Below are 57,427 nucleotides of genomic sequence, written 5' to 3' on the forward strand. Positions count from 1 at the left end.
AAAAATAAGAGTTGCTAAAAGAAATTGTAATAACTATCCAATCTTGGACCGAGGCGCATCGTTTCATTTCACAGCATAAGCTGTGGAAATGGGTAGTAATTCCGGGACTTATTTATACCATTTTGTTTATTGCAGCCATGTATTTCTTTGGCAAATCAGCTACAGCCGTCATTGAATACATTACGCATATTCTGCAACTGAGTAACTGGATCCAAAAATTTGAAAACAGTTTCCTGGGATTTCTTTTCACTTTTACCGGCGTTATACTTTGGTTGGTGTTATTGCTTTTCTATTTTTCATTTTTCAAATATATCTGCCTGATCATCGGTTCGCCGGTGTTTGCTTACCTGAGCCGAAAAACAGAGTTCATATTAGAAAATAACGATCATTCGCCAAATTGGCCGGAGATAAAATCAGAAGCAGCACGGGGTGTTTATATTGCCATGCGCAATTGCTTTTGGCAAACGGTCTATCTTGTTGGATTGATTCTGTTATGCCTTGTTCCCGTCGTTGGTTGGATAACACCGCTCATTGTATTGGTAGTTGAATGTTATTATTTTGGTTTTTCTATGTTGGACTATGGTTTTGCCCGTGCCAAATACAGCACCAGCCAAAGCATCCAGTTTATTGGTAAGCATAAAGGATTGGCCATCACGAATGGCTTCTTATTTTACCTGATGCATTTGGTGATTCTTTTCGCTCCGGCATATGCCATCATCGCAGCTACATTAACTGTTCGCCAGGTAAAAACCACGTAGTATGCAAAAAGCCGTTGTTTATTTGATTCCCTCTTTATTAGACGAAAACGGTCTTCATACAATCCCGGCTTATGTGTTGGACGCTGTAAAAAATTGCCAGGTTTTTTTTGTGGAAAACGAAAGAACAGCCCGACGATTCCTGAAACAGTTGTGGAAAGAAATGGTGATCGATGAATATGAATGGTTCCCCATTCATAAAGCTGAAGAAGAAGCTGTTCAAACGTTCAGGCAAAAATTGAAAGATGGAAAAACGATTGGTATTGTCAGCGAAGCCGGCTGCCCCGGTATTGCCGACCCTGGTCAATTACTGGTGGCTACAGCGCAGGAAATGAATGTAGTGATAAGACCTTTGGTGGGTCCGAATTCTATACTGTTAGCCTTAATGGCTAGCGGCATGAATGGACAGCAGTTTCGGTTCGTAGGTTATCTTCCCATCGATAATCAACAAAGAATGCATTACATCAGGGAGATGGAAGCTGATTCGGCAAAGAAAAACTGCACACAACTTTTTATTGAAACACCCTATCGTAATAACCAATTGCTGGAAACCCTGGTGAAAACCTGCAAACCTTCAACTAAGCTTTGCCTGGCGGTTAATATTACGGGTGAAAAAGAATGGATAAAAACGAAATCCGTTGCTGACTGGAAAAAAGAAAAGATTGACATTCATAAACAACCTGCCATTTTCCTGTTGCTGGCTAACTAGTATCCTTTTTCAGGATCCCTCATAGAGATGATGCTATCTACAATATATCTTGTATTACCCCGCCATGGAATGACGCCGTTGTACTCTTTGTAATGCAAGTCAAAAATTTTCCCGCTGTTCACTTTTAGTACATCGAAGATCTTTTTGTCTTTGATGGAAAACTCAAATTCGTTTGACTGAATGGCTCCGGCTGTTTTGCTGCGAATGCCTTCCTGTATCAGTTTTCCTTCATAGGTTTTAAATAATTGTCCTTTACGCACTGCAAAATTCAAATAGCCCGATTTAACGCCATCGCTTGTATAAGGGTAATAATATTTCCAGTAAATGTATCCTGCCAGGAACAGAATTAAAATAATAACAAACGTTCGAAAAACTTTCTTAACACCTGATGTTCCTCGTTTGCTTCCAGCTTTTAGCTGTTCCATAAGCCTTAATTATTTATAACAAAAAATTTGTCGTCTTAAACAGATTATTATTATACATTTGTGCCTCAATTTACAATTTGTTTGTAAACGTGAACAATATTTTGACACATACGAAGCAAATGGCATTTCATGCACCCATTACTACTGGTGTGTATGCTGTAGGCTATGATCTGTTTACTTTTTGTCGCCCCCGACGCCGCCCTGAGTGCTGACAGGACGAACCACTTACCACGGCCCCTGTCAGTGAATGTTTCTCCGGAAAATGTATCAGGACTGGTCATCCGCACAATATTCAATTCTTTTCAACGTGGACAATCAAGAGATCATCATTCGGGTAGCTACCCAGGATGACAAAAAATATTCAACTATCATTACCGATGAAATGGAGTCTTCGGCAAAAGCCCGGGGCACAGGTATTGCCAAACGCAGCCCTGAATACATCGAAATGAAGATTGATGAAGGTAAAGCTGTAATTGCCCTTACCAAATCCGGCGAATGGGTAGGTTTTTGCTATATCGAAACCTGGAGTCATGGAGAATATGTTGCCAATAGTGGGCTTATCGTTTCTCCGGCTTTCAGAAAGAGTGGCGTAGCTAAATCTATCAAACAAAAAATATTTAACCTCTCCCGTCAAAAATACCCCGAAGCAAAAATTTTTGGATTGACAACCGGCCTTGCCGTTATGAAGATCAATTCAGACCTGGGTTATGAACCGGTTACTTATTCAGAGCTTACGCAGGACGAAGCTTTCTGGGCCGGCTGCAAAAGTTGTGTGAACTACGACATATTGATGAGCAAGGAAAGAAAAAACTGTATGTGCACCGCCATGCTCTTCGATCCTAAGGATCATTATGAGCCCGAAGAAACAAAAGAGTATTTCAAAGAGAATGTAAAAGGCTTTGAACGTCTGCTTCGCTTCAAACAATGGAAGCTTCTGCGTCCTTTCCTGAAAAAGGAAAAACCGGGTAGCAACAACAGCAGCGGAGGCAGTAAGCTGAAAGCATTGTTTCATCATTTTTTCAATTTCTAAAAGCGAGTAATTACTAAGATGTCAAAAAAAGTTGTTCTTGGATTTAGCGGTGGTTTAGATACTTCTTATTGTGTAAAATATTTGAGTGAAGAAAAAGGTTATGAAGTTCACAGCATCATTGTTAATACAGGTGGTTTTACCGAAGAAGAGTTAAAGCAGATAGAAGCACATGCCTATAAATTGGGTGTGGCTTCGCACAAGACAGTGAATGCTGTAAAAAGTTATTACGATAGCATTATCAAATACCTTATTTATGGTAATGTTTTAAAAAATAATACTTACCCCTTAAGTGTTTCTGCTGAGAGATTGAGCCAGGCGTTACACATTGCATCTTATGCCGAAGAGTTGCAGGCTGATGCCGTAGCGCATGGAAGCACCGGCGCCGGCAACGACCAGGTGAGATTTGACATGATCTTTCATATTATGATTCCCGGTGTTGAGATCATCACTCCTATCCGCGACCTGCAATTGAGCCGTGAGGCTGAGATCGAATACCTGAAAGCAAAAGGCGTCGAAATGAATTTTGAAAAAGCGGCTTACTCTATCAATAAAGGACTGTGGGGAACAAGTGTGGGTGGCAGAGAAACACTTTCCAGCAAAGGCATATTACCGGAAGAAGCCTGGCCGACACAAGTCACCAGCACAGGCAGCGAAGAAGTAGTACTACATTTTGAAAAAGGCGAGTTGAAAAAAGTAAATGAACTTTCTTTTGATCATCCGTCAGAAGCCATTCAATATTTGCAAAAAATGGCTGGTCCTTACGGCATCGGCCGGGATATACATGTTGGCGATACCATCATCGGGATAAAAGGTCGGGTGGGTTTTGAAGCAGCCGCTCCCATGGTTATTTTAAAAGCGCATCATGCCCTCGAAAAACATGTGCTTACCAAATGGCAGCTAAACTGGAAGGATCAATTGGCACAATTTTACGGCAACTGGCTGCATGAAGGTCAAATTCTTGATCCGGTGATGAGAGATATAGAAGCATTTTTAGAAAACAGCCAGCGCAATGTTACCGGTGATGTATTTGTTCAACTACTTCCTTATCGTTTCCAGGTAATAGGTATTGAAAGCAAATACGACCTGATGAATAGCAAATTTGGCAAGTATGGTGAAATGAACACCGGCTTTACCGGCAATGATGTAAGAGGCTTTAGCCGCATATTTGGCAATCAAACTATGATGTATCATTTGGTAAAAGAAGCGGCCTCCCCAAACCCCTCCCAAGGAGGGGCCTAGCATAACACAGACCCTGATAAGCGGTGGTGCTAATTAATTTTTAAATTTTTGATTTACGAAGAGGATATGGCAAAAAAAGAATCTACAAAAAGCGAGGTTAGTGCGCAGATGGCCTCACCTAAAGGGGGAGGTCGGGAGGGGGCCATAAAAGTTGGAATTATTGGTGGAGCAGGATATACGGGTGGCGAACTCATACGTTTATTGATTAACCATCCGGATACCACTGTTTCTTTTATTCATAGTCGCAGTAATGTGGGCAAACCAGTTCACGCTGTTCACCAGGATTTGATTGGTGATACAGACCTGAAGTTTACCGGGGATTTAAGCAATGACATTGATGTGCTCTTTCTCTGCTTAGGACATGGTGAGTCACGAAAGTTCCTCTCCGAAAATGAGATTGACGAAAAGGTCAAGATCATTGATCTCGCCAATGACTTTCGGTTAGTCAAAAATTCACAACTGGGCGATCGTTACTTTGTTTACGGTTTACCTGAATTAAACCGGGAAAAGATCCGCTCAGCTCACAATATTGCCAACCCGGGATGTTTTGCTACTACCATCCAGTTAGGATTGTTACCGCTTGCAAAGGCTGGTTTGCTGGATGAAATTTATACAACAGGCATTACCGGGTCTACAGGGGCAGGGCAATCATTATCGGCTACCTCACACTTTAGCTGGAGGGCCAACAATATACAGGCTTATAAAACGCTTACCCATCAACATTTGGGTGAAATTGGCGAATCATTATTGCAATTGCAGCCCGATTCTGATCTTGATCTTAGCTTTGTACCCTGGAGAGGCGATTTCACGAGGGGCATTTTTGTAAGCTCGACCATTCACTGCGAGCAAAGCCTCGAAGAGATGACAGCATTATTCGCCGACTTTTATAGCAGCCATCCGTTTACCCATATTAGTAATGATCCTATTTTCTTAAAGCAGGTAGTAAATACTAACAAGGCTGTTATACAACTGGAGAAAGTGGGTAGTAAACTGGTAGTACATTCTGCGAGTGATAATTTATTAAAGGGCGCCAGCGGGCAAGCTGTACAAAATATGAACCTGGCTTTCGGTCTCGATGAGACTGCGGGCCTCAAATTAAAACCACAAGGTTTTTAGCAAATGAAGTATCTGCTGCAACATAATATTATTACAAAAAGCAGCCGGATAGGATTAGTTTGCAATCAAACAGCCTGGCATCTTTCTTCTAAAAAATATTCTTTTCAATGGCTGATTGAAAAAGGATTGCTTAAAAAGGTGTTTATCCCTGAACACGGTCTTTTTGGCGAACTGCAGGACCAGGAAAAACTAGATGATACTTCGGCTTATCGCCAATTTTCCGAAAAAGTGGAATGGGTATCACTCTACAGTAACAATGAATCTTCATTAACTGCTTCGGCACAACAACTTGCAGGGATTGATACATTAATTATCGACCTGCAGGACACCGGCAGCCGTTACTACACTTTTATTTCTACTATCTGGCTGCTGTTAAAATCAATTACTCTTCATCATCTCGAAATAAAAATTATTGTTCCCGATAAACCAAATCCGGCCGGCAGGCATGTAGAAGGAACAAGAATGCCTAAATCATACGCTTCCTTCATTGGGCTGGAAGGTCTGCCTCACCGGCATGGTCTTACAATTGGTGAGCTGTGTCGATATTTTAAAAATAAACTGGAAGCAGACTGGGAGCTGATCATCGATCCGATTCGTGAAAGAGATTATGTGTTCATTTCTCCTTCACCTAATATTCCGTCACCACTAGTCTGTTCACTTTATAGTGGTCAATGTCTGTGGGAAGGTACCAATATCAGTGAAGGGAGGGGAACCACGTTGCCCTTTGAATTGATCGGATCTCCCTTTTTGGATTGGATATTCCAGGAAGACTGGAATGATAACAAACACCCCACTTTTAATAAGCATGTAGTGATAAGACCTACAAAGTTTATCCCGGTATTTCACAAACATGCGAATAATACCTGTAGCGGGCTTCACCTGATGCTGAATAATGAAAAAAAGTATCATTCGCTTTCTCACAGCCTGCGGCTAATTAAATATATCAAAGAAAAGACACCGGAATTCGCCTGGAAAGAAGGGAAGTATGAAGCATTTAATGATAAAATGGCTATTGAACTACTTACCGGTGATCAGTTGATACTGGACTATTTTGACAATAAGTCGCAGTGGAAAGAAGTAAAAACAAAAATACAGGACGAAGAAGCTGCCTGGATTAAAGAAGCTTCACCTTTCCTGGTATATAAACCCTCTTTGCAACAATTGAAAATTAAATAAATGAATTTATTTGACGTTTATCCCATCAATGAAATTACTATTGTAAAGGCCAAAGGCTCTTATGTTTGGGATGATAAGGGCGAACAGTACCTTGACCTTTATGGCGGACATGCTGTGATCAGTATCGGACATACTCATCCGCATTGGGTAAAGCGTATTGAAGAGCAATTAGAAAAAATTGCTTTTTACTCCAACTCCATACGCATCCCGCTGCAACAGCAGTTGGCTGAGAAATTGGGAAAAGTATCCGGCAAAACAGATTACCAGTTATTCCTTTGCAACAGCGGCGCCGAAGCCAATGAAAATGCATTGAAACTGGCTTCATTTCATAATGGCCGAAAAAAGATCATTGCTTTTAATAAAGCTTTTCATGGCAGAACATCTTTAGCCGTATCAGCAACTGATAATAAAAACTATATCGCCCCTGTTAATGAAACCGACAATGTGATCTTTCTTCCGTTTAATGACGAGGATGCTTTAGAGGAATGCTTTGCGAAAAATGGCAAGGAAATTTCATCCGTGATAATCGAAGGCATACAGGGTGTTGGCGGTATCAACGTAGCAGAAGAAAGTTTTCTGAAAAAAATCCGCAGCCTTTGCGATAAATATGGCGCTGTCTATATTGCCGATAGTGTACAATGTGGTTATGGAAGATCAGGCAAATTTTTCAGCCATGATTTCGCCGGCGTAAATGCTGACATTTATAGCATGGCTAAAGGCATGGGTAATGGATTTCCTGTTGCAGGTATTATCGTGGCGCCGCATATCAAGCCAAAGCATTTTCAATTGGGTACCACTTTTGGCGGCAATCACCTGGCCTGTGCTGCGGCACTGGCCGTGTTGGAAATCATTGAAGAAGAAAAACTGATGGGCAATGCGGTGATGGTGGGTAAATACCTGAGAGATGAGTTGAATGCAATTCCTGAAATAAAAAATGTTCGGGGCCGGGGATTGATGATCGGTTTTGACGTTCCGGAAGATTTGAAAGACCTGAAGAAAAATTTATTGTGGGAACAAAAGATATTTACCGGTGAGGCTAAGCCCAATGTAATTCGTTTATTGCCTTCGCTGGGTTTGAAAAGAAGAGATGCTGAACAATTTATCGAATCACTAAAAGAAGAAATACAAAAACTGGTTCCCACTCCAACCCCCGTTCATTAAAGATGAGAAATTTTATTTCTGTTCATGATGTAAAGGACATCGGCACTTTAGTAAAACAGGCCTTAACTTATAAATCAGATCCGTTCAAGGATAAATTACTTGGTACGAATAAACGAATAGGTTGCCTCTTCCTCAATCCCAGCATGCGTACCAGGCTGAGCACACAGATTGCAGCACAAAACCTGGGTATGGAAGCTATAGTTTTCAACGTGGGAAGCGAAGGTTGGCAACTCGAGTTTGAAGAAGAAGCGATCATGAGCGGGAATACAGTGGAACATGTGAAAGATGCTGCTCCCATCTTCGGAAAATATTTTGACATATTGGCCATCCGCACATTTCCATCGCTGAAAAACCGTGAAGATGATTATAGCGAGTTGTACATGAAGCAATTTATTAAATATGCAGGCATACCCGTTGTGAGTTTGGAAAGTGCCACACTTCATCCGCTACAGTCGTTGACGGATATTATAACAATTACGGAATGCTTACAATCAGTTAATAATAAACCCAAGGTCGTATTGACATGGGCGCCTCACGTTAAACCTTTACCACAATGTGTGGCCAATAGCTTTTCGCAGTGGGTGAATGCATGGGGTAAGGCTGAGTTTGTCATCGCCCACCCGGAAGATTATGAGCTCAGCGAAGAATTTACCAAAGGCGCTACTATTACTCATAACCAGGATGAGGCGTTGAAAGATGCGGACTTTGTGTATGTAAAAAACTGGAGCACCTTTAATGACTATGGAAAAATTTATGAAAGCGATCCCCGCTGGATGCTAAGCAATAAAAAGCTGGAACTAACCAACAGTGCTAAAGTAATGCATTGCCTGCCGGTAAGACGAAATGTGGAATTAAGTGATGAAGTGCTGGACGGAAAAAACAGTATTGTTACACAGGAAGCATCTAACCGGGTATGGGCGGCACAAGCTGTACTTTCAGAGATACTACGATCAAATGGATAAACTATTTATTATAAAGATTGGTGGCAATATCATTGATGATGAAAAAGTGCTTTCATCATTTCTTAAAAATTTTGCCTCAATTGAAGGAAAGAAAATATTGGTGCATGGTGGTGGAAAATTAGCGACCAGGCTGGCCGAAAAATTAGGTATTGAACAGCAATTGGTCGATGGCAGAAGAATAACCGATGCAGAAACATTGAAGATCGTAACGATGGTGTATGCCGGTTATATCAACAAAAATATCGTGGCACAGCTGCAAGCGAATCAATGCAATGCGATGGGCCTTTGTGGTGCTGATGGCGATGCTATCCTGGCCCATAAAAGAAAGCACCCGATTCTTGACTATGGTTTCGTGGGTGATGTAGATGCTATTAATGCAGGTTTACTCACCAGCCTCCTCGATCAGAATATTGCCATTGTCTTTGCCCCTATCACCCACGATCAGCAGGGGCTTTTATTAAATACCAATGCCGATACGATTGCGCAGGAATTGGCAAAAGGCCTGAGTGATCATTTTGATGTCAGCCTGATCTATTCTTTTGACAAAAGCGGGGTTTTATTAAATGCTGATGACGACAGTACCGTCATTTCAGAAATCACCCCCACCTACTACAAACAATTAAAGGCGAAGCAAAAGATTTTCGCCGGCATGATTCCTAAACTGGATAATGCTTTCACGGCATTGAACAGCGGTGTAAAAAAAGTGATCATTGGTAAAGCCGAAAATCTAAGTGAGTTAATAAGCGGTTCATCCGGCACAACTATTGTAAATGAGTAACAATCTGCAACTATTACAGGACGATGCTATCAACCTGTTGAAAGAATTAATAGCCACTCCTTCCTTTAGCAAGGAAGAAGATGAAACAGCCGGGATTCTTTGCCGGTTTATCGGTTCAAAAGAAATTGAGCATGCAAGGGTTGGCAACAATGTTTATGCATTAAACAAATACTACGATGCCAACAAGCCCAGCATTTTGCTCAACTCCCATCACGATACTGTGAAGCCCAATAAAGGGTACACGTTTGATCCGTTCAGCCCTTTTGAAAAAGATGGAAAACTATTCGGGCTGGGAAGTAACGATGCTGGCGGATGCCTGGTATCGCTGCTGGCAACCTTCCGGTATTTTTATGATAGGAAGGATACAAAATATAATGTTGTCTTTGCAGCAAGCGCCGAAGAAGAGATAAGTGGTGTAAATGGTATTGAACTGGTTTTACCTTATCTCGGCAAAATTGACTGCGGTATTGTCGGCGAACCAACCAAATTGGAAATGGCTGTTGCTGAGCGGGGACTGATGGTAATAGATTGTACCGCCGAGGGACGTGCCGGTCACGCTGCACGCAACGAAGGTGAGAATGCGCTGTACAAAGCTGTGGACGATATACAGTGGATACGCAATTACAAATTTGAAAAGGTAAGTCCGTTGCTGGGCGAGTCAAGGCTTACAGTGACAGTCATTTCCACCGAAAATGTGCAACACAACGTGGTACCTTCTCAATGCAAATTTGTGATCGATGTGCGGGTAAATGAGTTGTACACTTTTGACGAGATATTGGATGCGTTGCAAAAAAACCTGAAGAGCAAGTTCAAGCCGCGGACTACAAGGATGAAATCTACTTCTATCTCCTTAGATCATCCGCTGGTAAAAGCAGGTATTAAGTTAGGCAGAGGTTATTACGGTTCACCTACTACTTCCGACAAAGCGTTGATGCCCTTTTCAACGCTAAAGATGGGGCCTGGTGATTCAGCGAGAAGTCATACTGCTGATGAATATATTTACATCGACGAGATAAAGGAAGGAATAGAAACATATATAAAATTGGTGGAAGAATTGGTATAGTTACCTGTTACCGGTTTCCTGTTACCCGGACAAAGAACTATAACCAATGTGAAATACAAAGTACGAAAATAAACAAATTCATCCTCTGGGTTGAAAATACCTGGAATGACTTTTCGGATAAAAAAACCGGGAACCAGTAACCGGAAACTGGAAACTATCTACGTATGAAACTTTGGCAAAAAGATAAAGCATCCCTGAAAGAAGTAGAAACGTTTACTGTTGGTAAAGACAGGGAAATGGATATGTACCTGGCAGCTTTTGATGTGCAAGGCTCGTTGGCGCATATAGCAATGCTGGAATCAGTTGGCTTGTTGACCAAAAATGAACTCACACAATTACAGGCAGAACTAAAAAATATTTACCGGCAGATACAAAATGGTGATTTCCGGTTACAGGATGATGTGGAGGACATTCATTCCCAGATTGAATTACTATTGACGCAAAAGCTGGGTGATACCGGAAAAAAAATTCATTCTGCCCGCAGCCGCAACGACCAGGTTTTGGTTGACGTAAAACTTTTTCTTCGCAATGAGCTGGAAGAACTGGTAAAAACTATTCAGCCTTTTTTCGATTTGTTGCAAACCCAAAGTGAAAAATATAAAGCACATCTTTTCCCGGGCTATACGCATTTACAACTAGCCATGCCTTCGTCTTTTGGCTTATGGTTTGGCGCCTATGCCGAAAGCCTGGTAGATGATACGGTTACAATCAGGGCTGCATATGATGTGGTGAATAAAAATCCGCTGGGATCAGCTGCAGGTTATGGTTCTTCTTTTCCTATCAACCGCTCGATGACAACAAGGTTGTTGGGCTTTGCGGATCTGAACTACAATGTAGTCTATGCACAAATGGGAAGAGGTAAAGCCGAAAGAATTGTTGCCCAGGCTTTGGCCAATGTAGCGGATACCCTGGCCAAACTCAGCATGGATGCATGTCTTTACCTGAACCAAAATTTTGGTTTCATCAGTTTCCCCGCAGAGCTGACTACAGGCAGCAGCATCATGCCGCATAAAAAAAACCCGGATGTATTTGAATTGATCCGTTCACATTGCAACCAGATCAAAGCTTTGCCAAATGAGATCATGCTAATGACCACGAATCTTCCATCGGGTTATCACCGCGACCTGCAATTGCTGAAAGAACATTTGTTTCCTGCATTTAAGACCTTGAAAGATTGTATTGAAATGGCAGGGCTGATGTTATCAAACATTGAAGTGAAAAAAGATATATTGGCTGATGAAAAATACAAATACCTGTTTAGTGTGGAGGAAGTAAACAAACTGGTAAATGCAGGTATGCCTTTTCGTGATGCTTATAAGAAAATAGGATTGGATATTGAAGCAGGAAATTTTACTTACCAAACTTCTGTCAGCCATACGCATGAAGGAAGCATCGGCAATCTTTGTACTGATGAAATAAAAAAACAGATGCAAAAAGTAATTGAGTCTTTCCCTTTTGCATCTGTTCATACTGCTATTGAAAATTTAATGAGCTAGTTTATCACAATCCGTATTTATCTATCAAATAAATCAACGCCGCCATATTCACTGCTCCTAATTCCAACTCCCTCTTATTTACATTTTCAAACACATCATTGCGGGCATGGTGAATATCAAAATATCGCTGTGTATCCGGATTCAACCCTGCCACTGGCGTTCCAAATGTTCGGTTCAAAGGACCAATATCAGCACCGCCACCGCCTTTTACAAAGTTACCTGCGCCATAAGGAGCGATCAGGGGATTCCATTCCATCACTTTCTTCAATTGCTCATCTGATACAGTAAATCCAAAACCTCTTGGCGTAAAACCACCGGCATCACTCTCCAACGCAAAAATGTGTTTTTCATTTTGTGCTTTTGCCTCTTCAGCATATTTGGCGCCACCGCGCAACCCGTTTTCTTCGTTAGCAAACAACACAAACCGAATCGTTCTTTTAGGTTTGTAGCCAATGGCTTTAAATGCCCTCAACACTTCCATGGTTTGTACGCAACCAGCCCCATCGTCATGCGCTCCTTCGCAATTATCCCAACTGTCGAGATGCCCACCGATAGTTATAATTTCATTGGGGAATTCAGAGCCCATCAATTCACCAATCACATTATGCCCAATGGTGTCCGGCAACATTTTTCCATTTGTTTTCAAATAAACTGTTACGGCTTTTTTCTCCAATTCGGCAGCGAGCCAATCTGCATCTCTTAAACCAATTGCAACGGCCGGAATTTTTGCATAGCCGGAGTCATAATTGGTCGCACCTGTATGGGGGTTGTTGTCAACGCTATTGCTCATGCTACGAACGATTACTGCTGCTGCACGATATTTCGCTGCACGGCTTGGACCCTGCCCCCGGTATTGTCCGGCATCCCGATAAGCCCAAAATGTATTAACATAGGTATCATTGAATTTATAATTGTAAAAAACAATTTTACCGTTGACCAGGTCCTTCTTTTTTTCCAGGTCTTCAAATGAATTCACAAGCACCACATTATCAACAACACCTTTTGAACCTGTGCCCACTGAATTGCCTAGAGCAATAATATCCAGCTTGCGGGTCATTTTATTAGAACCAACACTACTTGCCGATGATTGAAAACTTAACACACCGGCTTCATCCTTTCCACCTCTTACCCAATGCGGAACCATGCATTCCTGCAACCAAATTTTTTCCGCACCACTTTCCTGCATTATTTTGAATCCCCATTGTTCAGCTTTCACCATACCGGTCGAACCGGCCAGCCTGGCGCCAATCTGTTTGGTGAGATAATGAAGATTGTTATACGCCTTACCATTTAATAAGATCTCATCAGCAATACGACGGATCAGCAGTGAGTCTTCTTTTTGAGCGGAAGCAACAAAATTTGTCGCTAAAAGGATACAGAAAAATAATATGCCTCTCATGTATTTGAAATTTTTCTAACTAAATTGATTTAGACGGTTAATTAATAAACCAGCCTGACGGCAGACAAGCATTAAAAATAAATATTTAAGTTGAACAGTAAACCTTCCTGCTACAAAAACTGTTACCTTAGGGTTGTTATAAGCAATTTATAATTTATGAGAATTGGAATTGTTTGCTATCCTACTTTCGGTGGCAGCGGTGTTCTGGCTACTGAATTGGGAAAAGCCCTTGCTCAGAAAGGCCACCTGGTTCATTTTATTACTTACCAGCAGCCTGTCCGGTTGAATGGATTTATTCCAAACATTTTTTATCATGAAGTACAGGTGCCTACTTATCCTTTGTTTGATTATCCTCCCTATGAGACAGCATTGGCGAGTACCATGGTTGATGTCATAAAAAATAATGACCTTGACCTCTTACATGTCCATTACGCTATTCCGCATGCTTCGGCGGCTTATATGGCTAAAAAGATATTGGAAAAGGAAGGAAAACAAATACCGGTTATTACAACTTTGCATGGCACAGACATTACCCTTGTAGGCCGCGATAAAATGTATGCTCCCGTCGTCGCTTTTTCTATCAATCAAAGCGATGCTATCACGGCAGTATCAGCGAACCTGAGAGACGAAACGAATAAAACGTTTACAATTGAAAAAGAAATCGAAGTAATCTACAACTTCGTAGATGTACAACGTTTCACCCGCAAACCGATCGATGCCTTTAGAAAAGTAATAGCTCCTAATGGTGAGCGCATCTTATTACATGCTTCCAACTTCAGAAAAATAAAACGTGTGCAGGACGTGGTAAAGATCTTTCACGAAGTGCATAAGCAACTCCCATCAAAATTATTATTTGTGGGTGATGGCCCGGAAAGACAGATGGCGGAAGAGCTAAGCCGTTCATTGGGTGTATGCGATGATGTTCGCTTTGTAGGTAAGCAGGAACAAATGGAAGATATCTTAGCTATTGCTGATCTGTTTTTGCTGACTTCGGATTATGAAAGCTTTGGTTTGGCCGCACTGGAAGCTATGGCCGCTGGTGTTCCGGTAGTATCGACTAACGCCGGAGGTTTAAAAGAAATAATGATACAGGGTGAAACTGGTTATATGGCTAATATCGGCGACATATCGGCGATGAGCGAATACGCACTGGATATTTTAACCCAGGATGATGTACTAAAGAAATTTAAACTCAATGCTGCTGAACATGCTAAAAAATATGATATCAGCAATATCATCCCGGTTTACGAAAAATTATACGAACGATTTCTTTAAATAAAAAACTCCCTGCCAATACAGGGAGTTTTACTTTTCAATTTCTTCAATTTCTTTAACGACGCAACCATCCGGCCGGGTTTACGTTTTTATTTTCGATCATCAGCATGAAATTGATCTGGCCCCCCGATCCGTCATCAGCATCTCCTGCACGGCCGATTGTCTGACCTGTCTTAACGGTAGCCCCTTTACCTACATTTACAGCTGATAGGTTACCATATGAAGTAAAATATTTTCCATGGCGAACAACGACGGCGGCAGCTTCGCCATAGTTATGAACAGCTATTACTTCACCATCAAATACCGCTTTTACCGGTGAGCCGGCGGGAGTACCAATTGTGATACCGGGATTATCATCATATATCTTCTCAAAACCAGGTACTTCATAACGCCCAAATGGTATCAGCACAACTTTTTTATCAACCGGCCAGGGGAGTTTGCCCCGGTTATTGGAGAAATCGGCACCCAGTGCAATATCTTTTGCATCCACTTCCAGGTAACTGATAACTTTTTTCTCCGCTACTTCAGGCTTTGCAGGAGTTGCGGCTGGTGTAGTGGGACTTGCCGATGCCAGTTCTTTCTTTTTCTCGGCTGCGATCCTGTCTCTTTCTTTCTTCTCGGCAGCCATCTTTTCTTTTGCTTTCTTTGCCTCTGCCTCAATTTCTCTTCTTACAATGGCAGCAATGGCATTCCTGAGATCACGGTCACGTTTCTTTTTTGCTGCAATTTGTTTCTGCAAATCTTTTCCTTGTGATTTTAACTCCGTCACAACTTTGTCTTTCTCTTTCTTTTGTTCCGCCAATTCATTGCGTTGCGTGGTCTGGGATTGCAGGGCTGTACTCTTCTGTTGCTTTCTTCCCAATTGTTGCTCCTGGCGTTTGGCGATCAACTGCTGTGTCTCGTTAATAGTAGTTACCTGCTGCTCCCTGTAAGCCCGGTAGCTTTTCAGATAAGCCACCCGGCGAATAGCATCATTAAAACTATTGGCGGAAAAAATAAAATTTACATAATCAAAACTGCTTCGGTTCTTATATGCATACACGATTGTTTTGGCATATTCTGACTTCAACGTATCCAACTGCTTTTGCAGGCGATAAATTTCCAGGTTACTGCGGTAGATGTCATCATCGATAAAACGAATCTCTTTATTGATACTGGCAATATAACGCTCCTGCAACGTGATCTTCCTCGCTAACATATTCAACTGTCCCAGGGATTGCTTTGTTTGCCCTTTCACCTTATTATACATCCCCTGGATTTCTTTCAACTCATTTTGTATTTCTTTTCTTTCTCTTTCCAATTCAGCCTTATCAGAACTTTGTGCTGCAACAAAGCCAGCAATTCCCAAAAATGCCAGGACCGTAAACAATAATTTGTGCATATTCAGAATTTTGGATTAGCAAACAGGGTTTAAGAACAGAAACACTATAACGACCGCATTTTCGATAAATTTTATCAACTAATCTTTCTTATAATTTTTGGGTATCGAAAAAGGAAAACTTAACGTTTCATTAAATTCATAGGATTTAAAATCAAGCTTTATATCCAGTTTGGATTTTTCAGCTACCGTAATTCTTCTTTTGGTAGAAAAATTAACACCCTTCTTATTTTCGTAGTCTGTATAACTAAGATTGCAGGTCCGGCTCCTGTTTTTATCAATATCATCCAGCTTACTGTTTTCAATCCTGCGTTCTGCATTCAGCGTAAGCAGGTTTTTAAACCATTCACCTATGGTTAATAGCGAAATATCATCGCCATTTTTTGAATAAGAAATAACAGTGCTGTCTACAAATACCGGGTTACCGATCAAAATACCCTGCAGTGAATGCAGGTCCAGCGGCAATGCAACCACCTCCTGCAAATAAGCCACACTCCTCGCACTGTAGGCTTTATCCATTTTATTTAAAATCTTAACAGAATCGGGAGTAATATAAGCCCGTATACCTTCAATACCCAAAGCGCCGGTGATTGATATCCAGATCACACTGTCTTTATACATCCGGAGATTGGCCGTGACATCGTATTTTTTTCCATCGCTGCCTTCATAGTCCACTTTTACTTTGGAAGAAAATGTAGTAAAGTCAATCAGCCCTGCATTCATTTTTGCAGTGGTTTCTTTTATGATTGCGGCTGAGTCCTCTCCTGATTTGTTGATCACAGGGACTATGGTAACTGAATCTTTTTTAGCAATTGCTGTTTGTATTTTTCTTGTGGAGCGACAGGATGCCATCAAACAGCCAACTACTATTACTATTAATGTTGCTCTAATCATTATTATTTTTCTTGTCATAAATTGTTTCCGGTTGCCGGTTACATGTTACCGGTTTATTTATCCGGAAAATCATTCCAGTTATTTTCAACCCATTGAATGAATTTGTTTATTTTCTTACTCAACAAGTCGCATTCGGATTGAAGTTTATAGTAAGAATCGTTGCCTTTTAAAGATTCAGTCTCAAATAGAAAATCTAAATGAACTATAGTTTCATCACATTCTGATTGGGCATATACCAAAAATTTGATAAAATCGGCTTTGTACCTTCTTCTGCCATATCCTTCTACAATCATGGAGGTGACAGATTTTGATGATCGACGTATTTGACTCCCTTCTTCAAAAAGTTCAAATTTTGGAAGCTGTAAACTCACTTTATGAATTTCAATCGCCAGCCTCTTCGATTCCTTATAAATTTCTAAATCCCTATAACTCTTCATATATTTTCTGCCAAAGGAAAGTTTTGAAACTCAGGCAACCGGAAACAGGTAACTGGTAACCAGTTCAGCGTTTGCCTGTATGACCAAAGCCCCCGGCATTTCTTTCTGTTACTTCCAATTCTTCTACCGGTTTCAAGGTTGCTATTTCAATTTTTTGCACAACCATCTGGGCTATGCGGTCGCCATGGTGTATGACCTGGTCCTCGTTGGAAAGGTTGATTAAAATAACCTTAATTTCTCCGCGATAATCTGCATCAATGGTTCCCGGAGTGTTTAAGCAGGTGATACCGTGTTTGATCGCCATACCGCTACGGGGGCGAATTTGTACTTCATGGCCTACTGGTATCTCCATAAAAAGGCCGGTGGGTATCAATGCTCTTTCCAGCGGCTTTAATGTTTTTTCTGTCCCGAGGTTGGCTCTTATATCCATGCCTGACGAACCGCTGGTGGCATAAGCAGGCAAGTCGTTGGAAGAGGTATTGATGATTTTTATTTCGATGGTATTCATTATTTGCAAATATAAAGGTTCAACAAGTTTAAGGAGTCTAAACGTTTAAAAGGTTACTCTGCAATCTCTGGAACTTCTTCAACCTTTTAAACCATTTGAACTTTCTCCAGCATCACGACTGCATGAGCCATTAATCCTTCTTCCCTACCGACAAAACCCATTTTTTCTGTTGTAGTTGCTTTAATTGAAATATCTTTTTCAGTTATGCCGACGATAGCGGCGATAGCCTGTCGCATTTGAGTTGTATAAGGTTTGATCTTCGGTTGTTCCAGGCAAAGAGTGCTATCAATATTAACGATAGAATAACCCTCTTTCCTGATCATCTCAACAGTTTTCTGCAGTAGTATTTTGCTATCAATATTTTTATAGGTCATATCGGTATCGGGAAAGTGAACACCAATATCGCCTAAGCTCAATGCGCCCAACATGGCATCACAAATAGCATGAAGCAAAACATCTGCGTCGCTGTGGCCCACAGCTCCCTTTGTATGTTCAATTTTTATTCCACCTATCCACAGGTCCCTTCCTTCTTTCAATTGATGAAAATCGACACCTATGCCAATCCGGTAAGCCATGATTTATTTTTAGGATGCAAATATAGAATGTTGCCGGTTGAAGACGTTGTTTCCGGCCTGCCTGTCCGGTAGGCAGGTTACCAGTTTCCGGTTACCCGCTGACTTGCGCCAAATTTTTATTCATAATTCACTGGTTGATTGATGACCAGGGATAGTATTAAAAAAATATCCTGTCTTAAAGACAGGATATTTTTAAATTCATTTATTCACTGGTAACCAGCAACTGCAACTTTTCTATTCTTCCCCTTCTCCGGCAGCCGGGTCTAAGTCAAAAAGGATAGAGAAGCGAAGTGTATTTGACAATGGATTTTGTGTAACACCACTACCAGAAGGCAAAAGATAAGAAAAGTTAAGCCCGAAAATATTATACTTTACGCCAATACCTGTAGTAAAATAACGGCGATTACCTTTTGTTTTATCTTCAAAGAAATAACCTGCACGTAATGCAAACTGGTTTTTATACCAAAACTCAGCCCCTGCAGAAACCTGGAACTCTTTCACTTCTTCCTTAAAGCCATCAGGTGCATCGCCAAAAGAGCTGAACCAACTGGAAACAACACCCTTTTTTCTATACTCAGCTACTGCATTAGGATCGCTGAGATCAGCAGGTGGAGTTGGTACCAACAATTTATTAATGTCTAAGCCAAATGTGAGTTTATTGTCTTCGTTGAAGTTCTTGGTCCAGGTGGTTCCCAGTCCAAGGTTTGCAGGTATAAAATCTTTTGAATCGGCATTACCGGTATAGGAAATCTTAGAACCCAGGTTGGTCAGGGTAGCACCAAATGCGAAGCCATCACCTGCCTCATCATGACCGTTATAATAAAAACCGATATCACCGGCTACTGAATTACCAGCTTTATAAGTGGTGCTTCCGGAGGGAACGCCGTTGGTCAAATCTGAATTGATATAGCGTAAAGCAATACCCAATCCCAATTTGTCAGAAAGCTTACGGGAATAACCGAGGTCAATACTAAACTCTCTGGGTTTACCATTTCCCCATGAATTACCTACGCCATCTGTAAACTGGATATTGCCCAAACTGAAATAACGAAGGCCGAGATTAATGGCCTGCATTTCATCTAATTTATAGTAACCCGACAAAGAAGCCAGGTAAACATCATTCACCAAATTTTTTAACCAGGGAGTATAGGTGGCTAACACACCAGCCTGGGATTCATTGAAAGCCACTTTACCCATGTTCCAAAAACCACTTGCTGCATCGGGTGAAGTAGCAACACCAATATCCCCCATACCACCAGCACGTGCATCCGGAGAAATCCGCAAAAATGGAACGGCAGTCGTTACAACATTAATTGGCCGGGCAGTCGATTGAGATTTAGCAACGGGGACAAGTCCACAAAACAAGAGAAATCCGACAGTTAGTTTCAACACGGTTGGTCTCATTAGAATGATAGTTTTTTTAATTGGGTTTTTAAACAGTTCTCATTAAAACGGGGGTCGAAAGTATTGAATTTTACGGGTATCTAAAAAATGACCAGCTTTTCAATTTTTTCTTTTTTCAACCTGCCAGGAGCAATAACAGTTAATTTGTAAAAATATACGCCTTTACCAACCCTGTCACCGTATTCATCTCTCCCATCCCATTCCAGTTCACTTGAACGGTTGCCCGTTGTATTTATTGCCTTTTGCATGGTTTTAATTACTCTCCCGGATAGGGTAAATATTTGTAAACGAACCTTTAAGTCTTGCCCGGGCTTATTGTGCTCAAACCAAAACTGGGTTTTAGTGGCAAACGGATTAGGATAATTCAACACATGTTGCAGACTGAGTTCTTCATCTTTAGCTACAACAAACTCCAGCAGCACTTCATTAGAGTTGTTCATTGTATCCCAAGCCTTGATTTTCAAGGTATGAGGACCGGGTTCTAATTCCGGCATTTGAAAGCGAACACTGCCTTTTTGGTAACTGTTGAGCTCGCCTTCGTAAAAATCATTTAGAATAAAGAAACGGTTGTTGTCATTGTCCAATGTGGCGATGATGTCATGCCCGATCCCTGTTCCAACGGTATTGATGCCGGAGGAGTCAGATAACTTTAAGATCAGGACCGGCAATTCGTTGGTAACACTGCCGTTGACAAATTTCTCATCATTTAAAAAGGGTTTTATTTCAGGCCCTTCTTTGTCATTACCTAATTCATTGGCTGTGCCACCGATCAAAAAATTGGAAAAATAGCCGCTCCCATCCTGGCTGCCATTTTCGGCATAGAGGCTTAGCTTCCCCTTTCCATACTGGTAGTTGATATCTTTTGGCACCCTGAATGAAATGGCAAATTTACCGGCAGTGACGGTCGCTTTGCCTTTAAATAAAATATTGGATTGAATGGCAAACGAGGTTTTTGTACTCCCCGGATCGTTCGCCAATGTGGTCACCTGTTTGGGTTTGTCGAAAACAGCAGCATAAATATTCCCGTTAAACTGCGATAAGAGGTTGCCAGAAAAGTCCGTAACCACTCCTTCAAGGATAATTTTTTCAGTAGCACTAAGCGTATCCGTTTGGGCAATAGCTTTTCCATTTAGCGTAGTTGGCCTTGCCTTGATAACCGGGAAGGCAAGTGTCAGAGCTGGGTCCCCGAGCAAAGTAAACTTGCGGTTATTGGTAATATCGGCTGAAGTCTGGTAGGTGTAATTCTTGGCCTCTTTTACAGCGCCGCCCAGGCTGCGGTATTTTCCGTTGGCATCCGGTTCTAGTGCAAACTTCAGGTAATTGTCATTCATGACCCGGTTGCTGAATGCGAATACTGTCCGGGTGGTTGTCATCAGGGCAATACCACCTGTTTTTGGTCGCACCAAAATATTTTCACCTATAGAATTAATCAGCGGGTTATCATAAGGTGCAAAATCACAGGTGGCAGTGATGAAAAGCGGCAGACGATTAGGATTATTCCAGCTATTAACTATATCCTGGTCAAGAATGGTTTCTTCGGCAAGACGCCGCGGGCTGCCATGACCATTAAAATTCCAAATTAATGTGCCGGCAAAAACCTGGTTGTTGATGGCCTGGTTGACCGTTGGATAACGGCTTCCGCCTGATCCGCTCTCCTGTTGGTAGGCGTCTAAATATATTTTTTGCAAATCGAATAAAGGAGCAATATTGGCTGCGGTACCGGAAACCTGTTCGGCATCCCGCAAATGAAGGTTTTGATCTTCATCATCAGCAATAAAAGTCAGGTTGGTTCGCCAGGGTCCATAGCTTTTGGCATCAAAATAAGCTTCTACTTTGTCCACAAAATTCTTTGCCTCATCGATGTTTTTGGCTGGCACCCTTCCAATGCCGATATCAAGATAATTGGAAACAACCCCGGAATTGATATCTTCCGTATCATCCAAAAACCCAAAAAAGTCATCGGATGTATAAGTCGATAATACATCGAGTGAAATGTTGCTTTGCCAGGCAGGGACAAAATTGGTATTATTGATCAGCCTGTTTTTATAATCATAGGAAGCATCGCCAAAAAGTAATAAATAACGTAGCCTGGTTGTGAGATCGCCTTTGTATTTATCGTAATACATTTTTACAAAATCCCGAATGGCTACCGGGTCCGGGTTGCCGCTTGCAAATTCATGATACACCTGGTCCGTAGTCACAACCAGGCTCCGGAGCCCGTTCCGCTGTTCATGAAATTTTGCGAGTCGCTGGGCCTGTGATAAAAATGGTGGATGAGTAATGATGATATAATCTACCGGTGCCGTAGCATGAAGATCCTGGTTGCCCACCTTTCCTTCTGCAACCGGGGTTAGCAAATTGGTTTCCTTAAAAACAATATATTCTTTAAGACGCGAACAGCTATTTAAAAACTTCAAAGTATTGCCAGTAATAGTGGATGGCATTAAAACAGGTGTCAACGGATCAGTAATATCCCAAACTTGTGATGTGCTGCTAACCTCTGCTATTACAAATTCGCCAGTATGATTGCCAACACTGGCCCAGTCCCTGAACTGCAATTGATCCAGGTTTTTTAACGAGAGTTGTTGCCTGTAAAATAACTCAAACCAATTGAGCCAACCCTGGGCATTAAAACTCCCGGGAGTATAGGTATAGCCGACAATATTATTTTCCTGCATCAACACAGCATTGGCAAGATGAATGGTCTGATATGCAAACTGGTCATAAGGTCCCGTGCCAACCGGTTGAATAGTCAATTTCCCCAGTGCAGCATTATTTAGTTGTATTTCAAAAAAACTTCCTGTCCCCGCCGAACGGGCCACGCAATTTGTTTGCATCGTCAGCTGGCTACCGCTGACAATATTTGAAATGGTAACAGGAAAGTTCCGGGTTAAGCCACGTCCGGGCATGTTTGAAAACTCTTCACCATACCATTCTTTACCACTGTTTAAAAAATTGACTGTATCCAGTTCATGAAAATACCTGCCGGAAAAACTGGTGACAGAAATAGTTGGAGAAGCAGCGCCAGGAGCAGCCGGTATTCTTTTACCGTTACTACCAACCCGTAAATAATAAAAACTCTTATCGGTATAAATATTTTTTTGATGAATAAACCGCTGATTGGCAGAATCCTTTAGCCATTGATCTGGCCCCTGCGCATAGAATAAAATATGATCACTGCCATTTAAAATTCCATCCCCGCCATCAACTACCATGATGGCATTTTCCTGCAGGTCGTCGAGCCATTGGCCGGCATTTGCCTCGGCCAGCATTTGGCCGCCGTTTCCAAATAATTGTACCGCTTGGGAAGAAAGATTGGTCGTATTTACTCCCAGTTTATTTAAAAAGGCCAGGTCTATTTTGTAAATACCAGCCGTGGTAACGCTAAGTCGATACCAATTGCCGGAGGCGAGAACTGAGTGCGATGTATAACTGCGTTGAGCGATTGCCGGAACCAGCGTTCCCAAAAGGTACAATGTCAAAAACAATCTCTTTCTCAACAGCATAGGAGCAAAACTCGGGAAATAACGATGTAAAAAAGGTAATTACACGAAAAAGCCTGGGTTGAAAGTAATTATATTCGCAATTCGGTAGAAAATCCACTACCCAAACAATATTTTTATCTTGCTAACCGTTAAAATTATTCCAATTCGTAGGTATATGCAAAAAACAATGAAAGTGAAAAACTTAACAATCCTATTATCCTGTGTGGTGCTGTTGGCATCCTGCAAAGGCAAGGGCCTTTTTGCAAAAAAGAAAGACAAGTCTGAGGTTACCGGCTGGAACTACAACGACAAAAAAATGGGCGGTTACCAGGTAGCTAAAGCCAAAGATCAGCAAACCGGTCCGGGTCTCGTATTTGTTCAGGGTGGTACCTTCACCATGGGTCAAACAGATGAGGACGTAATGGGCGACTGGAACAATATTCCCCGCCGTGTTTCTGTTCCTTCATTTTATATCGACCGCACGGAGGTAGCAAACGTACACTATCGTGAATATTTGTTCTGGTTGAATAAGGTTTTCGATCCTTCTGATCCGGTGAACCTGCCAATTGTCGAAGCTGCATTACCTGATACGCTTGTTTGGAGAAGCGAATTGAGTTATAATGAACCATTGGTCGAATATTATTTTCGTCACCCAGGTTTCAACAATTACCCCGTAGTAGGTGTGACCTGGAGACAAGCAAAAGATTTCTGCTTGTGGAGAAGCGACCGTGTGAATGAGGGCATTCTTATGAATAAAGGATATATCAATGAAAATAGCATTCAGGGGCAGCAGGGAAGTAACAATTTTACTACCAAATCCTACTTACTGGATCTTTATCAAGCTGCTCCTGGTAAAACAGCTACTTCAAAAAAGAATCCTTTACAGACTGCGCAAGGACAGCCCCGTACTAAGGTTACTATGGAAGATGGTTTGTTGATGCCTGATTACCGCCTGCCATTTGAATCAGAGTGGGAATATGCAGCTTATGGTTTGATCGATCAAAACCCACGCCCCAGCAAGAAAGAAGGAAGACGTGGTGAAGAGTTGCAAACGAACAAACAAATATATCCCTGGTCTCAAAATGTAAATGGTCTTCGTGATACACGTCGCGGGAGCTGGCAAGGTCAGTTCCTTGCTAACTTCAAGCGTGGATCGGGTGATAATGCCGGTGTGGCCGGCGGTTTGAACGACCGTGCCTTCTACACGGCAGAAGTAAAATCATTTTATCCCAACGGTTTTGGTCTTTACAACATGGCCGGTAACGTAAGTGAGTGGGTACAGGATGTGTACAGACCATTATCTACTATGGACTTTGATGATATGCCAGCTCCTTTCCGTGGTAATAAATATGAGAAATTGTATAAAAACCAAAATGGCGAAGCTGAGATCAATGATACGACAGGCCGTGTGAGAATGATGGACGTTACCGATGCCGAAAGCAAAAACCGTCGTAACTATCAACGTGGTAACGTGATCAACTTCCTCGATGGGGATACTGCTTCGCAGGCTGCTTATGGCTATGGTGCTACCACTTTGATAAGTGATAAATCAAGAGTCTACAAAGGTGGTAGCTGGAACGACCGTGCTTATTGGATGAGCCCCGGCACACGCCGCTACCTCGAAGAAGACCAGGCTTTAAGTACCTTAGGTTTCCGTTGTGCAATGGACCGTATGGGTAGCCCTGAAGGAAATGGCCGTAAAGTTGGTCAGCAATTCCCAACTAAGAGACAAAAGAAATAATTTTTCGAAGTATTCAGTTGAATTTTACCCTTCGCCAAAAGCGAAGGGTTTTTTTATTGTTTAAACACATAATCATTTGCAACTTATTTTTGCCATATGTCAATTGAACAACTCTACGAGATTTATAAACAATACCCTTCTGTACAAACAGATACCCGGACGTTAAAAAAGGATGACTTGTTCTTTGCTTTAAAAGGCGGCAATTTCAATGGAAATCATTTTGCCAAACAAGCCATCAACGATGGCGCTGCTTACGCAATCATCGATGAAAAAGAATTTGACATACCCGGCAAAACTATCCTGGTTGATGAAGTGCTGAAGACTTTGCAACAATTGGCCAAACATCACCGGCAGCAATTTGATACCTTGCCTGATGGCAGGCAGGTCCCTTTTATCGCTATTACCGGCAGCAATGGAAAAACAACAACCAAGGAATTAATTCATGCGGTGCTTTCCACTACTTATAAAACATATACGACTGAAGGCAACCTGAATAATCATATTGGCGTACCGCTGACAATTCTAAAAATTAAAGCTGATGCAGAAATGGCCGTAATTGAAATGGGCGCCAACCACCCGGGAGAAATTGCTTCTTATTGTGAATATGCAATGCCTACCCATGGTATTATCACCAACGTTGGCAAAGCTCATTTGGAGGGATTTGGGAGCCTGGAAGGCGTAAAAAAAGCCAAGGGCGAGCTATTCGATTTCCTGCGTGGGCGGCCACATGGTTTTGCTTTTGTGATGTGGGATTATGACTACTTGCAGGAAATGAGTAAGGGGATCAGCGGTATCATCAAGTATGGAACAAGGGATGCACACATTACCGGGAGAGTAAACAAGACTGAGCCTTTTCTTGAAGTGGAAATAACGCAAGGATTGTCTAATCCATTTATTCAATCAAAGCTGATCGGTGAATATAACCTGCCGAATATTTTAGTTGCCGTGACTGTTGGCGAAACATTTAAAGTGCCAGATGAAAAAATAAAATTGGCCATTGAAAACTATCAACCCACCAACAGCCGGTCACAATTGATAGAAAAAGGCTCCAATAAGATTATACTGGATGCCTACAATGCCAACCCCAGCAGTATGAGGTTAGCAATAGAAAACTTCGCCAAATTAAAGGCTCCAAAAAAAGTGTTGATGCTGGGTGCGATGGCCGAATTGGGAAGCGAAAGCCTGGAGGAACATAAAACTATTGTTGAGCTAATAAAACAAAACCATTGGAGCGATGTAGCTTTGGTAGGCGGCGATTTCCTAAAGGTTGAACACCCCTATCATTCCTTTGAAAATTCAGCTCTTGCAAAATCCTGGTTTCAACAACAGGATTTCAAAAATTCCTACATATTAATAAAAGGCAGCAGGAGTATGCAGATGGAAAACATTTTGAAATAATAATGCCGCTGAAACTCCCGCCGCGGCGGGGATGGAGGTTTAAATCTACACATATGAATTGGAAAGAGATCTTTCCGCACTTTGAGCCTGAATTAATTGCTGTTTTGGAGAAAGAAGCAGTATTTAAAACTTTTGCTGCTGGTGAAGTCATCATGCGAACCGGCCAGTATATAAAGTCTACAGTGCTGATATTAACCGGCAGAATAAAAATATATCGTGAAAATGATGAAGGCGGCGAGTTCCTGATGTATTACCTGGGTCCAGGGCAGGCATGTGCTATTTCCATGATCTGTGCTATCCAATCGCAAACCAGTGAAATAATGGCGAAGGCAGAAGAAGACACGGAAGTGTTGATGCTACCTATACAATTGATGGATGAACTGATGAACAAATATAAAAGCTGGTACCAGTTCGTCATCCAAACCTACAGAAGCCGCTTTGATGAGTTGCTGTCTGTAATAGATAATATTGCATTTCGCAATATGGACGAACGGCTCGAGTTTTATTTAAAACGGCATGCAGACAAAACCGGGAAGAAAAGCATCGGACTTTCACACCAGCAAATTGCGGACGACCTGCATACCTCCCGTGAAGTTATTTCAAGACTCCTAAAGAAAATGGAGCAACGAAAGCAATTGCAGTTACATCGCAATATGATAGAACTACTCTAGTGTTAAGTCAAGTGTACTATGTCCAGGCAGGTTTCCCACAGAGACACTTATTACACAAAGAAAAAATACTTTGTGATCTCTGTGCCTTTTTGGGACATACGCCAACTTATCTTTAACATGACACCAGATAACACTGTTGTGATTTCTGTCACATTGCAGTAGCACCCGTTAAGTTAATCTTACAAAAAATTGGTATGGAACTTTTAGGGTATGTCGCATCAATAGTAATTGGCATTTCATTGGGTATGATTGGCAGTGGCGGCTCTATTCTTACTGTACCGGTTTTGGTGTATCTCATGAATATTAACCCGCTGCTGGCCACTACCAGTTCACTTTTTATTGTAGGCACCACCAGTCTTGTGGGTGGACTCCGGGCCTATTCAAAAAAACTGGTCGATTTTAAAGCTGTCACCGAATTCGGTATTCCTTCCATTTTTTCCATTTTTATTACCCGTCATTATCTGCTGCCGGCCTTACCTGAACGAATGTTCAACATTGGAAAGGAAGTTGTAACCAGAGACATATTTCTGATGGTGATATTTGCCATTCTGATGATACTGGCTTCCTATAGTATGATACGCAACAACAATGAAGCCGTCAAACCTGTTGCGGAGAAAGACCGGCATAATAAAGCATTACCGCTTATTTTACTGGGCCTGGGCATTGGAGTGGTTACTGGCTTATTGGGAGCCGGCGGCGGTTTCCTGATCATCCCATCACTGGTACTTTTTTTAAGGCTTCCCATGAAAACTGCGGTTGGAACTTCATTGCTGATAATTGCCATCAATTCACTTTTCGGCTTCCTCTTTAGTTTGAAACAATTTGAATACAACTGGACCATCCTGTTAGTTTTCACAGCACTGGCAATCGCAGGTCTTTTTATTGGCGGAAAACTGGCCGATAAAATTCCAAATGCGTCGCTAAAAAAAGGCTTTGGCTGGTTTATTTTGATAATGGGCCTCTATATCATAGTAAAGGAACTGGTATTTAAAAGTTAATTGTATTTGTGACAAAAGTCATAGATGATGATTGGGAAAGGCAGGAGATTTGTACCTGCTAAAAATAAAAGAATATGATAATCGAGCAAATTTATACAGGCTGTCTTGCACAGGGCGCCTATTACATCGAAAGTAATGGAGAAGCGGCAGTCATCGATCCATTGAGAGAAGTGGATTCATATATACAGAAAGCTGAAAGAAATAAAGCTACTATCAAATATGTTTTAGAAACTCACTTTCATGCCGATTTTGTGAGCGGGCATCTTGACCTGGCTAAAAAGACCGGTGCAACTATTGTATATGGCCCGAATGCAAAACCTGAGTTTGATGCCTATATCGCTAAAGATGGTGAAAAATTCCAGGTCGGTGATATCACAATAACTGCATTGCACACACCGGGTCATACCATGGAATCGACATGTTATCTGTTACACAATGAAAATAAAAAAGCTGTCGCACTGTTTAGCGGTGATACACTTTTTATTGGCGATGTTGGTCGTCCCGACCTGGCCCAAAAACTGGTAATAGATCTTACGCAGGAAAAATTGGCTGGTCATCTGTTCGATTCACTACGAAATAAGATCATGCCGTTGAGTGATGATATTATTGTTTACCCGGCACATGGTGCAGGCAGTGCATGCGGCAAAAATATGAGTAAGGAAACCACTGATACGCTGGGCCACCAGAAACAAACCAACTATGCGTTAAGAGCTGATATGACCAAGGAAGAATTTATCAAAGAAGTTACAAGTGGCCTGGTGGCACCGCCGGCATATTTTCCATTAAATGTTATGTTGAATATCAAAGGTTATGAAAGCATTGACAAAGTGCTGGAACGTGGTCATCATGCTATGAGCCCGGAAGTTTTTGAAACAGCCGCTAATGAAACAGGTGCTCTACTGCTGGATACCCGTGACCCGCAGACATTCGCCAAAGGATTTGTACCTAACTCAATCAACATCGGCATCGATGGAAGCTTTGCTCCATGGGTGGGCACCCTGATCCCCGATATCAGGCAGGAAATATTATTAATCACGGAGGAAGGACGTGAAGAGGAAGTAATCACCAGGTTGGCCCGCGTTGGATACGACTATACAATTGGTTATTTGAAAGGAGGTTTTGAAGCCTGGAAGAATGCCGGTAAAGAAATCGACAAGATCAAATCAATCAGCGCCGAAGAACTCAGTTTATTGGCTGAAACAAATGATATCAATATCCTGGATGTACGCAAAAACAGCGAATTTAATAGTGAACATGTTATTAATGCCGAAAATGCGCCGCTCGATTTTATCAACGACAGCATGCTGCAGATAGATAAGAACAGGACATATTATGTCCATTGTGCCAGTGGTTATCGTTCTATGATCTTTGCTTCTGTTTTGCGGGCAAGAGGGTATGATAACTTAATAGATATAAAGGGCGGCTTCAAGGCGCTCAAAGAAAATGGCGGCTTCACGTTAACCGAATATGTTTGTCCTTCAACATTACTTTAATTATTGATAAAAAATGGAATTGACATTACTAACCATATTGGATTGGTTGAAACAACCATGGCCATGGTATATTTCCGGACCGTTGATTGGATTAATGGTACCCGGCTTACTATTGATAGGTAACAAAAGTTTTGGCATTTCTTCATCGCTCCGGCATATCTGTGCGGCGTGTATTCCCGCAAAAATTCCCTTCTTTCAATATGATTGGAAAAAGGAAATGTGGAACTTGTTTTTTGTGACAGGTATTCTATTAGGCGCAATGATTGTAGCAGCCTTCCTGCAAAATCCTGAACCGGTAAAAATGAATGCCAATCTCGTGAGTGAACTGCAACAATATGGCGTCACTGATTATAAAGGGTTAGTACCGTCAGAGCTTTTCAATTGGAATAGTTTGTTTACACTCAAAGGAGTTATTATGATCGTTGGGGGTGGTTTCCTGGTAGGATTTGGCACCCGTTATGCCGGGGGATGCACATCAGGTCATGCTATCATGGGCTTAAGTAATCTTCAATTTCCGTCTTTGGTTGCTACGATCAGCTTTATGGCAGGTGGCTTTTTAGTAGCCAATTTAATTCTCCCCTGGATCTTAAAACTTTAATGAATGCAAACACAGGAAATTATACAGGAAAAAAAGCACCACGAATTTTTAACCAACAATACCGATTTTGAAGTACGGTCATTGGATACGGTTTGCGTGAATGAGTCAGAATTGAAACATCCATTCTGGCACAACCTGAAATACTTAGTTGCCGGAATTTTATTTGGTATTATACTGGTCAAAGCAGAGGTTATCTCATGGTTCAGGATACAGGAGATGTTTCGCCTGCAAAGTTTTCACATGTACGGGGTCATTGGTTCAGCGGTGGCCGTTGGCATGTTGTCGGTGTGGCTGATAAAAAAATATAAGCTCAAAACTATCTATGGAGAATCTATTGAATTTGTTCCCAAGAAATTCAATAAAGGCAATATTTATGGGGGATTGATCTTCGGCTTCGGTTGGGCCATCACCGGAGCTTGCCCTGGCCCATTGTTTGCCCAAATTGGAACAGGCGCCACGGTAATTATTGTTACCTTGCTAAGTGCCATCGCAGGCACCTGGGTATATGGCAAGATAAGAGAGAAGCTGCCACATTAGTTTTTCATGCAACGATATTAAATAAATAAAATGTTCACAGTCCATCCTAGTCTGTTTCGGGATGAAGCTGTGAACATTAATAACAATATGGTCTAACCGGCAAAAACATAACCACAACCTCTTTCCTGTGCCCGTCCCAAGGCCCACACTCCGGAAGGAACCACGGTAATGCCAGGCAATAATCCGGACTCCCAATCTTTCCTTACTTCGGCAGCGTCCTTTTGCATTGTTGCTGCCGCCACGGTACTATAAACCGTCATAGCAGCTCCGCATACGCAGAATAATACGCCGCTATCCTGCAATTGATTGATACCAATAGCCACTTCTCCAAAACCAGGAATTTTAAACGCCCCGGGCTTGGGTTTCCAGAATGGATTGCGGGTGGCCGGAGCTTTGGTTTCAGGATCATGAGCTTTAAACATTTCACCAAATTTATACTTCTCCCATAAACGGTCTTCAAAAGCATAAGGAATTGAATCATGACGAAGCACTACAACAACGCTGCAATCTTTTTCGGGTGAGCCAGTCGCCTCATTGGTGAGTAAAAAAACACGGGGCCATGCAAAAGGGAAAATCTCGTGCGGTTGTGGAGAATCAAAGACAATACGCCGTTTCCCTTTGATTTTTTTAAACATTTCTTCAGGATCATCAGCCCGATTGGCAGGCTCTTCAGCGTAAAGATCAAGTGGTGTGGCCAATCCGGCCAGTCCAATGGTGGCGGCACCAGTGGCAATAGATCCCAGAAATCCACGGCGGTCGGTCGTTCCAGAGAAATCATTTGTTGCCATAACAAAAAGTTTTGATTGAAAAATAAGGCAATAAGAAAAGAACCAGTTAAAAGCTACGAAAAAAAAATGACTATACAATTCACTAGTAAAAAGATCGGATCGCCATTAACCGTCTTTTATCCAAATTCATTTGCAGACGGGAAAAAATCGTAACTTATTACAGGTAAAAGTGGAACAGATTTGTACTTATCCCAAATAAGTGAGGCATTGGATAGGTTGAGTGTTAAATTGTAATAGTTAGCATTGTCGACAATTAACTTCTTATGAAACGAGCCATAAAAGTTTTTCGGGCAATTTATATATTGGGACGATGAAAATTTTTATGGCGAATTACATAGCCTGTCCCGAAGCATTTCGGGATGGCCAAAAAACAATAAAAATTAACACATGAAACAGATTCTTTTTATCCTGGTTATCCTGGTAGTGCTTTCTAATCATCTGTTTGCACAGCAACCTGACTACCGGGTGGTATTTGACATTACCAGTAAAGACACTAATGCACACAAAACGGTCATTCGGCAGGCTGGCGCCATCAATAAAGCAAATCCCGATGCCAAATTGGAAGTAGTGTTGTACGGTCAGTCCCTGGACATGGTATTAAAAGACAAATCCATAGTAGCTGATGATATTCAAAAATTAGTTGCAAATAAGAATGTCTCCTTCAAGGTTTGTTCCTTTACGCTTAAACGACACAATGCAGATGTCAGCCAATTAGTGCCCGGCGTGACAACGGTACCCGACGGTATTTATGAAATTATTACAAAGCAGAGAGAAGGCTGGGGCTATATAAAAGTGGCGCAGTAAACATACAATTAAGGCTACGCTTAAAGCTTAGGGTGATTATTATCACCTTTTTCGCACTCCTATCTTTCCTATCTTTGCGGCCCGGAAGGTAAAATACTTGATTATGTCAGCAGCCGAAAGATCGAGGGGATATTTAGCATCTGCATTAACTTGTCGTTGTCCCCGTTGTCGTGAAGGAAAATTGTTCAAGAATCCAGTTAGTTTCAGTTTCAAAAAGACCATGGAGATGAATAAAACCTGCCCCGTATGCGGACAGGCTACTGAAATCGAAGTTGGTTTTTATTACGGGACGAGCTATGTTAGCTATGCGTTGACGGTAGCGCTAAGTGTAGCTACTCTTATTGCCTGGTGGTTGACAATTGGTTTATCTACTGAAGACAATCGCTTTTTTTACTGGCTCGGATTTAATGCCGTTTTCCTGGTTGCATTACAACCGTGGCTGATGAGATTGAGCCGCAGTTTATGGATATCCTGGTTTGTAAGACATGATCCCGACTGGCGACATCATCAACCGGTTGATGTTTCTGAAAGATTGAATACAGAACAAGCCAATAACTGGTAATTAAAAGTCCTTCGCCAGGCAGTCAACAAAGCCTTTCCTACTTTCTAAATAATCAGGCCGGCTCATCCATCAGAATTTTTCGCAGGTGAAATTGCACAAAGGCGTCCATAGAATCAGCCCTTTTTGTATTATCTCTGTAGTTTAAAGGCTTGATGATATAACCCGATATTCCCAGTTGTTCGGTTGTGGCCCGGTCCACCGTTTCTGCAGAGGTCGTCATAATAAATACCTTGAGGCTTTTTAGCTCATTATCACTTCTCAATACCCTTAAAAATTCAATTCCATTCATTTTAGGCATGTTCAGGTCCAGCAAAATAACATCGGGGAGAATTTTATCTGATGGACTTTTTAACATTGCCAGTGCATCTTTACCATTGAAAGCGGTGTGTAGTTCGTAGTCGATATCTAATTTTCGTAAGGTCCGCTGCACACTGATTACATCGAGTTCATCATCCTCAACAAGAAGAATGTTTTTCTTTTTCATATTATTACACAGGATTTACTTTTGGCCATGTAAATACAAATTCTGCACCCTGCCCGGGAGCAGAATTAACTCTGATCATACAGTGTTGATCATCGATAATTTTTTTGATTATAGCAAGCCCGATCCCCGTACTTGACTTTTCATTTTTCTCCCGCAAGGTTTGAAATATTTCGAATATTTTTTCATGATACTCCGGATCAATTCCCGTACCATTATCCTTTACCGAAAATTCGTACTGGTTCTCCAGTTCTTTATACTTAATAATAATGCTTTTATCGCCGGAATGTGTGTGCATGTATTTTACCGAATTACTAATGAGATTGGTAAAAACCTGTTCAAGCTTGAGTCGCTCTGTATCAAATACCGGAAGCGGATATACCTTCACTTTGAAATGATCCGGCACTATAGCATCCGTAATATCTTTTACCAATTTATTGACATCGGTTCTTTCCAAATTTGTTTTCTGCCTGATCCTCGCATAGTCCAACAAGCCATTGATAAGATCTTCCATCCTGTTTGTTCTTTCGGGAATAATGCTGAGATAATTTTTCATTTGCGGTGATAACTCGTTTCCAATATCCTCTTCGATCCATTTAATGACATTATGAATACCCCGCAAAGGCGCTTTTAAATCATGTGATACAACATAAGCAAACTTGTCCAGTTCCTCATTTCGTTTCTCCAGCTCATTTATATTTTTCTGCAATTTGCCTGACATAATATTTAGCGAATCAGACAAGCGGGTAAGCTCATCATTTTGGGTATCCTTTACAGTCACAAATTCGCCTCTTGAAATACTTTCGGACAAACGAACCATCTGCTTTATTCTTTTGGAAATCAATCTTACGATATAGATAGTACTAACGATACCAACAATAACAGTCAGTGATAAGAAAATAAACGACACCGTGTGTGTCCTGTTAATGGAAGAGATGAGAGTAGCTGCCCGGGCACTTCTTAACCGGTATTCGCTTCTATCAAAGTTGGAGAATTTGATAGCAATAGAATCATTGATCTTTTGTCCCACCTGCTTTTTGAACTTACCCACAAACAACTGCTCATAGGTCTGGGTCGACGATTCCGAGACATTGAATTTTTTTCTTGCGTCGATAAGTGAGCCTGCATAGTCGATCCATCTTTTATGCATATCGTTTATTGAATCGAGAACGGCAAGCTGATTTTTGTTATCAAGAACCAGGCTTCTTTGTTCTTTAAAAAGCCCTGGTGCATCCCTTATTCCGATATAATAGGTTTCAAGAAAATTGGAATCGCCTGTCAGTAAAAATCCGCGAAAAGCGCTTTGCATTTCAATTATCACCCGATGCAACCTTGCTGAGTTACGAATAACAGATTCAGACCGTTCCAAAAACTTCGTATTCTTCTCCACTTTGGTGGAAAGAAGATAATTAGTATAGGAATCAATTATGGATAGAAAGAGCACAATCGAAAAGGCCAAAAGAATCTGTGTAGATAATTTCAATCCATTCTATTTTGGTTAATAATATAATTATCTTCTGATAATAAAGATAAAATTTTATTGATTGAACAGCAGCAATTGAAACAAATAGCAATAGCTAAACCATTTATCAGTTCAGCTTCAGCAACTGTATATCTGCATGTACCCACACCTGGTCAGAAATGAGTATACCCTGCCTATCAAAAAACTCATTGTAACTAATATTAAAATCCTTTCGGTCAAATACAGCGTCCATTTCAAAACCAGCTTTTATATTTCCCCTTGGATCAGGCGCCGATCCAAGATAGCGGGCATTAAAATTTATTTCCTGGGTGACTTCCTTTATCGTCAATGTACCGGTTATATGAATATTATTCTTGTCAACATTGACAGTGGATGATTTAAATTGAATTGTCGGATATTTCTTACTCTCAAAAAAATCGGCTGATTTCAAATGATTGTCTCTTTCTTCAATGCCCGTAAAAATCGAATGCGTATAAAGTGTCAGGTTTATCCCGCAGTTACTGAAGTCCTCATTACTGCTTGTAACAGTTCCCTCTAATTCGCGGAACCAACCGGACACAGAAGTCATCATCAGGTATTTGGCATCAAACCTTATCTTAGAATGGACCGGGTCGATAGCCCAAAGAGTCTTTTGTATTATTTCATCCATAACTGACCAAGCAATATAAAATATGATATTAACGCAACTGCGCCCTGAGCATCCAGGCCATTTTTTCATGCGTTTCCATCAGGCCGGTAATAAAATCGCTGGTGCCGGCATCCTGGAGATCATTGGCGAATTGGTTGATGCTTTCCCGCAAACGTATGATAATGCTTTCGTGATCTATCAACAACTCTTTTACAAAACCAACTCCATCATTCTTTTCACTCCATTGTTCTGAAAGATGGGTCAGTTCAAGATAGGATTTCAACGTTGCAGGAGCATAATGACCGAGGGACCGTATGCGTTCTGCCACATCGTCCATTATTTCATCCAGTTGCTCATACTGCTCTTCAAAAAACTTATGCTTCTCGTGAAAATCGGGACCTTCCACATTCCAATGAGCTTTTCTTGTTTTTGTATAAAGTACAAACTCATCGGCAAGGAAAACACTGAGTAGTTGTGCCCCTTTGGCCAGGTGTTCTTCTTTAATACCAATCATCGGTTGCATTTTGACTTGATTTATGTTTTTAAAATTTAAGTTGCACCGTTATCCCCGAATGCGATCAATTCTGAGAATGAATCGACAGGTCTTTCTTAAAATCAGTAAAGCTCTGACCTGAAGCATTTTTAAAAAATTTGCTAAAATGGGCAATATCATCAAAGCCCAGCTGGTAAGCAATTTCTTTCATAGAGAGGTTGGAATAAGCTGCCTGGCGCTTGGCTTCCAGTACTATGCGCTGCTGGATATGATGACTGGCAGGGAAGCCCGTTAGTTTCTTTACCACTTCATTGAGATAATTGGGTGTTATTACCAACTCTTCAGCATAATCCGTCACCATTCTTCTGGTGATATACTGCTTTTCGATAAGGGCAAAGAAGTTTTTTACCAATTCAAAACTTTTGGATTGTGATTCGCTTTGATTGGATTTCTCATATTGCCTGGTCAGGTAGATCAGGAAAATTTTCAGTAACCCACGAAGTATCTCTGATCGCAATAAAAAAAAGTTGCTGTATTCCTTTATCATTTTGGCGGCGGTCTCTTCCATTTCCGCCTCCATCTCCTTATTTACCTTAATAGCAGGCGTATGTGAAAAGCTATAAAACAATCCTGTATTAAAAAGTAATTCAACATTTTCGCCGCCCAATCCAATAAATTCTGAGGTAAAAGAGATGACATAACCATCGGCCGGTCCATTGATCTTTAATAAATGTATTTGTCCGGGCGTGATGCAATAAACAGTATTATTTTGCAGCTCGTATTTATCAAGATCAACCAGATGAATGCCACTACCTTTTTTGACCCAAATGATGACGAAATAATTATGCCGGTGCGGAACAGAATTTTGCTGCCACCGGTTCTGATCGATCCACTCCATCGTGTGAACTTCGAAGGGCAGGCTGACAGCTGTTTTACCGAGCTCCAGTAAAGTAGTAGTAGTAGTGGACGACATGAAAACAAGTTATACTACTCAATAATAGCAATTTTATATGAAATGGATTTAACTGCTTTATGGAAGAGCTCAGCATTCAGAATAATCAGAAGAAAATATACCATTTACTGCGTAAAGCTTATCAACCGGTATTTCAAGATCGTCACTGAGTTTCATCCATGCCTTTCCTTCCTTCTCAAATAAAGCTGTGATGTATCCATTGGCCCTGGTAACGCCGTTGTCTTCATATAAAATACCAGCTTTTTGTTTATTTTTAAACAGCTCCTTTACAATCGTATAAAAACTTTCATTGGCTGGAATTGTTCTTCTTGTATCATTTGTCATAGCATAAAATTAAATAATTAATACGACTCAATAATAGCACAAAACATTTTAGGTGTAGTAATAAGACATTGCCTTCTACTCCTCTGCCAACCTTCTGAAGCATCTTTTTTAAAAGTCCTTTCGTCTTTGCCTTAACAAAAGTTTATTTGGAACAATCGTTCCATTATATTTATCTTTGATCTGGAATGATCGTTCCGATATTACTAAAACACTAAAATTTACTTCATGAAACGTTTACAAAACAAGGTAGCTGTCATCACAGGTGGCAACAGTGGTATTGGTCTCGCCACTGCCAGGACATTTATTGAAGAAGGGGCCAAAGTGGTCATTTTTGGCCGTGACAAGAAAACGCTGGACGAGGCCGCCGCAGCACTGGGAGAGAATGCAATTGCCATCCAGGGCGATGTCACCAATCATACTGATCTGGATAGGTTGTTTACCAGCACCAGTACCGCTTTTGGCAAAGTGGATATCCTGTTTGCCAATGCAGGTGTTGCACTATTTGCTCCGTTTGAACAAACAAACGAAACCCTGTTTGACAGCAATATGGATATTAATGTAAAGGGATCTTTTCTCACAGTGCAAAAGGCTTTACCTGTACTCAATAAAAAAGCATCTGTTATATTTAATACTTCTGTAGTCAATGTAAAAGGATTTGCCGGCACGTCCGCTTACTCTGCCAGCAAAGCTGCTTTACGTTCGCTGGTAAGAACGCTTGCCTCAGAACTTTTAGTTAATGAAATCCGGGTAAACGCTGTTTCGCCGGGCCCCATCGATACGCCAATCTTTGGCCGCCTGGGAATGTCAAAAGAAGCAGTGCAGGAAATGACAAAGGGATTCGAGAACAGTAACCCCATGAAACGTTTTGGACAGCCGGAAGAAGTGGCAAAGACCGTCTTGTTTTTCGCCTCGGATGATTCGTCCTACATCACTGGTTCAGAAATTGCCGTTGATGGTGGGTTGACTCACTTGTAGGCTTTATCTTAGCGCCGGGTAAAATAAGTCCTGATGCCAAAGACCAAACAATTTGATGAAGCGATCGTATTGGAAAAAGCGAGGAATGTATTCTGGAAAAAGGGATACAACGGCACTTCAATGGATGAACTGGTGAAGGCAACAGGACTTAGCCGGTCCAGTATTTATGATTCCTTCGGCGACAAACACGGGCTATATCTAAGAGCATTACAACAATACCAGCAACAGCAGAAACAGCTAATTGTAAATCGTATACCACCCAATGTCTCCGCCCGAAAAAAAATTGGCTGGATATTTCAGAATAGCATTAAACAACTACTTGGGGACCGTCAGCGTAAAGGTTGCTTTATGGTGAATACCACAACGGAGCTTAGCAACATTGACAATGCAATGAATAAGATTGTCAATGCCAACTTTGAAGCCATGGAAGATTTATTTTATACCCTGGTTAAAGAAGGGCAGGATGCCGGTGATATCAAGAAAACCTTTAAAGCCCGGGCACTGGCAAGAAATTTATTTAGCAGTTTTAACGGGCTTACCATAATTGGACAAACAAGACCAGACAAAGAGGTTCTGGAGGACATTGCCAAAATAGCTTTATCCGTGTTGGATTAGTTATTGTATGGTTGGTACTACACTGCACATTATCTCCGCAAAATTTACTAACGATTTTATGAATATTACTTATGCTTAGGCTAAAGAGTATAAGTACTCAGTATGTTTCCGTAAACATAATTCTACAAGCTTTTGGCATATTGTTCTATTTTTTTAGCTCAACCCCGATCGTTTCTTTGTACCCGCAAGCAAGGCTTTAATCCGTATCACTTGAAAACACCCAATCCTTTAAAAGGTTTTAATCCGTACCCTACCGAAAAGCATGAAGCCTTTTTAAATGAATGAATGATCACAATGTTTTCAGTCACCATCTGATCCAAAAAAAGCGGCCCAAGCCGCTTTTTTCTTTAGCACATTTTTACACTCAATGCGATTATTTTTTTACAACAATAATAACTCCTGTTGCCCAGGATTGCTTTACCAGGAATAAGTCGCTTCTTGATTCGAGATAGTTCACAAGGTTGGCAGCCTTTTCTGCATGTCCTTCGGGCCAGTTAGGCTGGGGCAACATATCGTCTATGATATAAAGTCCTCCTCTGTTCAACATAGATAGTGTGTCATCCAGCAGTAAGTACTTTCCATGCCATGTATCGGCGAATATATAATCGAACTTCTGATGCCCATTGCCGGCAAGCCATTCTCCGCAATCGAACAGTAGGAGATTGAGTCTCGTGTCCTGACCAAGAAACTCCCGGGCAATTCCAAGAAATGCCGGATCATTATCTATTGATATTAACGATGAATGGCTATCCATTCCATCCAATATCCATGAAGTGGAAAGACCTGTACCCGTCCCCAGCTCCAGGAACCTACCCGCTGGTTTGGAAGCAGCCAGTGTCCGCAACAAGGAACAGGTTGCTGTATCGGATGACATCGTGAAATTGGATTGCTTTGTCGCCGCTTGTATCCCGGCATAAGATACCGGTAAGGGTTGATTGATTTCCGCTGTCATTGGTGTTACTCTTCAATTTGTTTAATTATTCTTTTTAACATCGCCGGTACAATAAGTTTATGAAATGGCCTCACAGGCACAAAGTAAAGTTTGCCCAGCCGATTTTTAAACTCCACAGTTGTTGATATAATTAAATTTTTCACTGAGGGATTTTCTGTACTCCCAATTTTAAACAGCGAAACACGAAAGTTTAAATGCTTATCATCTTCTCCCAATATTACTTCGTTTTCAGTTCTGTCAAATACTTTAAACAGGCCCAGCTGTTCATTCGGTTCGCATTTGAAATTGTCAGGTAGTTGTTGTCTGTTGGCTGCAATGCCGGGAGTTTTGAGCCCAAAAACACCAACAATTTTGTTCCTTACTATAAACAACTTTTCGACCCAGCCTGGTGCACTTTTAAAAAACGCTTTTCCAATTTGCTCTGAGGTCACACTATTGTTTTCATCAATAAAGCTTCCCTGAAAACTATCAACATAATCGTATTTTCTGTTTCCTTTTCTCAAAATCGAGTTCACAGGCAAAGTAGTTGTTATGATTTTCTTTCGGCTCAAAGTAGTTGAGAGCGAAGTAAATGCAATAAACAAAAACTAACTAAAAAATCCTGGTCCCCTGAAAATCCTCTACACTCTCTGAGAGATTGTTCTTTCCATAGGGAGGATAGGAAAATCTTCCACAGTTTACTAAAATATTTAGTAAATTTGCTAAACATTTACACTAAATTTTTTATCCGCCCATGCCCGCCTCAAAAGCAGATATTATTGCTCAATTACAAAGGGACCTTCTTCCTTTACAGGGGCTTAAACATGCAGCCAATGATCATACTATTGATACAGGTCTTGGGCCTATTAACCATGCTTTTCCTAATGGCGTATTTCCTTTAGGCGCTATTCATGAATTTATAGCAGAAGATATCGCTGCTACCGGTGGCTTTATTGCCGGCATTTTATCCGCGTTGATGCAAAACGGTAGTACCTGCCTATGGATTAGTCCTTATCGAACATTGTTTCCACCGGCATTACACTCATTTGGCATTTCACCTGACAAAATAATTTTCGTTGATCTGCAAAAAGAAAGAGATCTGCTTTGGGCGATGGAAGAGGCATTAAAGTGTAATGGGCTTGCTGCGGTGGTGGGAGAAATAAAAGAATTAAGTTTTACGGCTTCACGAAGATTACAATTAGCGGTCGAACAAAGCAGGGTCACTGGTTTTATCCTTCGTGCAAAGGCCAACAATACTACAGCCTGTGTAACAAGATGGAATATTACTTCGCTGCCCAGTGAATTAAATGATGATATGCCTGGTGTAGGTTTCCCTAGGTGGAGCATCCAATTATTAAAAGTGCGCAATGGTAAGCCGGGAAGCTGGCAAGTGGAATGGGTGAATAGAAAGTTCCGGCCTGTTTTCGATATTGCTTCCCTGATACAGCAGCGGCAAAAGAAAGTGGGGTGATATGGCAAAGCGTTTTATTTCTATCTGGTTCCGTCATTTAACCACGGATTGGTTTACCCTCCGCCAACCTGGGCTCCGTCATTTACCTTTTGTGCTGAGCACTTCTTCGCATGGAAAAATGATCATCACGGCAACAAATGCTATAGCCGAAACACAGGAAGTACTAAAAGGGATGGCAGTAGCTGATGCCAGAGTCATCATTCCATCGTTGGAAATAGCCGATGATCAACCGGGTCTTGCTGATAAATTATTACATCGTTTGGCTGAATGGTGTATACGTTTTTCTCCATGCGTAGCTGTTGATCCTCCGGATGGATTGCTATTGGATGTTAGCGGCTGCCCGCATCTCTGGGGTGGAGATGAACCTTATCTGGCAACGATCATTAACCGCTTAAAAGATCACGGGTATACAGTAAGAGCTGCGATGGCGGATACCATTGGCGCTGCATGGGCCATAGCACGATTCGGAAAAGAATCATTGGTGATTAAAAGCAGCGGCCATATCCATGCATTGCTTTCTTTACCACCATCGGCGCTTCGTTTGGAAATAGATGCCATAGAGCGATTACAAAAACTCGGACTCAGGCAAATCAAAAATTTTATCCATATGCCACGTTCTGCAATCCGCAGAAGATTCGGTAATTCCTTTATTATACGATTAAACCAGGCATTGGGTCATGAAGAAGAAATAATACAACCGGTACAACCCATAGAACTTTACCAGGAACGATTGCCCTGTTTGGAACCTATTGTTACAGCAACAGGAATTGAAATCGCATTACGACGTTTATTAGAAACATTATGTCATCGTCTTATTACAGAACAAAAAGGGCTTCGCGTTGCGCATTTCAAAGCTTATCGTGTGGATGGAAAAATAGAAAAAGTGAGTATTGGAACCAATCGTCCTTCTCACAGCGTTAATCATCTTTTCAAACTATTTGAAGATAAGCTATGTACCATTGAACCTGATTTGGGTATTGAATTATTTGTATTGGAAGCGCCGCTAGTAGAAGATCATTTCGCAGTACAGGAAAAATTGTGGCAAAACATTGGTGGTTTGGACAACCTTACTTTATCGGAGCTGTTGGATCGTTTGGCAGGAAAAATTGGCGCCAATCGTATTCATCGTTATATACCGGATGAACATTACTGGCCCGAACGATCCATTAAGCTGGCTTCATCACATGATGAAAAACCAATTATTCCCTGGAAAACAGACAGGCCACGTCCTATACAATTATTGACAAAACCTGAAGCCATTGATGTTACAGCGCCTATACCAGACTATCCACCGATGAACTTTCAGTACAAAGGAAAATTGCATAGAGTAATAAAATCAGATGGTCCTGAACGTATCGAACAGGAATGGTGGATACAGGAAGGGCAACATAGAGATTATTATTGTGTTGAAGATGAAGAGGGCCGCAGGTATTGGTTGTTCCGGGCAGGACATTATTCTGCCGAAAAAACCTATCAATGGTATATACATGGATTTTTTGCATAAATATTTGACAAGCTGAGTAAATAGGGTATGTCTCACTTTGAAAACACTTAAACGAAAAAATTAGCCACAGATAAACACGAATTAACACTGAAAAAATGTATTTGTGTTCATCTGTCACCCAATTAAAAACAAAATGAAGTTCTACCGAAAATAGAGATATATGAATTATACAGAATTACAGATAACAACGAATTTCAGTTTTTTGCGCGGCGCTTCTCATCCCGAAGAATTGGTGGAGCAGGCCGTAGCTTTTGGATACAAAGAAATAGCCATCACTGATCGTAATACATTAGCCGGTATGGTAAGGGCACATGCTGCCGCTAAAAAAAAGAATATACGAAGTATCGTTGGCTGCCGTCTCGATTTGCTGGATGGTCCCAGCCTGCTGGCTTATCCTACTGATAAAAATGCATACTCCCAACTAACTTCATTACTCACCACCGGTAATAGGCGTGCGGAAAAAGGAGAATGTCATTTATACAAAGCAGATGTATATCAACATGCAAAAGGAATAAAATTTATCGTGCTTCCACCTGATGTATTAAACCATCTGTTTGAGTTCGACCCATCTTTTGAAAACACATTGAAAGAATATCACGAAGTTTTGGGAACTGATTTGTATATCGCAGTATCCCGGCGTTATAACGGAGATGATAGTAAACAATTATTCAGGCTTGCCCAATTATCCAGGCGTTTGCAAATACCGATGGTGGCCACCAACGACGTGCATTATCATCATCCTGCTCGCCGGCAACTACAGGATATCGTTACCTGTATCCGTGAAAAATGTACCATTTATAACGCAGGGTTCCGCTTATTGCCGAATGCAGAAAGACATTTGAAATCCATCCCGGAAATGTCGCGATTGTTCAGGCAATATCCTGATGCTATCCGTCGCACACAGGAAATTGCGGAAGCCTGTACTTTTTCATTGGATGAATTAAAATATGAATACCCGGAAGAGATCACATCTGAAGGACGAACGCCACAGGAAGAACTTACTTTTTTGACTTACCGGGGTGCGCAGGAATTGTTTGGTGAAGATGTGTCTCAAAAAATAATTGATACCATCAACTACGAACTCGCTTTTATCGAACAAATGAATTATGCGCCTTATTTCCTTACTGTATATGATGTGGTGCGTTTTGCCAGGCAGCAGAATATTCTTTGCCAGGGGCGTGGATCGGCTGCTAATTCCACAGTTTGTTTTTGCCTCGGCATTACATCTGTTAATCCTACTAAATTTGATTTATTGTTTGAACGCTTTATCTCTGCCGCACGCAATGAACCACCTGATATTGATGTAGACTTTGAACATGAGCGTCGTGAAGAAGTAATACAATATGTTTTTCAAAAATATGGCCGCGACCGCGCAGCTATCATAGCAACGGTTACACAGCAACACCAGAAAGGAGCGATCAGGGATGTTGCCAAAGCAATGGGCCTTTCTGTTGATACGATCAACCGGCTTTCCGATTCAGTTGGTTCACTCGGTGAATTTCCTGAAGAATCGTTTGAACAAAAAAGGTTTACTGAACAAGGATTGAATCCCGGTGATAAACACCTGTGCAAAGTGTTGCAATTGACCCGGGAGTTTATGGGTTTTCCAAGACAACTCGGGCAGCATACAGGAGGTTTTGTTATTACCAACGGTAAACTTTCTGATCTGTGTCCTATTATGAATGCACGCATGGAAGACAGAACATGCATTGAATGGAACAAGGATGATATCGATGCATTGGGTTTTTTAAAAATAGATGTATTGGCGCTCGGTATGCTTACCTGCATCCGCAAAGCATTTGATAAACTGAAAGAGCATTATAATCTTGATTTCACACTTGCCAGTATTCCGCAGGATGATCCTGCTGTATACGAAATGATCTGTCATGCAGATACGATCGGTGTTTTTCAAATTGAAAGCCGTGCACAGCAATCGATGTTGCCAAGATTGAAACCCCGAACTTTTTATGATTTAGTTATTGAAGTCGCTATTGTTCGTCCCGGGCCTATACAAGGTGACATGGTGCATCCTTACCTGCGCCGCCGTAATGGAGAAGAACCGGTAGAATATCCGTCAAAAGAATTAGAAGAAATACTGAAACGTACATTAGGTGTTCCTTTATTCCAGGAACAAGCGATGAAGATCGCTATTGTTGCGGCAGGTTTTACACCGGCCGAAGCAGATGAACTTCGGCGCAGTATGGCCACTTTTAAAGCGAAAGGATTAGTGACAAAGTTTGAAGAAAAATTAATTAACGGCATGTTGAAAAATGGATACACATTGGAATATGCACAACGTGTGTTTAAACAACTCGAAGGTTTTGGAAGTTATGGTTTCCCGGAAAGTCATGCTGCCAGTTTTGCCTCATTAGTATACGTATCAAGCTGGATCAAATGTTATTACCCGGATGTATTTACCTGTGCTTTGCTCAATAGTATGCCGATGGGCTTTTATCAACCCGCGCAAATTGTTATTGATGCGCAAAAACATGGTGTTGAAGTACGACCAGTTGATATCAATTATTCAACATGGGACAATATACTCGAAGATTCCGGCCGAGGCGTTGAAAAAAAACCAGGAAACTATTGTGCATTACGCCTTGGCTTCAGGCAGGTAAAAGGTTTACGGGAAGATGATATGAAAATATTGCTGGATGCACGAATAAAACCTTATACCAGCATCAATGAACTGCGTGCTATTAATTTGCCAGAAGCCGCACTGGAGAGATTAGCCGATGCCGATGCATTCCGTTCAATAGGTTTAGACCGGCGACAGGCTTTATGGGAAGTATCGACAAAGGACCGGCCCGTTGCTCTTTTTAATGGCCAGCTTTCAGCAGATGCCAAAGATGAAAATGTAGCATTGCCTGAAATGAGTATCTCCGAACATGTGGTGCATGATTATGCCTCCACCTCTCTCTCATTGAAAGCGCACCCGGTAAGTTTTGTCCGCTCAACATTGCAACAGTTGCATATCTTATCTGCAAAAGATTTGATGAGTGAAAAGGATGGTCAGCTGGTGAAAGTAGCAGGTCTTGTATTGGTAAGGCAAAGGCCCGGCACAGCGGGTGGTATTTGCTTTATTACGATTGAAGATGAAACGGGATGTGCTAACCTTGTTATTTTTCAAAATCTTTTTGAAGAATACCGCAAACCCATTTTACAATCAAAATTAATCATGGCAGAAGGTAAATTGCAAGTGGAAGGAGAGGTGATCCATGTGATTGTAAGTGCTTGTTATGATTTTTCAAAATTGTTGCGACAACTAACTCCCTCTGATAATGAAAATCTTCCTTTATTACCAATGGCACACCCGGATGAAAAATTGATTCCGCCAGGATCGAATAAGAGATCGCAGGTGAGAGAAAATGCACAGGAAAAAGTTTTTCCGGAAGCGAGAAATTTTAGGTAAGAAATGCTTTGGGTAAACGGAGAAGCCAGTAAAAGATAACGCTGCAGGCATGGCTCATACCTTCACAGGGAGATTTTCCGTAATGGCGGAAGGCATTGATAAAGATGTACTGCAGGTATTTGATGCCACAGGAAGACTGGTACGGCAAATACCACTCACAAACGCCACGCAGGAAAAAGTAAGCAGGCTAAGCCCCGGAACATATATTATCAGGCTGGCAGGACAAAAAGATCTTGTGCAAAAAGTGCTGGTGCAATAACAGGATAGCACGGGGTATAAAACTTCTCACAGTGTTTTTTAAACCATTCACTAACCAGGATATCCCTTCCGTTGCAATTTGCTTGTTTATCAGCCTAATCCCGTATAGTTTGCATCATCATTAAACCTTATAACCGGTTTATTCTTTCGAAGTTTAGAAAGAATAAACCAGAAATTCAAAAAAAATGAAACCTTATTTACTCCAGGAAATTAAAACCTTTTTCCGGGGAACCATTGGCGTTAGCCTTCTCCTTTCATTCAGTGTTTATGGCTGGGGCCGCATACTTTTTTATGAAGTTCCTTTTTCCGCAAACGAAGACTTTTCGATTCTTGTTAAACTCATCGCCCTTAGCTGGGTGATGATACTTGGCTTAAAAGGTTCCTTAAACAGCTTCATAGCAATTGTTGAGTTGTTCCAAAGAAGGATTAATTTCCCAGCATTTGCTAAACGGGTCGGGTCTTTCGTCATCATCTTATTATTGTCCGCCATTCTTTTTTCATGCCAGGCACAAAGTTCCGCAGGCATAAAAAAAGATTTCAACACTGGCCTTACCGCTACTTATAAGAACATAGAACCGGATGAAGTATTACTGGTGATGAATGATGAGGTTTTAAAACATACTGATATTCCCATTGGCGAAAGTTTCCTGCTCATCAATAAAAATATCAAAGGTCTTGTTGAAAAAAATGACAAGGTATCCATAGGCTGTTCTTTGACGATAAGCGATAAGAAAGGCAAAAAAATATTGGAAGCAGCCGATCTATTCAAAGACAATGATACATTCAATAAGAAAGATGTCACCTACCTGAAGTGCACGGTTTCTACCGGCGAACCTATGCATTGGGAAGAAACCTATGATGTAGTGGTAACCTTCTGGGATAAGTATGGCACGGGAAAAATTGTAAACAACGTGAGTATCCGCATTATTGATATTCCATAAAATAATAGCAGGACGGTTCAATACGCTGCCCGAAACAGAACAGTTTTCTGCCTTTATCGATGTTCTAAAAAAGCCGCGCACTTGCCCCATAAATAAACTGTAGCTCTACAACTTTCAATATTAATTGTTTCGTAGTAATAACGGGCTATTACCTTAACAATTAAAAATTAGTCTCTACATAATTCATAAGCCAATAGGTAATATCGTCATCTCCTGAAGGCAGGTCAAAATGTTTCAGACAACCCTTATGTTTGATTTTTCTACTTTGTCGTTTTCACTTTCATGAAACAACTGTACTAAACGAAAAAAACTTTCTTTTCCGTTGTCTATTTTATAGAGGTTATAGCTGATAGGCCCCTCTCATTAATTATGTTTTTATAGAGTTATAAACAAATTTCCTTGAAAAGGGACTCAAATATAAAGTTTACGATCGGGCTTGAAATATATTTGTCCCATTGAGCTGTTGTTGGCATTTTTTACAGCACTACGGTATCAATCCTTGCCGCTGTTTACCCCTCCAGTAACTCGTTTATTCAATTGAGAACCTGTTTTCTGCTAATATAAAGCACAGCAATCCTTTTTATGAGTCAACTAAATTTAATTTTCTGAATCAAATCAGTAAAATATTTAGGAGACCATATCTCAATTGCACTTTCATCGTGAATAAAGCGAACAATATCCTGCCGGATACTTTGAAAAGAAACGGAATCAATTTTTTTACGCAGTAAATTCATGAATTGTTCTTTTGTCAACCCGGCTTCCTTCCAGTCCCCGCTATCCCTGGCCCGTGTGAGAAGGTGATTAAGGTTTAACGATACCCCCTTTTTAATATACCATTCCATATCATACCAGTCCCTCCCTTTCACTCTTCCACCCCATTTGCGAAAGAGTAGTGCATGCATTTTGCCAGCAAAAAGATCGGGCAATGTGAAACATTTGGTATAAAATGAAAAAGGTTTTAGTAACAGCCTTTCTTCCGTGTCAAAGCCCAGGGGAGGTTTTGTGTCCACTTCCAGCTTTATTTTAATTTCTGGTCTCATTTTCAGACCTTCCTGTTTCACCACTTCTTTTAGCGTAAGCTCTTTCCATTCTGTATCTGATTTCAGAAAAGCGGAGTCAACATTTGATTGAGTTGTTTTCTGTTTTTCTTTAACATTCACTTTCATCCCCAACGCGGCAAATTCTTTTATCATGCCATCCAGGTATGGTTCAAGTGAAAAATCAGGATTCGCTTCAAGCAAGGAAAAGTCCAGGTCTTCAGAGAACCGGTCAAGGCCGTGAAATATGCGTAGTGCAGTACCGCCATAAAAAGCAGCTTTCTCAAAAAAACCGCTCCTTTGTAAACCCGCCAGCGCTATTTCCTGCATGATTTCACGAAGTGCCTGTTCAGCATCTTCGTGCGTAGCCGGTTTGTATTCTTCAAGCCATTCTTTTATCATAAGTTCTTCAATGTTTTTACAAGCATGTTAAGACTATCTTTTTTAGGCGCTTCCTCTACCCATTTACTTATTTGCCCGGTGTTCAAATGTTGCAGGGCCTGCTTCTCTATCCTGAGATCTTCTATCAGCAGTTCAATTACCTGCTTTGAACTACGAAGCAGCAGGCCTGCAGTGGTGATGATTTTATCACACAACGCCTTTTCGGGTGTTGCTATCAATGCTGCTTGTTTCTTTGTTAATTCAACCTGCTTAATGCCGAAGGCGTAGTATGGCAATCGCAAATGGGTATAGCTAAATCTGCCGACAGATGTTTTATATATTTTGGATGGACCAATGGTAACAGAACTTATTTCATATACTCTTTCTGGAATGAGGCCCCAATGTGAAAGCGCCGAATCCAAAGAAACGTAACTAGGACCTGCCAGGTAATTTGCCAAAAGGAAGGGCTCCGGGCCTGCTATCTTTAACTCAGGCCCCGGGATATAAATTCCTCTTTTCAGCTGAATCAAAATACCTTGCTTTACCAATTCATCTATTTTGTCAAAAGGCCTTTTATAGTTCTTCAGTAGGTCCAGTAAAAGCTGCCTAGTGATTGGTTGCTCAGCGTAATTCCGAATTGCCTCTAAAAGCTCCATTTGTTTGTAATTTTTAATACTACAATTCGGATAATTTCCGAATTACTAGCACAAATTTATCAATAATATGTAAATATACAGCATACAATTCGGAATTTTTCCGAATTATCATTACTAATTTTACAAGACGCTTTCCAAAACAAGGCTCTTGCCGGGTAGTTTTTAAATTTTGATGACAAGCCCTTTACTTATGAGATTGATGTAATAGGTGTAGCTTCTGATAATGCCCCCTGCCGGATACCGTTAACTAAATTTGCTTCGCAAATCGATTCATCTAATTTTATCAGTCACGAATTCCCCGTTCAGTATCTTTTTATTCTTCTATTCGCCAGGCCAAACATACTTTCATGTTTTATATTCAGCCAAAACCGCAAATAATTTATCGTTTTGGGTAACTATATTATTTTATACGCAGCCAAAACTAATAAGATAAGGATAACCTTGAATAAGTATCATCTTGTCCTGCAAATGGATTAACTAAACTTTTTTCGAAGTAATAAAGGTATTCTTGCAGTGATATCGGTTTTTTTGTCTTTTGCTGAGAAGCCTTTTTTCTCCATCAATGCCGATAAAAACCTCGGAGCGCCGCATTTTTTTTACATCTGAATAGGCCAATCCTGAATAACAACTAAACAAGAAAATATCCCGCACAATTGTAAGTCGTTCGATTGGAAATTTCTTAGCGGCTAACGTCTCCAATTCAAACTCTGTAAGCGCTACTCTTTCCACTTCTCTTTTTGTCATCTTGAAACCGATAAACGGATCTCTTTGAAGCCAGCCGTGGCGAACACAGCGATTGACGATCTTCCAAAAATTACTCAGGTACTTTATAGTTGTATTATGATCACACAAAAAACCCGCAAATAATTGATTTGCAGGTTTTCTTTGTTATAAGATTATTTCAATTAATCGTTTCCAGCGGAGACTAAGGGATTCGAACCCTTGATACGGTTTCCCGTATACACACTTTCCAGGCGTGCTCCTTCAACCACTCGGACAAGTCTCCTTTTTACTTAAGGGCTGCAAAAATACGGTTTCGAACTTTAGAGCCCGAATAATTTTTGGGCATTGCTGCTGGTCAACTTAGCAATGTTTTCTATCGTAGTTTCTTTCAAATCAGCCAGCTTCTGTGCGGTGTAGGAAATATAGCTGCATTCATTCCGTTTGCCACGAAAAGGAACAGGTGCCAGGTAAGGAGCATCCGTTTCCAATAGTATATGATCAACGGCAATATCCATGATCACCTTATCCAGTCCGGCATTTTTAAAAGTCAATACTCCCCCAATTCCCAGGTAAAAGCCCAGCTCAATGATTTGTGTGGCTTGTTCGGGTGAGCCTGAAAAGCAATGGAATACCCCCTTTAGTGGGCTGTTCTTATACTCCTTAACTACCTGGATGCATTCGTCAGTAGAGTTGCGGGAATGTATCGCAATCGGTAGACCATAATCTATTGCCAGCTCGATTTGCCGGCGAAATGCTATATACTGCTGTTCTTTAAAACTAACATCCCAGTAGAAGTCAAGCCCAATTTCACCTATTGCCACAAATCGCTGTTCAGTCAAATACTGCTCAACTTTTGCCAACTCTTCTAAAAAATTTTCGTTCACCGAACAGGGGTGAAGGCCCATCATACTGAGGCAAAAACCAGGACTTTCCTTCTCCAGTTCCAACATTACCGGATGTGTCGATGAGTCGATGGCCGGCATCAGGATTTTCTCTATCCCCGTTTGCTTCGCCCTGTTTAATACAGCCTGCCGGTCATCCGCGAAGTCATTTAAATAAATATGTGCATGGGTGTCAATCAGATTCATAAGGTTCAAATTTAAGTTTTAACCAGAGCCAAAATATTCCTGCAAACCAGCCACAAACACTTGTAAATTAGTTTGGATTAATGAAAAATTATTTTACCTTTAGCCCAGTTTTCATAGGGTACGGATTAAAAACGGGCCAGGGTTTCTACCCAGGCCCTAAATTTTTAACTGATTACCAGTCACTTGGAATCAATTTCTTATAAATTATTTTTTTCTATTTTCTGTCAGTTTGCTATCAAAAACTCTCTAACCTTTTTAGTTGATAACCATTTTCACTGAAAAAAGATAAAGCAAGCGGTAAAAGATACTTGAGTCGTGCAAACGCCTTTTGACTATCATGCATAACAACGATTGAACCACTTGTTGCATTCAAAATTACGTTTTGCAAACATTGTTCTCCTGTCAATGATTCATCAAAATCACCACTTATCACATCCCACATAATAATCTTTACATTATTCTTTTTTAGTGCGGCATTGATATTTTTTGCCTGGAATGAAGTGATTCTTCCATACGGAGGGCGAAACAAAATGGAGTCAATATATTTTCCTGCTTCATTCACATCAGCCAAATACATTTCATTTTTCGCTTTCCAGCCATTTAAATGACGATGTGTATGATTTCCTACTGCATGCCCTTCATCCAGGATTCTTTTATAAATATGCGGCTCCGCCAGTACGTTTTTGCCAATACAAAAAAAAGTTGCTTTCGCATTATAGTGTTTCAATTGGTCTAATACAAATGGTGTAGCAATGGCATGCGGACCATCGTCAAATGTCAGGTATATGTTTTTTTCTTTTGTATCAATACTCCACAGGTAGGATGGATATATTTTTTTTAGCCACCACGGAGTTTTGATAAAATATTTTTTCATATAGAACAAATATAGCTCCCCTTTAGGGGATGGGGGTTATATCTTTGCAGCCTATGAGTAAAAAAGTAAGGGTTCGTTTTGCGCCAAGTCCTACGGGCGGTTTGCATTTAGGTGGCGTAAGAACTGTTTTATATAATTATTTGTTTGCAAAACACCATAACGGTGATTTTATTCTTCGCATCGAGGATACTGATCAGAGCCGGTATGTACCCGGAGCGGAACAGTATATTTTTGATTGTTTGACGTGGGCAGGTTTAGAACCTGATGAGAGCCCGGTACATGGTGGTAGCTATGGACCTTACCGGCAAAGTGAAAGAAAAGAACTCTATCGCCAATATGCAGAACAACTTGTTGAGGCGGGTCATGCTTATTATGCATTTGATACTCCCGAAGAGTTGGAAAAAATGCGGCATGATTTTAAAACCACGGAAAATCCTTCACCGCAATATGATCTGTCCGTAAGAAATCAGATGCGGAACTCTATATCGCTATCGGCTGAAGAAACAAAAAAACTTTTAGCTGCCGGCACTAAACATGTGATCCGGATAAAGATGCCCCATCATGAAACGATCTCTTTTACCGACATGATCCGCGGTGAAGTGCATTTTGATACTTCTATCGTAGATGATAAAGTTTTATTGAAAGCGGATGGCATGCCCACTTATCATTTGGCCGTAGTGGTGGATGACTATTTGATGAAGATCAGCCATGCCTTTCGGGGTGAAGAATGGCTGCCGAGTGCACCGGTACATATTCTTTTGTGGAAATATTTGTTTGGCCTGGAGAATATGCCACAATGGGCACATTTCCCATTGATACTAGGACCGAATGGTAAGCTTAGCAAAAGAGATGGATCGAAATATGGCTTCCCGGTATTTGCTATGAACTGGACCGATCCCAAGACTAATGAACTGACAGAAGGGTTTAAGGAAAAAGGGTTTTTACCGGAAGCTTTTATCAACCTGCTGGCATTATTAGGTTGGAATGACGGCACGGAACAGGAAATTTTTACCAAAGAAGAATTGATTGAGAAATTTTCAATTGAAAGAGTGCATAGCGGCGGAGCCAAATTTGATTACGAAAAAGCAAAGTGGTTCAATCATGAATGGATAAAGAAATCGGATATCGGAAGTCTGAAGTCTGAAGTCAGAAACTTCCTGAATGAAAAAAGCATTGCAGTTTCGGATGATGACTTATTGGAAAAAGTGATCGGATTGGTAAAAGACCGGTGTACACTGCTGACTGATTTTTATGATCAGTCATCCTTCTTTTTTCAATCACCCGGTGAGTATGATGTAAACGCCGTCCGACCAAAGTGGAATGAAGCCAAGAGAAATTTCTTTATCACCTATTCGGAAAAAATAAATAATCAAACCGAATGGGGAGCCGCGTCGCTGGAAAACTTATTCAAAGAATTAGCGGTTGAAAAAAAAATAAAACCGGGGGAACTCCAATTACCACTTCGGATAATGCTGGTTGGTGGCAAGTTTGGCCCACCTGTTTTTAATATCGCAGAAGTGATAGGAAAAAACGAAACAATCCAGCGGATCAAAAAAGCTGTCGAAGTTTTTTAACCTTGTTTTTGAACCAGGTCCATCACGGAAGCTACCGGCCCGGTTCCTAATTGTTCTATCAGAATCCTGTCTTCCACAGAAAGCTGGATTATTTCTGAAACATTCTTTTCTGCATGACTGGTTGTTCGGATACCAGGAATAACAGTGGAAACTTCGGCATAGCTTAAAATATAGCTTAATGCAAGCTCCGTTTTAGTGATCCCGTATTTATGGCATAATTCCCAGGCGGGTGCTAAAGCCCTGTTTGTTGCTTCAACGATTTCTCTTGTCACCCGGTTCTTCCGGTGATCATTTTCAGGAAATGAGACTCCATCATCAAACTTCCCTGTTAACAAGCCAAATTGCAAAGGCATCCTGGCGATGATGCCATAACCGGCTTGCGACGCCTTTTTTACAAGCGGCAGCGCTTTTTGGTTTAGCATATTTAAGACTAACTGAAATCCGTTGCCAGTTTTTTGTTGCATAAAAAATTCTGCTTCCGGAAACGGATCAAAGGTGTTCAAAGAAATTCCCCAGTAACGAATCTTTCCCTGTTGCTGTAATTGGCTCATGGCCTCCAAACAATCACCTTGTTGCAAGTGCGACAACCTTGCCGTATGTAGTTGATAATAATCGATAGCATCCCGTTTCAAACGCTTCAGACTTTTTTCACAGGCTTTTACAATATATTCTTTAGAATAATCAACGGTAAATTGTTCGTTCCTGGATACGTTACCCACTTTAGTAGCGATAATCACATCTTTCTTATTCCCTAACACTTCGCCGATCAACTGCTCTGAATGCCCTAAACCATAGATATCGGCCGTATCAAAAAAATTAATACCCAGTTCAACTGATCGCTGTATTGCGGCCTTTGATTCATTATCATCAGCATTGCCCCAACCAATTGCTGTATTTCCGATCATGGCTCCCCCACCAATAGCCCAGGCGCCAAATCCTATTTCACTTACCATTAAACCGGTATTACCGAATTTTCTATAGCGCATACACAGGTTATGAATAAGAAAATGTTTTACTTGAGATGAACTTCTTTGAATACCATCGTCAGCATTGAATTGGAAAATTAAAGAATAATCCACCTCTATGCTTATTTTTGACCACGAACAATCGGCTATATGAACAGACCTGTCAGAGTTTTAGTTGCCAAAGTAGGATTAGATGGCCATGACCGCGGAGCGAAGGTCATCGCCACTGCGCTGCGTGACGCAGGCATGGAAGTAATTTACACGGGCCTTCGCCAAACACCCGAAATGGTTGTGAATGCTGCTTTGCAGGAGGATGTAGATGCTATCGGTATCAGTATTTTATCCGGGGCACATATGACGGTATTTCCAAGAGTGATTCAATTGATGAAAGAAAAACAAATGAACGATGTGTTGCTCACCGGAGGCGGCATCATCCCTGAAGATGACATGAAAACATTAAATGAAATGGGAGCGGGAAAATTATTTGCTCCCGGTACTACCACCAACGAGATCGCTGATTACATCACTGATTGGGTAAAGAAGAACCGAAATTTTTAAAGGCCCGTCAATCTTTAAGATACCATTTCTTATACCTCAATAAGGCTTCGATAAAATAATAATCGGCATAGGTCAACGGCACATCAACTTCTGATTTGTGCGGCAATGAACCGACACTGTGTTTTAAAATAAAGCCACCATTTGAACCCGGTTCGGCACGATAGGTTGCTGTGGAAAGTGATTTCAGGATATCAACTGCCCGTTGAAGATATTTCTTTGATTCCTCGCCATCGGTATATTGAGCCAACTCCAGCAAAGCCGAAGCCATAATTGAAGCAGCCGACACATCCCGATAAGTGTACCGGGTGATCGGTGCATTAAAATCCCAGTATGGAATTTTATCAGCCGGTATTGTAGGGTGATCGACCAGGAATGCTGCGATCTTCCTGGCCTGTTCAAGATAAGCAGGCTCTTTGGTAAAGCGATACATAATATTATAACCATAAAGTCCCCATGACTGTCCTCTTGCCCAGGCTGACTCATCACTATATCCCTGTGCCGTTTTCTTTTTTAAAATTCTACCATCTGATGCGGCATAATCAAGTACATGATAAGAACTGTTATCGGCCCTGAAATGATTTTTTAATGTTGTATTGGCGTGGTCAATAGCAATTACTTTGTATTTGGGTTCTCTGAGTTCGTCGCTGACCCAATTGAGCAATTCCAGGTTCATCATATTATCAATGATAACCGGGCATATTGTATCCTTCAGTGAATTCCAGGATTGGATGGCATGAATAGTTGGACGGTATCGCTTGATCAATGTTTCCGCCGCGGTCGTTACTACATCTTTATAAGCCGGCAAACCGGTAATGCGATAAGCATTTCCAAAACTGCAATAGATCATAAAGCCAAGATCATGATTGCCGGTATAATATTTTTCTTTTTCAAGGATCGCCAATCGTCGTTCGGCTTCTGCTTTTATCGACGTGTCCTTAGAGTATTCATAGATATACCACAATGAGCCCGGGAAAAAACCACTGGTCCACCAATCGGTATTGCTGGCAATAAAGCGATTTGCTTTCGCATCGAAAGATCGGGGCATAGAATCCTGTGGAGTAAGGCTTGCCATGTATTTATATTGCTTTACGGCCAACTCCATATTTTCCTTGATAAGGCGGGCCATCACTTTTTTATCCTTTTGTGAATAGCCGTTTAACATGAATAAAACCAAAAAGAAAACAATGCTTCGTTTCATATTTTAATTGCTCTTGCTATTTTGAATCAGGTACATGTTTCAGCAGATAAATTCCCTTAGGTCTCCTGGTAAAAAAGTTTATGCTTGATCTTATCTGGAAACAACCCGTCATCAACCACGCCTATTCTCAAATGTAATTTTTTAAACCCGATTTTGTTTCAGCTACAGGCATATATTTAGCTACTTCCCTATTTTTGAAAAAATATTTTGTATGTATTCCTCCCTGCTTGTTCAAACTGAAAATAACATTACCACCATCACCATCAATCGGCCCGATAAATTAAATGCCCTGAATAAGACTGTTATCGAAGAGCTTAGCGCCGCTATCGATGCAATGATCAGCAACCCCGAAGCAAAATCTGCCATCATTACCGGTAGCGGGTCAAAAGCATTTGTAGCAGGTGCTGACATCAGTGAATTTTCTTCGTTGAATGCAGCAGGCGGAAAAGCATTGGCACAGCGGGGGCAGGACCTTGTATTTTCTAAAATTGAAAACAGCCCAAAACCCATTGTGGCGGCCGTCAATGGTTTTGCCCTCGGTGGTGGCTGTGAGCTGGCGATGAGCTGTCATTTCCGAATCGCTGCTGAGAATGCAAAGTTTGGTCAGCCAGAAGTCAATCTTGGTTTGATACCGGGCTATGGAGGAACGCAGCGCCTGGTGCAATTGATTGGAAAAGGCCGTGCTGTGGAGCTTTTAATGACCGGCAATATGATCGATGCGAATACAGCGTTACAGTATGGTTTGGTTAATCATGTAGTGGTGCAGGAAGAATTGCTTTCAAAAACAAAATCAATTTTGGACGTTATTAACTCCAAAGCTCCGCTGGCCATTGCTGGTTGTATCACGGCTGCCAATGCTGTATTTGATGAAACAAAAAATGGTTATGCAGTGGAAATAGAAACTTTTGGAGAACTGTTTGATACGGCAGATGCCAAAGAAGGCGCAGCAGCATTTTTGGAAAAAAGAAAAGCAAAATTTACCGGTAAATAACTCTATAAAAAAAGAGCCTTACGATCCGTAAGGCCCTT

The 57,427-nt window shown here is 41.1% G+C and carries 56 protein-coding genes and 1 tRNA gene; 31 read left to right on the forward strand and 26 right to left on the reverse strand.

What is annotated here, in order from left to right:
- The first annotated feature begins 11 nt into the window (after positions 1-11).
- Together ACFEL9_RS20760 and ACFEL9_RS20765 are read left to right on the forward strand one after the other, a co-directional pair.
- A complete protein-coding gene (locus tag ACFEL9_RS20760; RefSeq protein WP_385894204.1) occupies positions 12-758 on the forward strand; it encodes an EI24 domain-containing protein in 747 nt (248 codons plus the stop codon).
- A 1-nt stretch (position 759) separates the two neighbouring features.
- Positions 760-1,464 (forward strand): SAM-dependent methyltransferase, encoded by a 705-nt coding sequence (locus ACFEL9_RS20765; protein WP_385894206.1) that lies wholly within the window; start codon positions 760-762, stop codon positions 1,462-1,464.
- Here ACFEL9_RS20765 and ACFEL9_RS20770 read toward each other — a convergent pair.
- The gene (locus ACFEL9_RS20770; protein ID WP_385894208.1) at positions 1,461-1,889 is read right to left on the reverse strand and encodes a hypothetical protein; all 429 of its coding nucleotides are present in this window, start codon (positions 1,887-1,889) and stop codon (positions 1,461-1,463) included. The two genes, ACFEL9_RS20765 and ACFEL9_RS20770, sit on opposite strands and share 4 nt — an antisense overlap.
- 307 nt (positions 1,890-2,196) lie before the next feature.
- On the opposite strand from ACFEL9_RS20770, the gene ACFEL9_RS20775 reads away from it, so the two are divergent.
- The 9 genes from ACFEL9_RS20775 (at position 2,197) to argH (ending at position 11,910) form a co-directional block, all read left to right on the forward strand.
- Positions 2,197-2,919, forward strand: coding sequence for a GNAT family N-acetyltransferase (locus ACFEL9_RS20775; RefSeq protein WP_385894209.1), 723 nt, complete (start codon positions 2,197-2,199; stop codon positions 2,917-2,919).
- 18 nt (positions 2,920-2,937) lie between these two features.
- Positions 2,938-4,158: an argininosuccinate synthase gene (argG, locus tag ACFEL9_RS20780; protein ID WP_385894211.1), complete on the forward strand. Its 1,221-nt coding sequence runs from the start codon at positions 2,938-2,940 to the stop codon at positions 4,156-4,158.
- 66 nt (positions 4,159-4,224) lie between these two features.
- The gene (gene argC, locus ACFEL9_RS20785) at positions 4,225-5,274 is read left to right on the forward strand and encodes an N-acetyl-gamma-glutamyl-phosphate reductase (RefSeq protein ID WP_446753367.1); all 1,050 of its coding nucleotides are present in this window, start codon (positions 4,225-4,227) and stop codon (positions 5,272-5,274) included.
- 3 nt (positions 5,275-5,277) lie between these two features.
- Positions 5,278-6,450, forward strand: coding sequence for a DUF1343 domain-containing protein (locus ACFEL9_RS20790; protein ID WP_385894213.1), 1,173 nt, complete (start codon positions 5,278-5,280; stop codon positions 6,448-6,450).
- Positions 6,451-7,611 (forward strand): aspartate aminotransferase family protein, encoded by a 1,161-nt coding sequence (locus ACFEL9_RS20795; protein ID WP_385894214.1) that lies wholly within the window; start codon positions 6,451-6,453, stop codon positions 7,609-7,611.
- Between the two features lie 2 nt (positions 7,612-7,613).
- Positions 7,614-8,573 (forward strand): Rossmann-fold NAD(P)-binding domain-containing protein, encoded by a 960-nt coding sequence (locus tag ACFEL9_RS20800; RefSeq protein ID WP_385894216.1) that lies wholly within the window; start codon positions 7,614-7,616, stop codon positions 8,571-8,573.
- A complete protein-coding gene (argB, locus tag ACFEL9_RS20805; protein ID WP_385894217.1) occupies positions 8,566-9,351 on the forward strand; it encodes an acetylglutamate kinase in 786 nt (261 codons plus the stop codon). Before ACFEL9_RS20800 ends, argB begins: the two co-directional genes overlap by 8 nt.
- The gene (locus ACFEL9_RS20810; protein ID WP_385894219.1) at positions 9,344-10,414 is read left to right on the forward strand and encodes a M20 family metallo-hydrolase; all 1,071 of its coding nucleotides are present in this window, start codon (positions 9,344-9,346) and stop codon (positions 10,412-10,414) included. The genes argB and ACFEL9_RS20810 overlap by 8 nt, the downstream gene beginning before the upstream one ends.
- 164 nt (positions 10,415-10,578) lie before the next feature.
- The gene (argH, locus tag ACFEL9_RS20815) at positions 10,579-11,910 is read left to right on the forward strand and encodes an argininosuccinate lyase (protein ID WP_385894221.1); all 1,332 of its coding nucleotides are present in this window, start codon (positions 10,579-10,581) and stop codon (positions 11,908-11,910) included.
- A gap of 4 nt (positions 11,911-11,914) precedes the next feature.
- Here argH and ACFEL9_RS20820 read toward each other — a convergent pair whose 3' ends face one another.
- Entirely contained in the window at positions 11,915-13,309 is a 1,395-nt protein-coding gene (locus ACFEL9_RS20820) for a M20/M25/M40 family metallo-hydrolase (RefSeq protein WP_385894223.1), read from the reverse strand.
- 156 nt (positions 13,310-13,465) lie between these two features.
- Between ACFEL9_RS20820 and bshA the strand changes: the two genes are divergently transcribed.
- Complete coding sequence (bshA, locus tag ACFEL9_RS20825) at positions 13,466-14,584, forward strand: N-acetyl-alpha-D-glucosaminyl L-malate synthase BshA (protein ID WP_385894225.1); 1,119 nt, start codon at positions 13,466-13,468, stop codon at positions 14,582-14,584.
- Positions 14,585-14,639: 55 nt separating this feature from the next.
- On the opposite strand, the gene ACFEL9_RS20830 is transcribed toward bshA, so the two are convergent.
- The 7 genes from ACFEL9_RS20830 to porU form a co-directional block, all read right to left on the reverse strand.
- Positions 14,640-15,965, reverse strand: a complete 1,326-nt coding sequence (locus ACFEL9_RS20830) for a murein hydrolase activator EnvC family protein (protein WP_385894227.1) — start codon at positions 15,963-15,965, stop codon at positions 14,640-14,642.
- Between the two features lie 78 nt (positions 15,966-16,043).
- Complete coding sequence (gene lolB1 / locus ACFEL9_RS20835; RefSeq protein ID WP_385894229.1) at positions 16,044-16,856, reverse strand: lipoprotein insertase outer membrane protein LolB1; 813 nt, start codon at positions 16,854-16,856, stop codon at positions 16,044-16,046.
- Between the two features lie 53 nt (positions 16,857-16,909).
- Positions 16,910-17,293, reverse strand: coding sequence for a four helix bundle protein (locus ACFEL9_RS20840; RefSeq protein WP_385894230.1), 384 nt, complete (start codon positions 17,291-17,293; stop codon positions 16,910-16,912).
- A gap of 64 nt (positions 17,294-17,357) precedes the next feature.
- Positions 17,358-17,801 carry a dUTP diphosphatase gene (gene dut / locus ACFEL9_RS20845; RefSeq protein ID WP_385894232.1) on the reverse strand — a complete coding sequence of 148 codons (444 nt, stop codon included), beginning with the start codon at positions 17,799-17,801 and terminating at the stop codon, positions 17,358-17,360.
- A gap of 86 nt (positions 17,802-17,887) precedes the next feature.
- Positions 17,888-18,376 carry a 2-C-methyl-D-erythritol 2,4-cyclodiphosphate synthase gene (gene ispF / locus ACFEL9_RS20850; RefSeq protein WP_385894234.1) on the reverse strand — a complete coding sequence of 163 codons (489 nt, stop codon included), beginning with the start codon at positions 18,374-18,376 and terminating at the stop codon, positions 17,888-17,890.
- 234 nt (positions 18,377-18,610) lie between these two features.
- Entirely contained in the window at positions 18,611-19,780 is a 1,170-nt protein-coding gene (gene porV, locus ACFEL9_RS20855; RefSeq protein WP_385894236.1) for a type IX secretion system outer membrane channel protein PorV, read from the reverse strand.
- An 80-nt stretch (positions 19,781-19,860) separates the two neighbouring features.
- The gene (gene porU / locus ACFEL9_RS20860) at positions 19,861-23,262 is read right to left on the reverse strand and encodes a type IX secretion system sortase PorU (protein WP_385894238.1); all 3,402 of its coding nucleotides are present in this window, start codon (positions 23,260-23,262) and stop codon (positions 19,861-19,863) included.
- 190 nt (positions 23,263-23,452) lie between these two features.
- Between porU and ACFEL9_RS20865 the strand changes: the two genes are divergently transcribed.
- From ACFEL9_RS20865 to ACFEL9_RS20895, 7 genes are all read left to right on the forward strand, one after another.
- Entirely contained in the window at positions 23,453-25,006 is a 1,554-nt protein-coding gene (locus ACFEL9_RS20865; RefSeq protein ID WP_385894239.1) for an SUMF1/EgtB/PvdO family nonheme iron enzyme, read from the forward strand.
- A gap of 96 nt (positions 25,007-25,102) precedes the next feature.
- Positions 25,103-26,404 carry a UDP-N-acetylmuramoyl-tripeptide--D-alanyl-D-alanine ligase gene (locus ACFEL9_RS20870; protein ID WP_385894241.1) on the forward strand — a complete coding sequence of 434 codons (1,302 nt, stop codon included), beginning with the start codon at positions 25,103-25,105 and terminating at the stop codon, positions 26,402-26,404.
- A 53-nt stretch (positions 26,405-26,457) separates the two neighbouring features.
- Positions 26,458-27,075, forward strand: a complete 618-nt coding sequence (locus ACFEL9_RS20875) for a Crp/Fnr family transcriptional regulator (protein WP_385894242.1) — start codon at positions 26,458-26,460, stop codon at positions 27,073-27,075.
- Positions 27,076-27,269: 194 nt separating this feature from the next.
- Complete coding sequence (locus ACFEL9_RS20880) at positions 27,270-28,073, forward strand: sulfite exporter TauE/SafE family protein (protein WP_385894244.1); 804 nt, start codon at positions 27,270-27,272, stop codon at positions 28,071-28,073.
- Between the two features lie 74 nt (positions 28,074-28,147).
- Complete coding sequence (locus ACFEL9_RS20885; protein ID WP_385894245.1) at positions 28,148-29,566, forward strand: MBL fold metallo-hydrolase; 1,419 nt, start codon at positions 28,148-28,150, stop codon at positions 29,564-29,566.
- A gap of 13 nt (positions 29,567-29,579) precedes the next feature.
- Positions 29,580-30,164, forward strand: coding sequence for a YeeE/YedE family protein (locus ACFEL9_RS20890; protein WP_385894247.1), 585 nt, complete (start codon positions 29,580-29,582; stop codon positions 30,162-30,164).
- A 3-nt stretch (positions 30,165-30,167) separates the two neighbouring features.
- Complete coding sequence (locus ACFEL9_RS20895; RefSeq protein ID WP_385894249.1) at positions 30,168-30,701, forward strand: DUF6691 family protein; 534 nt, start codon at positions 30,168-30,170, stop codon at positions 30,699-30,701.
- 92 nt (positions 30,702-30,793) lie between these two features.
- Here ACFEL9_RS20895 and ACFEL9_RS20900 read toward each other — a convergent pair whose 3' ends face one another.
- Positions 30,794-31,489, reverse strand: a complete 696-nt coding sequence (locus tag ACFEL9_RS20900) for a hypothetical protein (RefSeq protein WP_385894251.1) — start codon at positions 31,487-31,489, stop codon at positions 30,794-30,796.
- Positions 31,490-31,876: 387 nt separating this feature from the next.
- Between ACFEL9_RS20900 and ACFEL9_RS20905 the strand changes: the two genes are divergently transcribed.
- Together ACFEL9_RS20905 and ACFEL9_RS20910 are read left to right on the forward strand one after the other, a co-directional pair.
- A complete protein-coding gene (locus ACFEL9_RS20905; RefSeq protein ID WP_385894253.1) occupies positions 31,877-32,293 on the forward strand; it encodes a DsrE family protein in 417 nt (138 codons plus the stop codon).
- Positions 32,294-32,513: 220 nt separating this feature from the next.
- A complete protein-coding gene (locus tag ACFEL9_RS20910) occupies positions 32,514-32,855 on the forward strand; it encodes a DUF983 domain-containing protein (protein WP_385894333.1) in 342 nt (113 codons plus the stop codon).
- A gap of 52 nt (positions 32,856-32,907) precedes the next feature.
- On the opposite strand, the gene ACFEL9_RS20915 is transcribed toward ACFEL9_RS20910, so the two are convergent.
- The 6 genes from ACFEL9_RS20915 to ACFEL9_RS20940 all read right to left on the reverse strand — a co-directional run bounded on the left by ACFEL9_RS20915 (position 32,908) and on the right by ACFEL9_RS20940 (position 37,237).
- A complete protein-coding gene (locus ACFEL9_RS20915) occupies positions 32,908-33,339 on the reverse strand; it encodes a response regulator (RefSeq protein ID WP_385894255.1) in 432 nt (143 codons plus the stop codon).
- 4 nt (positions 33,340-33,343) lie between these two features.
- Positions 33,344-34,819 (reverse strand): CHASE3 domain-containing sensor histidine kinase, encoded by a 1,476-nt coding sequence (locus ACFEL9_RS20920; RefSeq protein ID WP_385894257.1) that lies wholly within the window; start codon positions 34,817-34,819, stop codon positions 33,344-33,346.
- A gap of 106 nt (positions 34,820-34,925) precedes the next feature.
- On the reverse strand, positions 34,926-35,468 hold the full coding sequence (locus tag ACFEL9_RS20925; RefSeq protein WP_385894259.1) for a YceI family protein: 543 nt from the start codon (positions 35,466-35,468) through the stop codon (positions 34,926-34,928).
- 28 nt (positions 35,469-35,496) lie between these two features.
- Positions 35,497-35,970, reverse strand: coding sequence for a Dps family protein (locus ACFEL9_RS20930; RefSeq protein ID WP_385894261.1), 474 nt, complete (start codon positions 35,968-35,970; stop codon positions 35,497-35,499).
- A gap of 55 nt (positions 35,971-36,025) precedes the next feature.
- A complete protein-coding gene (locus ACFEL9_RS20935) occupies positions 36,026-36,913 on the reverse strand; it encodes an AraC family transcriptional regulator (RefSeq protein ID WP_385894263.1) in 888 nt (295 codons plus the stop codon).
- A gap of 69 nt (positions 36,914-36,982) precedes the next feature.
- A complete protein-coding gene (locus tag ACFEL9_RS20940) occupies positions 36,983-37,237 on the reverse strand; it encodes a hypothetical protein (protein WP_385894264.1) in 255 nt (84 codons plus the stop codon).
- Positions 37,238-37,462: 225 nt separating this feature from the next.
- On the opposite strand from ACFEL9_RS20940, the gene ACFEL9_RS20945 reads away from it, so the two are divergent.
- Both ACFEL9_RS20945 and ACFEL9_RS20950 read left to right on the forward strand, forming a co-directional pair.
- Complete coding sequence (locus tag ACFEL9_RS20945) at positions 37,463-38,212, forward strand: SDR family oxidoreductase (protein ID WP_385894266.1); 750 nt, start codon at positions 37,463-37,465, stop codon at positions 38,210-38,212.
- Between the two features lie 33 nt (positions 38,213-38,245).
- Positions 38,246-38,827 carry a TetR/AcrR family transcriptional regulator gene (locus tag ACFEL9_RS20950; RefSeq protein ID WP_385894268.1) on the forward strand — a complete coding sequence of 194 codons (582 nt, stop codon included), beginning with the start codon at positions 38,246-38,248 and terminating at the stop codon, positions 38,825-38,827.
- 373 nt (positions 38,828-39,200) lie between these two features.
- Here the strand turns inward: ACFEL9_RS20950 and ACFEL9_RS20955 are convergent, their stop codons facing one another.
- Together ACFEL9_RS20955 and ACFEL9_RS20960 are read right to left on the reverse strand one after the other, a co-directional pair.
- Complete coding sequence (locus tag ACFEL9_RS20955) at positions 39,201-39,779, reverse strand: O-methyltransferase (protein WP_385894270.1); 579 nt, start codon at positions 39,777-39,779, stop codon at positions 39,201-39,203.
- 5 nt (positions 39,780-39,784) lie between these two features.
- Positions 39,785-40,294, reverse strand: coding sequence for a DUF2867 domain-containing protein (locus tag ACFEL9_RS20960; protein WP_385894271.1), 510 nt, complete (start codon positions 40,292-40,294; stop codon positions 39,785-39,787).
- 218 nt (positions 40,295-40,512) lie between these two features.
- Here ACFEL9_RS20960 and ACFEL9_RS20965 point away from each other — a divergent pair, with 218 nt between their 5' ends.
- The 5 genes from ACFEL9_RS20965 (at position 40,513) to ACFEL9_RS20985 (ending at position 47,344) form a co-directional block, all read left to right on the forward strand.
- A complete protein-coding gene (locus ACFEL9_RS20965; RefSeq protein ID WP_385894272.1) occupies positions 40,513-41,229 on the forward strand; it encodes an ImuA family protein in 717 nt (238 codons plus the stop codon).
- A gap of 1 nt (position 41,230) precedes the next feature.
- Entirely contained in the window at positions 41,231-42,733 is a 1,503-nt protein-coding gene (locus ACFEL9_RS20970; RefSeq protein ID WP_385894274.1) for a Y-family DNA polymerase, read from the forward strand.
- A gap of 160 nt (positions 42,734-42,893) precedes the next feature.
- On the forward strand, positions 42,894-46,145 hold the full coding sequence (locus ACFEL9_RS20975; protein ID WP_385894276.1) for an error-prone DNA polymerase: 3,252 nt from the start codon (positions 42,894-42,896) through the stop codon (positions 46,143-46,145).
- Positions 46,146-46,194: 49 nt separating this feature from the next.
- A complete protein-coding gene (locus tag ACFEL9_RS20980; protein WP_385894278.1) occupies positions 46,195-46,404 on the forward strand; it encodes a T9SS type A sorting domain-containing protein in 210 nt (69 codons plus the stop codon).
- 184 nt (positions 46,405-46,588) lie between these two features.
- Positions 46,589-47,344, forward strand: a complete 756-nt coding sequence (locus tag ACFEL9_RS20985; RefSeq protein WP_385894279.1) for a hypothetical protein — start codon at positions 46,589-46,591, stop codon at positions 47,342-47,344.
- Between the two features lie 587 nt (positions 47,345-47,931).
- Here ACFEL9_RS20985 and ACFEL9_RS20990 read toward each other — a convergent pair.
- From ACFEL9_RS20990 to ACFEL9_RS21015, 6 genes are all read right to left on the reverse strand, one after another.
- Entirely contained in the window at positions 47,932-48,783 is an 852-nt protein-coding gene (locus ACFEL9_RS20990) for a nucleotidyl transferase AbiEii/AbiGii toxin family protein (protein ID WP_385894281.1), read from the reverse strand.
- Complete coding sequence (locus ACFEL9_RS20995) at positions 48,780-49,418, reverse strand: type IV toxin-antitoxin system AbiEi family antitoxin domain-containing protein (RefSeq protein ID WP_385894283.1); 639 nt, start codon at positions 49,416-49,418, stop codon at positions 48,780-48,782. Before ACFEL9_RS20995 ends, ACFEL9_RS20990 begins: the two co-directional genes overlap by 4 nt.
- Positions 49,419-49,895: 477 nt before the next feature.
- A complete protein-coding gene (locus ACFEL9_RS21000) occupies positions 49,896-50,162 on the reverse strand; it encodes a site-specific integrase (RefSeq protein ID WP_385894285.1) in 267 nt (88 codons plus the stop codon).
- Positions 50,163-50,337: 175 nt separating this feature from the next.
- A tRNA-Ser gene (locus ACFEL9_RS21005) sits at positions 50,338-50,424 on the reverse strand.
- A 37-nt stretch (positions 50,425-50,461) separates the two neighbouring features.
- Entirely contained in the window at positions 50,462-51,229 is a 768-nt protein-coding gene (locus ACFEL9_RS21010; RefSeq protein WP_385894287.1) for a TatD family hydrolase, read from the reverse strand.
- 235 nt (positions 51,230-51,464) lie between these two features.
- A complete protein-coding gene (locus tag ACFEL9_RS21015; protein ID WP_385894289.1) occupies positions 51,465-52,103 on the reverse strand; it encodes a polysaccharide deacetylase family protein in 639 nt (212 codons plus the stop codon).
- Between the two features lie 53 nt (positions 52,104-52,156).
- Here ACFEL9_RS21015 and gltX point away from each other — a divergent pair, with 53 nt between their 5' ends.
- The gene (gene gltX / locus ACFEL9_RS21020) at positions 52,157-53,677 is read left to right on the forward strand and encodes a glutamate--tRNA ligase (RefSeq protein ID WP_385894291.1); all 1,521 of its coding nucleotides are present in this window, start codon (positions 52,157-52,159) and stop codon (positions 53,675-53,677) included.
- Here gltX and ACFEL9_RS21025 read toward each other — a convergent pair.
- Positions 53,674-54,663 carry an aldo/keto reductase gene (locus ACFEL9_RS21025; protein WP_385894293.1) on the reverse strand — a complete coding sequence of 330 codons (990 nt, stop codon included), beginning with the start codon at positions 54,661-54,663 and terminating at the stop codon, positions 53,674-53,676. The two genes, gltX and ACFEL9_RS21025, sit on opposite strands and share 4 nt — an antisense overlap.
- A 129-nt stretch (positions 54,664-54,792) precedes the next feature.
- On the opposite strand from ACFEL9_RS21025, the gene ACFEL9_RS21030 reads away from it, so the two are divergent.
- On the forward strand, positions 54,793-55,200 hold the full coding sequence (locus ACFEL9_RS21030; protein ID WP_385894294.1) for a cobalamin B12-binding domain-containing protein: 408 nt from the start codon (positions 54,793-54,795) through the stop codon (positions 55,198-55,200).
- Between the two features lie 7 nt (positions 55,201-55,207).
- On the opposite strand, the gene ACFEL9_RS21035 is transcribed toward ACFEL9_RS21030, so the two are convergent.
- The gene (locus ACFEL9_RS21035) at positions 55,208-56,398 is read right to left on the reverse strand and encodes a glycoside hydrolase family 88 protein (protein ID WP_385894296.1); all 1,191 of its coding nucleotides are present in this window, start codon (positions 56,396-56,398) and stop codon (positions 55,208-55,210) included.
- 211 nt (positions 56,399-56,609) lie between these two features.
- On the opposite strand from ACFEL9_RS21035, the gene ACFEL9_RS21040 reads away from it, so the two are divergent.
- Positions 56,610-57,389 carry an enoyl-CoA hydratase/isomerase family protein gene (locus ACFEL9_RS21040; RefSeq protein ID WP_385894298.1) on the forward strand — a complete coding sequence of 260 codons (780 nt, stop codon included), beginning with the start codon at positions 56,610-56,612 and terminating at the stop codon, positions 57,387-57,389.
- Positions 57,390-57,427 lie beyond the last annotated feature (38 nt).

Source organism: Terrimonas alba (assembly GCF_042434975.1).
In the GTDB taxonomy this organism is placed as follows: domain Bacteria; phylum Bacteroidota; class Bacteroidia; order Chitinophagales; family Chitinophagaceae; genus Terrimonas_B; species Terrimonas_B alba.

What these genes read in the sequence shown, in the direction of transcription:
- ACFEL9_RS20800 (WP_385894216.1), top strand. Translation starts at nt 7,614, where the DNA reads ATGAGAAATTTTATTTCTGTTCATGATGTAAAGGACATCGGCACTTTA.
- ACFEL9_RS20895 (WP_385894249.1), top strand. Translation starts at nt 30,168, where the DNA reads ATGCAAACACAGGAAATTATACAGGAAAAAAAGCACCACGAATTTTTA.
- ACFEL9_RS20765 (WP_385894206.1), top strand. Translation starts at nt 760, where the DNA reads ATGCAAAAAGCCGTTGTTTATTTGATTCCCTCTTTATTAGACGAAAAC.
- ACFEL9_RS21000 (WP_385894285.1), bottom strand. Translation starts at nt 50,162, where the DNA reads ATGACAAAAAGAGAAGTGGAAAGAGTAGCGCTTACAGAGTTTGAATTG.
- ACFEL9_RS20795 (WP_385894214.1), top strand. Translation starts at nt 6,451, where the DNA reads ATGAATTTATTTGACGTTTATCCCATCAATGAAATTACTATTGTAAAG.
- ACFEL9_RS20875 (WP_385894242.1), top strand. Translation starts at nt 26,458, where the DNA reads ATGAATTGGAAAGAGATCTTTCCGCACTTTGAGCCTGAATTAATTGCT.
- dut (WP_385894232.1), bottom strand. Translation starts at nt 17,801, where the DNA reads ATGAATACCATCGAAATAAAAATCATCAATACCTCTTCCAACGACTTG.
- ACFEL9_RS20905 (WP_385894253.1), top strand. Translation starts at nt 31,877, where the DNA reads ATGAAACAGATTCTTTTTATCCTGGTTATCCTGGTAGTGCTTTCTAAT.
- ACFEL9_RS20840 (WP_385894230.1), bottom strand. Translation starts at nt 17,293, where the DNA reads ATGAAGAGTTATAGGGATTTAGAAATTTATAAGGAATCGAAGAGGCTG.
- ACFEL9_RS20870 (WP_385894241.1), top strand. Translation starts at nt 25,103, where the DNA reads ATGTCAATTGAACAACTCTACGAGATTTATAAACAATACCCTTCTGTA.
- ispF (WP_385894234.1), bottom strand. Translation starts at nt 18,376, where the DNA reads ATGGCTTACCGGATTGGCATAGGTGTCGATTTTCATCAATTGAAAGAA.
- argC (WP_446753367.1), top strand. Translation starts at nt 4,225, where the DNA reads ATGGCAAAAAAAGAATCTACAAAAAGCGAGGTTAGTGCGCAGATGGCC.
- ACFEL9_RS20820 (WP_385894223.1), bottom strand. Translation starts at nt 13,309, where the DNA reads ATGAGAGGCATATTATTTTTCTGTATCCTTTTAGCGACAAATTTTGTT.
- ACFEL9_RS20975 (WP_385894276.1), top strand. Translation starts at nt 42,894, where the DNA reads ATGAATTATACAGAATTACAGATAACAACGAATTTCAGTTTTTTGCGC.
- argH (WP_385894221.1), top strand. Translation starts at nt 10,579, where the DNA reads ATGAAACTTTGGCAAAAAGATAAAGCATCCCTGAAAGAAGTAGAAACG.
- ACFEL9_RS20930 (WP_385894261.1), bottom strand. Translation starts at nt 35,970, where the DNA reads ATGCAACCGATGATTGGTATTAAAGAAGAACACCTGGCCAAAGGGGCA.
- ACFEL9_RS20940 (WP_385894264.1), bottom strand. Translation starts at nt 37,237, where the DNA reads ATGACAAATGATACAAGAAGAACAATTCCAGCCAATGAAAGTTTTTAT.
- ACFEL9_RS20970 (WP_385894274.1), top strand. Translation starts at nt 41,231, where the DNA reads ATGGCAAAGCGTTTTATTTCTATCTGGTTCCGTCATTTAACCACGGAT.
- ACFEL9_RS21015 (WP_385894289.1), bottom strand. Translation starts at nt 52,103, where the DNA reads ATGAAAAAATATTTTATCAAAACTCCGTGGTGGCTAAAAAAAATATAT.
- ACFEL9_RS20995 (WP_385894283.1), bottom strand. Translation starts at nt 49,418, where the DNA reads ATGGAGCTTTTAGAGGCAATTCGGAATTACGCTGAGCAACCAATCACT.
- ACFEL9_RS20915 (WP_385894255.1), bottom strand. Translation starts at nt 33,339, where the DNA reads ATGAAAAAGAAAAACATTCTTCTTGTTGAGGATGATGAACTCGATGTA.
- ACFEL9_RS20945 (WP_385894266.1), top strand. Translation starts at nt 37,463, where the DNA reads ATGAAACGTTTACAAAACAAGGTAGCTGTCATCACAGGTGGCAACAGT.
- ACFEL9_RS20830 (WP_385894227.1), bottom strand. Translation starts at nt 15,965, where the DNA reads ATGCACAAATTATTGTTTACGGTCCTGGCATTTTTGGGAATTGCTGGC.
- ACFEL9_RS20925 (WP_385894259.1), bottom strand. Translation starts at nt 35,468, where the DNA reads ATGGATGAAATAATACAAAAGACTCTTTGGGCTATCGACCCGGTCCAT.
- argB (WP_385894217.1), top strand. Translation starts at nt 8,566, where the DNA reads ATGGATAAACTATTTATTATAAAGATTGGTGGCAATATCATTGATGAT.
- argG (WP_385894211.1), top strand. Translation starts at nt 2,938, where the DNA reads ATGTCAAAAAAAGTTGTTCTTGGATTTAGCGGTGGTTTAGATACTTCT.
- ACFEL9_RS20965 (WP_385894272.1), top strand. Translation starts at nt 40,513, where the DNA reads ATGCCCGCCTCAAAAGCAGATATTATTGCTCAATTACAAAGGGACCTT.
- ACFEL9_RS20910 (WP_385894333.1), top strand. Translation starts at nt 32,514, where the DNA reads ATGGAGATGAATAAAACCTGCCCCGTATGCGGACAGGCTACTGAAATC.
- ACFEL9_RS21035 (WP_385894296.1), bottom strand. Translation starts at nt 56,398, where the DNA reads ATGAAACGAAGCATTGTTTTCTTTTTGGTTTTATTCATGTTAAACGGC.
- bshA (WP_385894225.1), top strand. Translation starts at nt 13,466, where the DNA reads ATGAGAATTGGAATTGTTTGCTATCCTACTTTCGGTGGCAGCGGTGTT.
- ACFEL9_RS20990 (WP_385894281.1), bottom strand. Translation starts at nt 48,783, where the DNA reads ATGATAAAAGAATGGCTTGAAGAATACAAACCGGCTACGCACGAAGAT.
- ACFEL9_RS21040 (WP_385894298.1), top strand. Translation starts at nt 56,610, where the DNA reads ATGTATTCCTCCCTGCTTGTTCAAACTGAAAATAACATTACCACCATC.
- ACFEL9_RS20885 (WP_385894245.1), top strand. Translation starts at nt 28,148, where the DNA reads ATGATAATCGAGCAAATTTATACAGGCTGTCTTGCACAGGGCGCCTAT.
- lolB1 (WP_385894229.1), bottom strand. Translation starts at nt 16,856, where the DNA reads ATGATTAGAGCAACATTAATAGTAATAGTAGTTGGCTGTTTGATGGCA.
- ACFEL9_RS20985 (WP_385894279.1), top strand. Translation starts at nt 46,589, where the DNA reads ATGAAACCTTATTTACTCCAGGAAATTAAAACCTTTTTCCGGGGAACC.
- ACFEL9_RS20790 (WP_385894213.1), top strand. Translation starts at nt 5,278, where the DNA reads ATGAAGTATCTGCTGCAACATAATATTATTACAAAAAGCAGCCGGATA.
- gltX (WP_385894291.1), top strand. Translation starts at nt 52,157, where the DNA reads ATGAGTAAAAAAGTAAGGGTTCGTTTTGCGCCAAGTCCTACGGGCGGT.
- ACFEL9_RS20935 (WP_385894263.1), bottom strand. Translation starts at nt 36,913, where the DNA reads ATGTCGTCCACTACTACTACTACTTTACTGGAGCTCGGTAAAACAGCT.
- ACFEL9_RS21010 (WP_385894287.1), bottom strand. Translation starts at nt 51,229, where the DNA reads ATGAATCTGATTGACACCCATGCACATATTTATTTAAATGACTTCGCG.
- ACFEL9_RS21025 (WP_385894293.1), bottom strand. Translation starts at nt 54,663, where the DNA reads ATGCGCTATAGAAAATTCGGTAATACCGGTTTAATGGTAAGTGAAATA.
- porV (WP_385894236.1), bottom strand. Translation starts at nt 19,780, where the DNA reads ATGAGACCAACCGTGTTGAAACTAACTGTCGGATTTCTCTTGTTTTGT.
- ACFEL9_RS20810 (WP_385894219.1), top strand. Translation starts at nt 9,344, where the DNA reads ATGAGTAACAATCTGCAACTATTACAGGACGATGCTATCAACCTGTTG.
- ACFEL9_RS20900 (WP_385894251.1), bottom strand. Translation starts at nt 31,489, where the DNA reads ATGGCAACAAATGATTTCTCTGGAACGACCGACCGCCGTGGATTTCTG.
- ACFEL9_RS21030 (WP_385894294.1), top strand. Translation starts at nt 54,793, where the DNA reads ATGAACAGACCTGTCAGAGTTTTAGTTGCCAAAGTAGGATTAGATGGC.
- ACFEL9_RS20865 (WP_385894239.1), top strand. Translation starts at nt 23,453, where the DNA reads ATGAAAGTGAAAAACTTAACAATCCTATTATCCTGTGTGGTGCTGTTG.
- ACFEL9_RS20950 (WP_385894268.1), top strand. Translation starts at nt 38,246, where the DNA reads ATGCCAAAGACCAAACAATTTGATGAAGCGATCGTATTGGAAAAAGCG.
- ACFEL9_RS20880 (WP_385894244.1), top strand. Translation starts at nt 27,270, where the DNA reads ATGGAACTTTTAGGGTATGTCGCATCAATAGTAATTGGCATTTCATTG.
- ACFEL9_RS20770 (WP_385894208.1), bottom strand. Translation starts at nt 1,889, where the DNA reads ATGGAACAGCTAAAAGCTGGAAGCAAACGAGGAACATCAGGTGTTAAG.
- ACFEL9_RS20890 (WP_385894247.1), top strand. Translation starts at nt 29,580, where the DNA reads ATGGAATTGACATTACTAACCATATTGGATTGGTTGAAACAACCATGG.
- ACFEL9_RS20980 (WP_385894278.1), top strand. Translation starts at nt 46,195, where the DNA reads ATGGCTCATACCTTCACAGGGAGATTTTCCGTAATGGCGGAAGGCATT.
- ACFEL9_RS20955 (WP_385894270.1), bottom strand. Translation starts at nt 39,779, where the DNA reads ATGACAGCGGAAATCAATCAACCCTTACCGGTATCTTATGCCGGGATA.